This is a genomic window from Halopelagius inordinatus (genome assembly GCF_900113245.1).
In the GTDB taxonomy this organism is placed as follows: Archaea; Halobacteriota; Halobacteria; order Halobacteriales; family Haloferacaceae; genus Halopelagius; species Halopelagius inordinatus.
This window is the reverse complement of record NZ_FOOQ01000002.1, coordinates 551045-606490: the sequence shown is the minus strand read 5'-3', so window position 1 is coordinate 606490 and position 55446 is coordinate 551045. Positions and strand designations below refer to the sequence as shown.

Here is a 55446-nt window from a genome sequence, read left to right as displayed (position 1 = left end):
CCCCAGAGACCGTGACGCCGGTCGCACCGGCCGCCAAGGCGGCGTCTCGAACGTCGTCGTAGCCGGTTATCAGTTCCGCGCGGGCGGGCGTGACGATGCGTTCGTCCATCCCCGCGCCGACGAGTTCCGGGTCGCTCCGGCACATCCCCACCGCCAGCGTCGCCGCCGACCCGACGGTGTGAACCACGTCGTCCATGTCGGCCCGCGAGGGGACGACGCGCCGGGCGTCGCGCGTCGAGACGGCGATTTCGGGCAGGCAGGCGACGAGCGGAATGTCGGTCTCTACCGGCGTCACCGCGCCGTGGCGGGCGACGGTGAAGCCGCCGAGAAGCGCGGGCGCGACGTTGTCCGAGTGCGCCTCTCCGGAGACGACGGCTTCGCCCTCGGCGGCGATGGGGACGAGTTCCTGCCGGGAGTAGCCGCGGTCGTAGAGGCCGTTGAGCGCGAGTGCGGCCGCGGCGGAACTGGCCGCCGAGGAGCCGAGTCCCGACGAGGGGCGGACGCCCTTGTCGATGCGGATGTGCGCGGGGGCATCTAACGCCTCCGCGACGGCCCCGACGACGTTCTTCTCGGGGTCTTCGGGGATGTACTGGCTCCCGGCTCCGGTCACCTCTATCGTTGTCTTTTCGGCCTTCTCGACGCGGACGACGTCCGCCGGTCGGTCGAGGGCGACGCCGAACACGTCGAAGCCGCTCCCGAGGTTCGCGCTCGTCGCGGGTGCCCTGACCGTTCGCATATGGGAGACGGCTTACCAGAGTGCGGATAAAAATGTAGCGAACCGTAGGAGAATCCGGCTCTCGGCGTCGGCGGAGTCCACCGCGACGCAGCGAGTGGGGACGAGCGGAAGGGACTTTTCCCGCCGTCTCGTAGCCCGGGACATGATTGGCGTCGTCGGCGGCGGCATCGCGGGACTCGCCGCGGCCTACCGACTGCGACAGCAGGGCTACGAGACGCAGGTGTTCGAGGCCACGGACCAGGTCGGCGGTCTCGCGGCCGTCTACGAGACGCCCGGTGACGACATCGAGAAGTTCTACCACCACCTCTCGAAGTCAGAAGAGACCATCGTCGAACTCGCCGAGGAACTCGGACTCGGCGACCGGTTGGAGTGGCGCGTCGGCAAGAACGCCTACTACGTCGACGGCGTCGTCCACCCCCTCGACACGGCGTGGCAGATAGCCGCCTACCCGCACATGAGCCTCTACGACAAGTTCCGTCTGGGGATGCTCACGCAGGGTATCGACGTCCGCGGCGGCGTGCCCGACTTCGACGCCTACGACGACCTGAGCGAGTACGAACACGTCGGCATCGAGGAGTTCGTCGTCGAACACACGACTCGCGGCGTCTACGAGAACTTCGTGGACCCCTTGCTGGACGGCAAGTTCGGCGACAGGAAACACGACGTCTCCGCGGCGTGGTTCCTCGGCAGAGTCCGGTTCCGCGGGGAACGAGACCTGTTGCGCGGCGAGATTCTCGGCTACTTCGACGGCGGGTTCCGCCCGTTCCTCGACGCTCTCGTCGAGGCGGTCGGTCGCGAGAACATCACGACGGGTGCGCCGGTGACGGGGCTCTCGATGGGCGAGGACGGCGTCGAAGCGTTGACCGTCGAGACGGACGAGGGAGCGCAGACCCACGAGGTGGACGACGTCGTCGTCGCCGCGATGCCGAACGTCCTCGAAGGACTCACCGGCTACGAGTGCGACGTGGACTTCCAGGGCGCGGTCTGCGGCCTCGCGACGATGGAAGAGTCGCTGATGGATACCTACTGGCTGAACGTGGCCCACGACGCGCCGTTCGGCGCACTCATCGAACACACGAACTTCGTCCCCAAGGAGCGATACGGCGGGCAACACCTGCTCTACGTCGCCGCCTACGTGCAGGACGAAGACGAGGACATCTGGCAGATGGACGACGAGGAACTCAGGCGGGTGTGGTTGAGCGAGATAGCCGACATGTTCCCCGAGTTCGACCCCTCCTCGGTGTCCGAGTTCCGCGTCGCGCGGAACCCCCGCGCCGCGCCGGTGTACGAACGCGGCTACCTCGATTTGGTCGTGCCGTACGACCTCGGAGACGACGTCGGCGAGGGCGTCTACTACGCCGGAATGGCGAGCGAGGCGCAGTACCCAGAGCGAAGCCTCAACGGGGGCATCGTCGCGGGCTACGAATGCGCGGACCGCATCGTCCGGAAACGCGCCCGGGGCGGCGACGGCCGAGGGGTCACCGAGACGGACGGCGTCGCCGCAGACGGAGGGAGTCGAGAGTAATCGCGGGCGCGGGTCGCCGCATCGTTCGGGAACGTGACATTCTTCGGGAACCGCAATAGAGCATACCCTCCTGCGGTCGGTATCTCCTACGCATCTATGAGCGACACCGAGAGCCGAGACGACGACGCCGCGGAGATGCCGGTCGAGATGGGCAAAGCGACGATAGTCTACGAGCATCCGGAAGAGGGGACAAAAGAGGTGACCGTCTCGAACGAGCAGGTGGTCTACGCGCAGGACCACTGGGCGTTCATGTCGGGCACCGACGAGGAGGGCAACGACCTGGTGCGGCGAATCCCCCGCGACAAGGTTCACTACGTCGAACGGAACGTCCAGAAGTTCGAAGACGAGGTGAAGACGGTTCGCCACCGCGTCGAGTCTCTCGCGAACGAAGTCAGGCAGAAACTTCCGGTCAACGCCGGCGACGGCAAACGGAAGTCCCGCGGGGAGGCCTCCGAACCTCACCGAATCGACGTCGAAACGGACGACGACGACGACAACCGAGAGCGATAGACTGACTCTCTCGGGTCCCGACAGAACCGAAAGGGCTTTTCCCGCTCCTGACTGACTAGTCAGTTAGTGACCGACGACAGAGACACCCCCGCGCCGCGAGACGTCCACGAGGAGGTCATGGAGGCCACCTACCGGGCGCTCTGTGACAACGGGTTCGCCTCGCTGACGATGCAGGATATCGCGGACGAGGCCGGAAAGAGCACGTCGCTTCTCCACTACCACTACGACACGAAGCGGAACCTTCTGGTTTCTTTTCTGGCGTATCTGCTGGAGGGGTTCGAAGAGAAGTTCGAGGAGACGGAAGGCGAGAGTCCGGACGAACGACTGCGGACGCTCGTCGACCGGTTGCTCCCGGACGACGACGACGACGACGACGAGTACGCGCGGTTCGGCCGCGCTCTGATGGAACTTCGGATGCGCGCCCCCTACGAGGACGCCTACCGCGAGCAACTGCAGACGAACATGCGAACGCTCCGCGACCGGTTCGCGGCTGTCATCCGCGAGGGCGTCGAGACGGGGACGTTCCGCGAGGTTGACCCCGAACGAACCGCGCGCCTCCTCCTCGACGCCCTCGACGGGGCCCGAAGCGCGCACGTGACACTCGGCGACGACGACGCGCCCGAGGAGATAGCCGCGGCCTTAGACGAGTTCGTCCTCTCGTCTATTCTCAGAGCGGACGCGGAGGCCGACGACGAGTGAGTCACCGAGACGTGAATCTGACGGACGGCGACTTGGTGAAGCCGATGTTGGTGCTTTCTCTCCCCATCGTCCTCTCGCAGTTGATGCAGGTGGCGTACAACCTCGCGGACACGTTCTGGGTCGGCCGAATCGGGTCGGAGGCGGTGTCGGCGCTGTCGTTCTCGTGGCCCCTCGTCTTTCTCATGATCTCGTTCGGCGGCGGGTTCACCGTCGCCGGGACGGTACTCGTCGCCCAGAACAAGGGCGCGGGGAACCACGATGAGGTGAACCACGTGGCCGCCCAGACGCTCGGATTCGTCATCCTGCTGTCTGCGGGGTTCGCCGCCGTCGGCTACCTGCTGACGCCGTCGCTTCTGCCCCTCATCGGGACGACGCCCGGAACGACGGTTCACCGTCTCTCCGTCGAGTACACTCGAACTATCTTCCTCGGCGTCGCCTTCATGTTCGGGTTCTTCATGTTTCAGGCGCTGCTTCGCGGGTGGGGCGACACCAAGACGCCGATGTATCTGATGGCGTTCGGCGTCGTCGTCAACGTCGTCCTCGACCCGTTTCTCATCCTCGGATTCGACGCCAACCCGGTCCTCGGCGCTCTCGGACTGGAGAGTCTCGGCGCGTCGCTGTTCGCCGCGACGGGGTTCTCCGGGTTCGGCGTCCAAGGCGCGGCCATCGCGACGGTGTTCTCGCGCGCGTTGGGCGCGGGCATCGGCTTCGCCCTCCTGTTTTCGGGCCGCGTGGGCATCGACATCTCGCCTGCAGACCTCGTGCCGCAAAGAGAGACCGTCGAGAAGATAGTCCGCATCGGAGCGCCCTCCAGCATCGAGCAGTCCACCCGCGCCCTCGGCGTCACCGTGTTGACCGCTCTCGTGGCGTTCGCCGGTGCCTCCGCGGCGGGCGTCGGGACCGACACCGCCGTCGCCGCGTTCGGTATCGGGAACCGCCTCAACTCGCTCGTGTTCCTCCCGGCTATCGGCCTCGCGCAGGGCACCTCGACGGTGGTGGGACAGAACCTCGGGGCGGGACAGTCAGACCGCGCCGAACGCGCCGTCCACGTCTCCGCCGGACTCATCGCCGCCGTCTTGGTGTTCGTCTCCGCGGCGGCGTACCTGTTCGCGGCGCCCATCGTGGCGGTGTTCATCCCCGGCGAGGAGGCGGTCATCGCCGTCGGCGCGGACTACCTCCGCATCATCGGCCCGACGTTCCTCTTTCTCGGGGTGTTCAACGTCGTAAACGGCGGCTTCCGCGGAAGCGGGTCGACGCGGACCGCGATGGCGTTTTCGCTGGTCTCGCTTTGGGTGCTTCGCCTGCCCATCTCGTACGTCCTCGTCGAGTTCACCTCGTTGGGGCCGACGGGCATCTGGTACGGAATCGCCGCCTCGAACGTCGCGGCGGCGATGCTCGCGGCGGCGTGGTTCACGCGCGGCACGTGGAAAGAGAGCGTCGTCGAACGCGGGTCGCACGTCCCGGCCGACGACTGAGTCCGGCCGGACGCGCCGTCAGGCCGACTCTTCGTCCACGTCCGACTCTTGGACGCCCGGCGCGACGCTCACGTCCACGTCTTCCGGTTCGTCTCGGCCGCCGACGCGGATTTCGCCGGACTCGTCTTCGACGTACACGTCGTCTGCGAACCCGCCCTCCGCGTGGGGATGGACCGGGTCGTCGAGTCGTTCGGGCGTCGAGGGAGCGTCCGGAATCTCGCGGGTGCGGAAGTCGCCGAGGGGGTCCGCGATGTCGATGTCGTACCGCTCGAAAAAGTCGCGGTAGCGTTCGTAGTGGTCCTCGAGTTCGTCCGCCGGGAACTCCATCATCTCCGTCCAGCCGTGGTTGTAGAAGTCGAAGTTCGCCTGCACGTGCGTTATCTCGCGGGCCTTCGCCTCGGTGAACCCCTCTTCGAGGGCGCGGACGTACGTGTCGAACGTGCAGTCGAAGAACGCCTCCATCCGCGGTTCGCGTTCCTCTCGGCGCGCCGGGTCGGCTTTCTCGCCGAAGATTCGCACGTGCATGTCCACGAGTTTCTCCGTCGCGATGTCGCCGACGACGGGCATCGTCAAGGCCTTCTTCGCGGCGAAGTGGCGGATGTTCTGACGTATCTTCATCGTTACCGGAGGTTAGGACCGGACGCTCTTCAAGCCCACGCGTGCGTTCTCGCCGCGACCTGATTTACGCGCCGACCGCCGCGGCTCGCAGACGAGCGCCCCCGAGACGGCCTCTCGGCCGACGAGCGCCCGTCGCCGCAACGTACACGCGAATAGACGGATAGCAACCCACATTAACCCCGGCCTCAAATCATCCGATTATGACCCAGTCGTACGTGATCATCGGCGACGGGATTGCGGGGAGTTCCGCCGCAGAGACCCTCCGCGAGGAGGACCCCGACGCCGACATCATCGTAATCACGGACGAGGGCGAGGCCCTGTACAACCGGATTCTCATCAAAGAGTTCGCGAAGGGTAAGCTGCCCGAGGCACCGATTTCCATCCACGAAGAGGACTGGTACGACGAGCGAGACATCGACCTCCGACTCAACACGCTCGTCGTGGACGTCGACCCGGACGGACACACCGTCACGACCCACGACGGCGAGGAGATATCCTACGACAAACTCCTCTACTCGACGGGCGGGACGCCGACGCAACTGCCGGTCGACAACTCCGACGCCGACGGCATCCACCACTTCTGGACGTTCCAAGACGCCCGGAAGATTCGCGAGCACATCGAACGAGCCGACAGTTCCGTCGTCGTCGGCGCGGGTCTGCTCGGCATCGACCTCGCGGCCATCACCGCCGCGAACGACGTCGAAGGCAAGTACCTGATGCGCGGCAACGCCTGGTGGCGCTACGCCCTCTCCGAAGAGGGCGCGGAGATAATCCACGACGCCCTCCGCGAACGGAACGTCGAACCCGTCTTCGAGTCCGGCGTCGACCACTTCGAGACCGACGACGAGGGCACCGTCACCACCGCCGTCGATCCCAACGGCGACCGCTACGACGCCGACTTCGTCGGCATCGCCATCGGCCTGGACTTCAACACCGAGATTCTGCAGGACACCGACGTGGAGTGCGACAACGGCGTCGTCGTCGACGAGTACATGCAGACGAGCGACGAGGACATCTACGCCGCGGGCGACATTACCCAGTTCCACGACGTCATCCTCGGCGAACGCGCGCAGAACGGCGCGTGGGGGTCCGCGAAAGAACAGGGGACCATCGCCGCAAAGAACATGGTGAACCCTCAGTCCGAGGAGTTCCGGTGGGTCTCTTCGTACTCCATCACTCACTTCGACTTCCCGTTCCTCTCCTTTGGCCACCCGACGCTCGGCGACGACGAAGTCGAAGCGAAACACTCCGAAGACGAGTGGCGGCGTCTCGCGTTCAAGGACGGCAAAATCGTCGGCGGCGTCCTCATCGGCGACCTCTCGCCGCAGAGCAAGTACAAGAAGCTCATGCGCGAGGAACGCGTCGTCGCGGACCAAAAGGACGTCCTGATGCGAGAGCAGTTCGACATCGACGACCTGGAACTCGAAGAAGCCCCGGCGGAGTAATCGCTCCCCCTCGACTCCTCGATTTTTCTCTCTCGCGTAGCCGTCTCGCTCTCGTCGCCCAGCGTCTCGACTCTGCGTGTCCACCAAACGTTTATCAGCTGCGAGTGGCTAGTGGTAACATATGTCACGAACGGCGAGCGACCAGAGTCTCGACGGACTGGCGGACGGGTCGTCCGTGGTCGTCGTTTCACCGGAGCGGATAGACCCCGACGCGCGGGTGCGGGACTTCGACCAACTGTCGGCGTCCGCACAGCGACTGTTCGTCTCCGAGGAGGAGACGAACCCCGCGACGGCAGCCGACCTCGACCCCGGCGACGTGGTCCGATTCACCGACTACTACCGCGTCCGCTGAGAGCGACCGTTCTCTCGGAATCGGCGGCGGCGCGCCGTCTCAACCGAAGGCGTTTTGCGCCAGACGCGAGGAGAGGTACGTATGGATGGTGGCGGCAGTACGGACATGACGCTCGCGTTCGAGTTGGAGGCGTTGAAATCGCTCGCGGACCCAAACGCCGTGTTCAACGACGCCCGTCAGTGGACGGAGTACGTCGGCGTCGTGAGCGAAAAGCCCACGTACGTGGTGACCAACTTCACGCGAAAGCACCGCATCCGACAGGACTTCTTCTCCGGCCCCCGCGGCGTCGAAGAGAGTCTGGACAACGTCAAACAGCAGTTCGACACCGACCGGCACGTCTTCGTCGGCACCTCCGAGGAGGACCGGGCCGTCGCGGAGGACGCATCGTGGGAGTACCTCCCGCTCTCACAGGCCGCCGAGGCCGCAAACTGGGCGCTCGCGGGCGAATCGCCCGAAGAAGACCCCTTCGAGTCCGAGGGGCGCGACGACTGGCCCTGACTCGCTCCGACCGTCACCGATATCGGAGATATCACCCGCCTCGACGCCGTTTTCTCGGTTCTCTCGATTTCCGAAGCGAAAGCACTAATCGCCGCGCGTCCGTCCCTCTACTCAATGAGTCACCAGTTGCCTGACGTACAGGCAAGTCGCCCCGACGTCACCGTGGGGCTGAGTCAGGTCGGCGTCACGGGCGTGGACAAACTCGTCAAAATCGCCCGCGACGACAAGCGGCCGCTCGTTTTGATGGCCGAGTTCGAGGTGTTCGTCGACCTCCCGAGCGGTCGGAAGGGAATCGACATGAGCCGAAACATGCAGGTCATAGACGAGACGCTCGAATCCGCCGTCTCCGAACCCGCCTACCGCGTCGAGGACATGTGCGGCGACGCCGCCGAGCGACTCCTCGCGAAACACGAGTACACTTCGACCGCCGAAGTCCGCATGACGGCCGAACTCGTCCTCCGCGAGGACACGCCCGCGAGCGGACTCGCGACGCAGGGGACGGCGACCATCATCGCGAGCGCCGTCGCGACCGACGAGGGAACGCGCGAGGAGATAGGCGCGGAAGTGACCGGGATGACGGTCTGTCCCTGTTCGCAGGGCATGTCCGCCTCCCGGGCGCGTGACGTCCTGCAGGATTTAGCGGTGGACGACGACACGATAGAGGAGTTCCTCCAAAAGGTGCCGCAACCGGGCCACTCCCAGCGCGGACACGCGACGCTCACCGTCACGACGGAGGGCTCTCCCGACGTGGACCTGATGGACCTCATCGACATCGCCCGCGACTCGATGTCGGCGCGCATCTACAACCTCGCGAAGCGTCCGGACGAAGACCACATGACGTACGAGGCACACGCGAACGCGAAGTTCGTCGAGGACTGCGTTCGGTCGATGGCCGATCAGGTCCGCGATGAACTCGACCACCTCGACGACGACGCCGTCGTCTACATGAAGCAGTCGAACGACGAGTCCATCCACCAGCACAACGCCCACGCCGAGCGAGAAGTGACGTTCGAACGGCTCGAAAGCGAGATGGACCAGTAGAACGGACGCGTCGCCGGTCTCTTAGTTTTCGCCGCCAGAGAGCGCTCGCCGACTACTCGCCGGACGCGGACGACGAAAGCGAGAGCGGTTCCGCCGCCTCCCACCGCGGGTCGAACATCGATCGGATATCGGCGCTGAACTCGGGGTCCTTCAGGTCTATCATCGCGAACGCCTCGCCGGGGTCGAGCGGATTCGGCACCTCGATGCACACTTCCACGTCGTCGATGAGGTTGAACGTCCCCGAGAGTTTCGGCGACGTGCGTACGGTGAACTGCGGGTGGTCCGCCAGACTGTCGAGGTAGCGTTCGCCCACGCTCTCGGGGAGCGAGGTGACGAGGTCCGGCGACATCAGGACGGACACCTCCACGCCGCGGTCGAGCGCCGTCGCTAACTCCTCCGTCACCAGGTCGCCGACCTCTCCGAGGTCGAACTGCGCCGAGGGCGTCCCGACGACCATGACCAAAGAGTCGTCGGCGGCCGCGAGTCGTTCCAACAGCAGATCGACGGACTCGTCGGTGCCGACGGCGGCGGTCCAGAACTGTCCCTGCACGGGTTCGGCCGTCTCCAGTTCGTCCGAAAGGTCGTCGACGACCGCCTCGTACTGTTCTGCCTTCTCGTCGAGTTCGCGCCGCTTGCTCTCTAACAGACGGTCGAGCGCCATATCGGGCTCGACGGCGACGTACTTTTTCGGCCGACTCGCGGCCTGACTCCGCACGAGGCTGTGCTGTTCGAGGCTGTTCAACACGTCGTATATCCGACCCATCGGCACGTCGCTGGCGCGAGACAACTCTTTTGCGGTTGTCGCGCCCGTTCGGAGGAGAGACCGATACGCCCGAGCCTCGTACTCGGACAACCCCAGGTCCCGAAGACTAGCCATACCTTCGTCTCACTATCCAGCACTAAAAACGCATCGGGTGTTTACACCCGCTCACCGTTGACCGACGTTTCGTCGCATCCGCTCGTCTCGGCGCGCCGAATCGACGCTCAGACGCCCGCGTCGAGAGCGGAGACGGCGGCCATCAGTTCGTCCGGCGTCGTCGCCGTCGCCTCCTCGTCGCCGAGTCGGACGACGGCGTTCCCTGCCGGGACGTCCGCGTCGGGGACCACCACCTTCTCGTGGTCCGCGACGCGCATCGCCGCCCGGTGGAGGTCGGACCCCGCGGGGGACCCGACGTCGACGACGAGCGTCGGGTGCGTCAGTCGCGCCGCGACGCCGCCGTAGCCCGCGACTTGGACGCCGATGCGGTCCCACGCGCCGCCGAACGCCGCTACCGCGTCGTGGGCGGCCTCCTCGTAGCGGTCCTCGCCCGTCACCGCCGCGAGGTCGAGTAGCGCGTCCGCCATCTCGACGTTCCCGTCGAGGGGTCGAAGCGTCTTGTCGAGGAGTCCGACGTCCGTCTCGGGGCCGTCACGGAACGCACCTCCCGGCTCTTGGAGTTCGTCGATGGCCGCGTCGGCGACCGGACGGGCGGTTTCGACGGCGTCCTCGTCGCCGACGACCTGTCGGGCGCGGACGAACGCGGAGACGACGCGGGCGTGGTCTTCGAGGAGGAGCGACTCGCCCGACTCGTCTTTCGTCCGGTAGTGGGTGACGACGCCATCTTCGAGCAGCGACGAATCGACGTACTCCAACGCGCGGCGGGCGTACTCGGTCGCTCTCTCGTCGTCGGTGTACGCGGCGAACGTCAGCAACGCGTCCGCGGCGAGGGCGTTGGCTCCGGCGTACGCGGTCAAATCGCGCCGCGGTCCGGTCTCGCCCGCGCGTTCTTCGGCACCGCCGTCGTAGTAGTCTGACTCCTCGGCGGGGCCGAGACTGCCCCCGAAGGCCGCGCCGTTCCAGAGGCTCTCGACGAGGAAATCGAGCGTCTCGCGGACCGGTTCGGCGAACCCCTCGTCGCCGGTGTACAGGTAGCCGTTCGCGAAGGCGCGGCACAGCGCCGCGTTGGCGTCGAGCAGTTTCTCGTGGTGCGGGTCGGTCCAGTCCGGTCTGTCGGCGTACCGGAAGAACCCGCCCTCCACGTCGTCGAACAGCGATTCGCGAATCGCACCGAGCGTCTCCACCCCCTGTTCGCGGGCGCGTTTCAGCGCGAACTCGACGGTGCGCGGCATCGGGAACTTCGCGCCGTCGCCCCACCCGGCGAAGCGGTGGTCGTACTTCTCGTCGAGTTGTCCCGCGAGATGCTCCTCGATTCTGGTCGTCACCTCGCCCGCGGGCGTCGGCTTGCCCGCGAGGGCGCGCGGGACGCGCCCCGCCTCCTCGCCTTTCTCCGTCCAGACGTCGCGGACGCGTTCGAGTACCTGTCGCATCCCGTCGGGACCGAGATACGTCGCCCCGTTCAGGAGGTCACCGCTCGGGGTGAGAAACACCGTCGAGGGGAACCCGCCCATGTTGTACCGCTCTCGAACTCGCGGGTTGCGGTCTACGTCCACGCGGACGGGGACGAACCGGTCGTTGACGTTCGCGGCGATTCGCGGTTCCGCGTACGTCTCGACGTCCATCTCGTGACAGCCGTCGCACCACGTCGCGGTCAGAGAGAGCAACACCGGCTTGTCGGCCGCCCGCGCCTCCTCGAACGCGTCGGGTCCCCACCTGCGCCACTCGACCCGCGTCTGGTCGTCTGCCATGTTCGCTCTCGGTGGGCGCGTGGGGTAAGCCCTTCGAGGTAGGGTGCCGACCCGCGAACGTCACAAGGGCTTTGAACGGTGACCGAAAAGGTACCCCCATGCAGACGCGCTGGGTCATCGCGATTCTCCTCGCGATACCGCTCGCCGATACGTTGCTTCTCGTCCCCGTGGCGAACGCCATCGGGTTCGCCGCGACGGTACTTCTGGTCGTCCTCACGGGTCTCGTCGGCATGCTCCTCGTCCGCGCCGAGGGGCGGCACACGCTCTCGAAACTCCAACGGAAGGTGTCCACCGGCGGCATCCCGACGGACGAACTGTTAGACGGCGGCTTGCTCATCGCCGCGGGGGCGTTCCTCCTCACCCCGGGCATCGTCACGGACCTGCTCGGGTTCTCGCTGGCGCTTCCGGTGACGCGCTACCCCATCCGCGAGGTGGTGAAACGCTACGTGGTGAAGCCGTACCTCGAAAAACAGACCGACGGATTCGTCTCCGGCACCGTCTGGTCCGGCGGCTACCCCGACGGCGACGTCGTCGACCTGGACCCCGAGAACTACGGCCGCAGAGACGACGACAATTCGTAACAGTGCACGGGGCCGCCCCGAAAGGAAACCCTTAAAGTCGAAACCGAACAACGACTGAATGCGCTCACCTGGGCCAATAGCTCAGTCAGGTTGAGCGCTCGGCTGATAACCGGGAGGTCCGCGGTTCAAATCCGCGTTGGCCCATCCACAGCGCGAACGGTCTTTGACCGTTCCGCGTTAGGGGCTGAGAACTCCCCAGCCACCTAACTTCGTTCCAAACTATTCTGACTAGAACCATCTGTCTTCGGTGATTTGAGTCGCAGAGCGAGCGCAGGTCGCCGCAGTCACGCGTTGTTCGTGGGCCGGAATCGACGAACCGGTCGCGTCCGAACAGACGCGAGCGAACCACCTGACCGAACTCTGGCGCATATCGAGTGCGGTATCGGGAGCGAGCAGTTCTCGCGGAACCGAGATCAGGAACTGAGCGGGTAGTCGGCTACCACAACAGCGGTATCCGTTAGTCCATCCGCATAACTGCTAAACGAAACTGTTCGAACGACCCAATGACCTCGACAAACTCACCGAGGTCGATGGGCTTTTCGAGGACCGCATCTTCGTCCGCGTCGTCGTCGAAGTCACGCGATTTTATCAGGTCCTGGTTAATCCCGGTCAACACGATGACGGGAACGTCGTTCAGTTCGGGATGGTGTTTGATCTCGTGGAGAATCTCCTCCCCGTCCACTTTCGGCAGATGCAGGTCGAGTAATACGATATCTGGTCGGGGAGCGTCCTCGTACTCCTCGCGCTGATAGATGAAGTCGAGTGCCGCTTGGCCGTCGGTAACGGTGTGGAGTGTGTTTGCGACGTTGCCGTCGGAGAAGGCTTCTTCTATGAGGCGGATATCCCCACGGTTGTCTTCTATCAGCAGTATCACCGCTTCTGATGGCCCATTTCCCATTGGTGTGAGGATATGAGTTAACTGGTATGAGCGTTCTGTGGGGGACGTAAGAACCGGAATTTCAAGCGTCCAGTACTGACCACTGCGACCGTCCATCGTCCAGTAATCCCCCGGACGCAGCCTCGAACAAGAAATCGCGGCGGACAGAACGGGGTTCTATCACCCCGTCGCTGTCGAATAGCGTTCCGTCGCGTGCAACCGGCGTTTCAGGCCGACTTCGGCGCGACGCTGACCTTCGGGGCCACCCCGGCGTGCGGGGGGCCGACCACGAAGATATCGCTCACGGCGAGTCCGGCGCGTTCGCTGTGTTCGCGGAGCGTCGTTTCGGAGTCCGCGTCGTACCGGCACATCGTCGCGCCGATGGATCCATCCCCCTTGAGGAACGTCTGAGAGCCGAGGTACGACATCGGAACTCCCTCGCTTCGTAGTTCGTCGATGGCGTCGCCCGAACTTTCGACCGCCTGCTCCAACTGCTCGGTTGTAATTCCCGCTTCGAACTCGCGCAATACGTCGTAGTTAGTCATGGTGTTTCCTGAGAAGGAACGATACAGCGTTCGGGTCCTCGCTACTAGTACGCCCTACTATATAATAAACGTTCGTTATAATTATCCGGCGCTTTTTATACGAACATCCCCCGAAGAGTGAGTCATCGGGCGTCGTCGAATCGCTTGTCGGTGGCCGTTTACTCGCGTCTCTCCATCGGGCAGGGGGGACAAATGCGCCCGAGAGACGCGCGTCACCCTCGACGCCTCAGAACTGCCGTTCGAACTCCACGGGCTCCGAAATCGTGTAGTACGGCCCGCCGAGTCGCCCGACGGTGTCGACCTTCGTCATATCTATCTGCCCGTCGGTCAACACCCGGTCTGCGACGTGGACGTACTGCACCTCGCCGAGAACCATCAGTCGGTCATGAACCTCGTGTGAGTCGTACAGGGTGCACTCCATCGTGACGGCGGCGTCGGCGACGCGCGAGGCGTCGATTCGTCGGCAGTCCGCGCGGTCTATCTCCGCGAGATCGAACTCGCTTTCCCCCGGTGGGAGGCGTTCGGAGGTGGTGTCCATCTGCTGTAAGAGGGGTTCGGTGACGACGTTCACGGCGAACTCGCCGGTGTCCAACGCGTTTCGGGCGGTGTCTTTCAGGCCGCCGTGGTCCGCGTTCGGACTGTTGAACGACACTACGGGCTGCTTCGAGGAGACGTAGTTGTAGGAACTGAACGGCGCGAGGTTCTCTCTGCCCGCTTCGTCGGCGGTGCTTATCCACGCTATCGGTCGCGGACTGACGGCGCTCTTTATCAGACGCGCGCTCTCGCGGCCGTCGACTTCCGTCACGTCGAACTCTTTCATCGTCAGATACTCTCCGCCCCGCCGTATGAAGCGTTGGGTCTGGTGAAAAATACTCGCTCACATACACTTTCATCAGCGTTCGCACATTCTGCGTCCGAGATTCCAATCTTGACGACGGAGACGGGATTCATCGTCGGCACTCGTCTGTTATTCTCCATGACAGTTCCGCGTTCCGCGGTGATGCTCGTCGCCGTGCTCTCCGTGATTCTCGCGGGGTGCGCCGGTCAGGGGGGAGTCGCGGCCACACCCGACGACGTGATAGAGACGCCGTCGGCGGCGGCGGACGGTTCGCCTGCATCGGTGTCGGCGTCCTCCGGGGCGGACGGCAACGGCAGCCTCGAAGTCCACTTCATCAACGTCGGACAGGGTTCGAGCATCCTAGTCGTCTCTCCGTCGGGCGAAACGATGCTGATAGACACCGGCGACTGGCGCGACGACGGCGAGGACGTGCTACAGTACCTCGACCGACAGAACGTCTCTCGTATCGACCACCTCGTCACCTCTCACGCCGACGCCGACCACATCGGCGGTCACGCGGCCGTCATCGACCGCTACGAGACCGAGAAAGGCGGCGTCGGCGCGGTGTACGACCCCGGAATCGCGTCGTCGTCGAAGACGTACGAGCGGTATCTCGACGCCGTCGAACGGCACGACGTTCCGTTGTACGAAGTCGCCGCAAACGACACGATACCCTTCGCGGGCGCGAACGCGACGGTCCTCGCACCGCCCGAAACGCCGCTTGCGAACGGAGACCGAAACGAGAACAGCGTCGTCCTCTCGGTCAGGAACGACTCGCAGTCGCCCGGATTCCTCCTCCCCGGCGACGCAGAGAGCGAGGGGGAAGACTACCTCACGCGCGACGACGGGCCGAACCTGAACGCGACCGTACTGCAGGTCGGGCACCACGGGAGTCGTTCGAGCACGAGCGAGGCCCTCCTGGACGAGAGTTCGCCACGGGTCGCCGTCGTCTCTAGCGCGTACGACTCCCAGTACGGTCACCCGCACAACGAGACTCTCGAGAGACTCTCGTCGCGGTCGGTTCCGACCTACTGGACGGGCGTCCACGGGGACGTCGTCTTCGTGGAGTCGGGAGACGAACTCGTCGTCGAGACGCAACGGAACGCGACGACGAACCCCCTCGAACTGCGCTCGGAACCCCCGATAGAACCGGGAACGGGACCGGCGGTCACCGAACGGAGTCGTCTCCTCGTCGCGAACGCGAGCGGTTCCGAGGAGACGGTCGCCGATGCCCGCAGTCCGACCGCGACGCACGCGGAACGGCCGACTGCGACCGCTACGCCGACGCCTACCGCCACCCCGACGCCGACGTCTTCGGCACCGAAGGCGATTTCTCTCACCGACATCAACGCCGACGCGGACGGAAACGACCACGACAACCTCGACGACGAGTACCTCGTGTTCACGAACACGGGCGAGTCGGCGGTGGACCTCGCGGGGTGGACAGTCGAAGACGACGCAGACCACACCTACGCGTTCCCGGATGGGTTCACGCTCGGTCCGGGCGCGAGCGTCACACTCCACACCGGGACCGGCGACGACACGGACTCCGACCTCTACTGGGGGTCCGGACGCGCCGTCTGGAACAACGGCGGCGACACCGTCACCGTAACCGACGACTCGGGGGCCGTCGTCATCGAAGAGACGTACGCATGACCGACAGAATCTACACCGCCGTACTGGACCGCTTCGAGGAGGAACGAGCGGTACTCCTCCTCGAACGAGGGGACGAACTCGTCGACGAGGTGGTCGTCCCCGAGTCGATGATACCGGCGGCGGGAAGACACCAAGACGCCGTCTTCGGCGTCTATCTCACGGACGAGGAGTCGACCGAGTTCCGTTACGACCCGGAGCGAACCGCCTCTCGCGGCGACCGGGCGCAGTCCCGCTTCGACCGCCTCTCGCGGCGATTGCCCGCCGAGGATGCCGACTCGGACACCGAGTGAACGCCGCCCGAACGCGGGAGCGAACGGCCGTTCGACCGCCCTTCGTTCTGCGTCGTCTCACCTGTGACCTCTCTCCAATTTACTCGATTCCGTATTACAGTAGTGTTATCTGTTAGCACGATATATGACTCTCTGATGCCAGAAATCAACGTCTCGGAACCCCTGTACCGCCAACTCGTCGCCGCGTCCGAGGACGAGGACTTAGACGAGACGATGTGGAAGATGGTCGGTCGCTACAGTCGCGGCAACACGCCGGGCGACTGAGGTTGGCGCTACCCCTCCCGCGGTCACCCCCGTTTTCGGTCACCTGACAAACTCGTTAGTCGAGTCCCTTCTCGTGGTGCTATCTCGCAGATCTAACATCTGAACTACACTTTCAGAGATTATTTCGCGTTGTAAAACATCTGTCAGATGTTGCAGGTGAGACGCCGAGTTTGACGATCAGGGTGACGTTCATCGGCGAGAGGAATGGGGAGTATAGTATGGCAGGCACGCGTCCCGGAGTAGCACTCGCCGTCGCCCTCGCAGTTCTTCTCGCAGGGTGTACCGGCGGCGGTGGAGAGACCGAGACCGCGCCCGACGACGTGATCGAGACTCCGGAACCGACGGCAGACGGATTCGATTCGTCCGCATCGCCCACGACGGAGCGAACCGACTCGACCGAGACGACGGCCCCCGAGACTTCGACGCCGACGTCTACGCCGACGGCCACGGAAACTCCGACGGCAGACGATTCCAGTTCGTCCTCGTCGTCTTCGTCTTCGTCGTCCTCGTCGTCCGGAGCGAACGACGACGACGATGATGACCGCGATGAGGACGACCCGGACGAGGTGACGACCGTTCCCGAGACGCAGACACCGACGGACACGGCCACGCCGACGGAGGCTCCGACGACGAACGGTTCCGATTCGCCCGCGTCCTCCGCGAGCGAGGACGACGACGCGAACGACGGAAACGATGCGGACGGAGAGGAAGAGGGTGCAGACGAGAATGCGACCGAATCCGAGGCATCGACGAGAACGCCGACTGAGACGGCGACAGATCCAGAAACTGCGACGCCGACAGAAACGGAGAGCCTAGACCCGACGGCGACGGCGACTCCGGAACCGACGGCGACGGCGACTCCGGAACCGACGGCGACGGCGACTCCGGAACCGACGGCGACAGCGACTCCGGAACCGACGGCGACCCCGGAACCGACGGCGACGGCGACCCCGGAACCGACCGCTACTGAGGTTATAACCCCGACGGTCACCGAGACCGTGACGTCCACGGCCACCGAAACCCCGGAACCGACGGCGACGGAGACTCTCACGTCGGTGGCCACCGATACACCGACGTCGACAGTCACAGAAACCGTAACATCGACGGTCACCGAAACTCTGACCTCGACGGCGACGCGGACGCTGGCATCGACGGCCACTCAGACTCCAACCTCGACGGTCACAGAGTCTCTGACACCGACGGCCGCGGAGCCTTCGACATCGGCGGCGACAGAGAGCCCAGAGCAGGCGGCGACGGCAACTCCGGAACCAACGGCCACTGAGACAGTAGAGCCGACGGCGACAGAGAGCCCAGAACCAACGGCTACCGAAACAGCAGAACCGACGGCGACAGCGAGTCCGGAACCGACGGCGACAGCGAGTCCGGAACCGACGGTGACGGCAACTCTGGAACCGACGGCGACAGCGAGTCCGGAACCGACGGTGACGGCAACTCCGGAACCGACGGCGACAGCGAGTCCGGAACCGACGGCGACGGCAACTCCGGAACCGACGACCACTGACACTTCGTCTACGACGGGGGCGCTCTCGTCGGCATCGTGAGCGACTCTCTCACCGACCTCGGGTCGCGCGTGAGCGGACTGCGACGGATTCTCGCGACGTTCGCTCGAACGTGAAAATAACCCACGAGAGGCATCGAGACTGCCCTCTGCGGGGAGAACGGGTATACGTCTTCGTCCCCAAGAGAGGACGTGGCAGATAACGACGACCTCGGTTCGGTCTCCGGTCTCCCGGAGGAACTGGGCATCGATACCGACCTGCAGAAGTCCCAACAGGAGTTGACGGTTCGGCGCGACACCCGCCGGTACGGGAAGGCGATGACCGTCGTTTCGGGGTTCGATCTCTCCCGAGACGAGATGAAGGAGGTCGCGTCGGCGTTGAAGCGAAAACTCGCCTGCGGCGGGACCGTTGAGGACGACGAGATAGAACTGCAAGGCGACCACACAGACCGCGTGCACGACATCCTGCACGAGATGGGCTACCAGACGACGACCGACTGAACTCGAACCGGGTGGTGCGAACGTCCGGGCCGCTTTTTTGACGATCAGAACCGTTCGCGCAGGAACGTCCGTTCCCGCGGAAAGAGGCGTTCGAGCGTACGCGCCGCCTCGTCTTCGACCGACGCGTCACCCGCGCGAACCGCCTCCTCGACGGTGCGCGCGCCGACGAGCAGTTGCGACAACGCGCCGATTTCTATCTCGCAGTCGGGCGCGGTTCCGCCTCCGACGCGCCGACAGGCCGCGCCGTCGGACGCGACGTCGAGTCTGAATATGTCGTCGTTCCACTCGCACCGGTCGTCTCTCACGTCGAGTGTGACCGTCCCTTCGGCGTCGTACGATATCTCGGTCAACGCCGACGCCACGTCCACGATTCGGACCATCGGGCCGGGTCGAATCGTGAGCGTCGCCGCCCGGGGGTCGGGGTAGTCGTCGATGGGCCGGGACCACTCGGGGAGGCGGGCGAAGTACACCTCCGCTACCTGCGAGTCGTGGTCGCGACAGAACCGCTTGAGGTGTCCGTCCGCTTCCTCGTCGGCCGCCGCGAGTTCGTGGACGTGCAGTCGCTGTCTCCCGTCGTCGCGTTCTTCGAACGAGTAGACGACGTACCCGCGGAGGGTGTCGTCGTCGTCTTCCCAGCCGTAGACGAACGACTCCGGCGTCTCCCCGCCGAAGACGTCGTCGAACCACCACCCCTCGGTTCGCTTCACCGCGAGAGCCTCCGTCGCCCACGCCTCGTGGACGGCGCGCATCGCGTCGATATCTTCGTCTGCGCGGAGTCGTCTGAACGACCCCGCCGGGTCGGGCGCGACGGCGGACAGTTGCTCGGGCGGCACGGCGAGTCGCGCGTGGTTGCTCGCCGTCGCCCACCCGAACCGGCGGTAGAACGCGTACTCGAAGGGCCAAAGCGTCGAGAGGGCGACTCCCTCCTCGCGGTGGCGTTCGAGAAGCGCACAGAGCATACGCCCGACGATGCCCCGCCTGCGCGTCTCCGGCGGGGAGGCCACCGCCGCCAGCCCCGGCATCCGGTGCCAGTCGCCGCGGACGCGAACGGTGAAGTCGTAGACCCCGCACACGGCCGCGAGGGCGGATTTCTCGGGCTCTTCGTCCGGCGGCGTCTCGTAGAACCCGAACGGCGTGAACAGGTGGGGGTGGCCGTCGTCGTCGGAGTCCCAGTCGGGACCCTCCGTCGGGTTGAACGCGTAGTTGACGCGTTCGTCGAAGGCGTCGAGGTGCGCGTCGGGGAGCCTACGAAAGTGCATACCCCCGTCTCTCCCCCGGGAGAGCAAAAACTCCGCCTATTCGACTCGTCCGTGCGTTCCGCGGCACCGACGCCCGACGAGACGGCTCAGCGCCTTCTCGGGTCGTTTCCGTCGCCCTCGTCGAGGGGGTCTTCGAGTTCCCCCATCACCGCCTCGAAGGTGTCCGTCGCCGTCAGCAGTCCGACCACCTCTCCCTCCGAGACGACGAGCGCAAGCTCTTGGTGTTCGTCTTGGAACCTGTCTATCGCCTCGCTGACCGTCACGTCCGGCGAGAGCGTCATCGGCGGGGCGGCGAGGTCCTCGAACGTCGCCTCGCCGCGTTCGAGGTCGGATATCCTCTCGATGACGGATGGGACGTAGACGATACCGCGGAAATCCTCGGGTTCGCTCCCGACGAGCGGATACCTCGTGTGCGGCGACTCCGACAGTCGATGAAGGTTCTCCTCGACGGACGCTTCCGTCGAGAGGTAGACTACGTCCTCGGCGTCGACCATCTCCCTATCGACGCGTTGCGTGCCCGCGGCCAACGCGCCGAGAACCTCCTCGTGGCGTTCCTCCGAGAGTTCGCCGCGTTCGAGGACGTTGTCGAGGCGGTTGTGCAACTGCGCTCTCGTCTCGATGACCTCCTCTTCGGTTTCGAGCCACGCTCCCGTCATCTCGATACCGAACAGGCCGAGCGTCCACTTCGCGACGGTGTCGCCGACGGTCATGACGGGCCGGATGACCCACGCGAACCAGTACAGCGGCGTCGCGCCGTACCGACACACCATCTTGGTTCGCTCGACGCCCAGATACGTCGGCGTCTGCTCGCCGTGGGTGAGGTGGACGAGGTTAATGAGACCGAACGCGAGCAGTCCGCCGGCCCCGATGCTGGCGAAGGCGGTGTTCTCGAAGAACGGCTCGAACATCGCCGCGAGCGCGGGTTCGGCCACGATACCGACGGCGATGCTCGACGCGGTTATCCCCACCTGACAGCTGGTGAGATATATCTCCAGTTCGTCGGTCATCTCCCACGCGCGGCGGAGTCCCGACGTGTCGAACTCCGAGGCCGGGTACTGGCGGACGCGCGTGAGGGCGAACTCGATTGCGACGAAAAAGCCGTTCGCGAGGATGAGGAGGACGCCGGCGAAGAGACGGCCCCCCAGTTCTATCGGCGTCATCTAAATGGACAGTAACGTTGCTCGATGTTGGAAGCATCGGCTAGCTGGCGGGGCCCGCCACCGGGCGGACCGAACCGGGGCTTTCAGGGCGGTTCGGTTCCGACACGCGAGTATGAGCGACGACGAAAGCGGGAGGCGTTCGTCCGACGCGGAGGAGGAATCGCGCATCTTCGCGTTGACGCGCGACAAACTCCTCTTGATCACGATTCTGTTCCTCGGTATCGCCGGGTCGGGCATCGCGCGGCGCGTCCTCGGTGAACTCGGCTACAACGAGGTCGGACGCGTCGTGTTCATCCTCGGCTACGTGGGGATGATAATCGCACTCTGGTACGGGTGGATACGGCCGCTCGACATCACCGGCCCCACCGAGCGGTGACCTCTCGCTCCGCCACGTAAATACTGCGCCGGAAAGAACGGAACTTTAATACTCGATTCGCGCCGAAACTCCGACCAAGGATGCTTCCCCTACAGCTCATAGACAGTTTCCTGCTCGAATACAACGTCGGGCAGGCGCTGTTGCTCGTCTTCGTACTCGCGACAGTGGGCACGCTCCCGCTGAAATCGCAGAAAATCGTCGCTCTCAACGCCACCCTCTTCGGCGTCATCTTCCTTCTGACGCCGCAGTCGTTGGTTCCGCCGCACTACATGTATCTCGGTATCGCGCTTCTCGTGGTCGGCCCGATGCTGCTCACGACCGCGAACCGGTAACTGCGAAGGCGACCGTCGCCGCATCCTGTTTTCCGTCCGTCGCTCCCCGGAGCGCGACGTTTAAACGGCGAGGGCGACAACGGCGGGTATGGCACAACCGCGCGTCCCCGGTGGCGGAGGGGAGGCACTCGAACTTCCGTGCGGGGAGACGAAGTCGCTCCACAGCCTCGACCTCGGGATGCGAGAGTTCGGCTGTTCGTGCGGGGAGGACCACGCCGTCGTGATGGACGTTCACCCGCCCGACCGATTCCTCCCGGAGTTTCTCGTCGACGTCCTGCGCGAGGCCGTCGAGACGACGAGCGAGGAGATGCCCGAGTTCGACACGCCGCATCTGCTCGGCATCGTCCTCGAGGAGTTTCCGGACCGAGTCGTCTCCGAGGACGTGAGCGACGACGGCGACATCGGCGCCGGAATCGTCTGGGTGACCGACTTCGACTCCCGGAGGCTCCACGAGATAATCGTCGAACTCGTCGTCGAACTGATGGAACACGCCGTCTCGCACGCCGACGACGACAGCGCGATTTCGGAGTTCGAAGCGCAGATGATGGACTTCGACGTCGCGGCGTTCGTCGCTGAGTACCGCGCCCAACGCGACATCTCCGAAGACGACCTGTACGTCTAATCGCCTCCGGTACGCCGATTCGACTCGTTTCTCGCCGACGTAGCCGTCGTCCCTCCGGCCGACGGCCCGACCGAGCGTTCGCGTCTCGCCTTCCCGCCGGACACCGAGCGTTCCCGAGGACCGATACCCCCTCGTTTTGTTTCGGGGAGACGCGCTCTCGACACGTCACAGCCGGAGAATGCCCTGCTGCCGCGACTCTCCGCGTCTCCACTGAGGGGCGTACACAGGCCACGAGACGCCGGAACGGCCGAACTGCGGCCCTCGCGCGGCAAGTCTTACGATATTCGTAACTCGATTTCGCATCTCGTAGTTTTTCGCCGGGCTTATTACGATGTGAGGATTGGTGTGGAGTGATGACCGACGAGGACATTCCGACCGACTCTCGGACAGCGTCCGAGGACAGGACGATACTGCTCATCGGCAGCGGGCCGATCCAGATCGGACAGGCGGCCGAGTTCGACTACTCCGGCGCGCAGGCGTGCCGAGCACTTCGGGAGGAGGGTGCGCGAGTCGTCCTCGTCAACTCGAACCCGGCGACTATCATGACGGACCCCGAGATGGCCGACCGGGTGTACATAGAGCCGATTACGACCGAGGCCATCTCCGAGATAATCCGCAAAGAGGACCCCGACGGGGTCATCGCGGGACTCGGCGGCCAGACCGGGCTGAACGTCACCGCGGAACTCGCAGAGGAGGGCGTCTTAGAGGAGTACGACGTGGACATCATGGGGACCCCGTTGGACACCATCTACGCCACGGAGGACCGCGACCTGTTCCGCCAGCGCATGGAGAACATCGGGCAACCCGTCCCCAGTTCGACGACCATCTCGCTCGAAGAGGACGAGTCTGTGTCGAACATCACGGACGACGACCTCTCGGACCGCGTGGAAGCGGCCGTCGACAAAGTCGGCGGCCTCCCGGTCATCGCCCGAACGACGTACACGCTCGGCGGGTCGGGGTCCGGCGTCGTCCACGAGATGGACGAACTCAAAGAGCGCGTCCGCAAGGGCCTGCGCCTCTCGCGCAACAGCGAGGTGCTCATCACCGAGTCCATCTCGGGGTGGGTCGAACTGGAGTACGAGGTGATGCGCGACGCCGACGACTCCTGTATCATCATCTGCAACATGGAGAACATCGACCCGATGGGCATCCACACCGGCGAGTCCATCGTCGTCACGCCGTCGCAGGTAATTCCCGACGAGGGCCACCAAGAGATGCGCGACGCGGCCCTCGAAGTCATCCGCGACCTCGGCATTCAGGGCGGCTGTAACATCCAGTTCGCGTGGCACGACGACGGGACGCCCGGCGGCGAGTACCGCGTCGTCGAGGTGAACCCCCGCGTCTCTCGGTCCTCGGCGCTCGCATCGAAGGCGACGGGCTACCCCATCGCCCGCGTGACGGCGAAAGTCGCCCTCGGAAAGCGCCTCCACGAGATAGAAAACGAGATCACCGGCGAGACGACGGCGGCCTTCGAACCGGCCATCGACTACGTCGTCACGAAGATTCCGCGCTGGCCCCAAGACAAGTTCAGCGACGTGGACTTCGAACTCTCGACTGCGATGAAGTCCACGGGCGAGGCGATGGCCATCGGGCGGACGTTCGAGGAGTCGATGATGAAAGCGCTCCGTTCGACGGAGTACGAACCCGCCGCGGACTGGGACGAGGTGACGGACGAGGAACTCGAAGCGCAGTACCTCGAACGTCCGACGCCGGACCGCACGTACGCCGTCTTCGAGGCGTTCGAGCGCGGTTACTCCGTCGACGAAGTCGTCGAGATGACCGGCATGAAAGAGTGGTACGTAGAGCGCTACAAGCGCGTCACCGACTCCGTCGTCGCCGCCCAAGACGGTGACTTCACCGCCGCGGCCACGGCGGGCCACACGAACGCTCAAATCGCCGCCGCGACCGGAACGGACGTCGGAACCGTCGAGACGGAAGTACCCGGCCGCACCTACAAGCAGGTCGACACCTGCGCGGGCGAGTTCGCGGCGCAGACGCCGTACTACTACTCCTCGCGCAAGCCCGAGTTCTACACCGGACCGTACGAGGGCGACGCCGCCGCGGGCGAACTCCGCGTCGACCGCGACGTAGAGAGCGTCGTCGTCGTCGGGGGCGGCCCCATCCGCATCGGACAGGGCGTCGAGTTCGACTACTGTTCGGTCCACGCCATCCGCGCGCTCCGCGAGATGGGTATCGACGCGCACGTCGTCAACAACAACCCCGAGACGGTCTCGACCGACTACGACACCTCGGACGGCCTGTTCTTCGAGCCGATTACGGCCGAAGAGGTGGCAGACGTGGTGGAGGCGACGGACGCCGACGGCGTGATGGTCCAGTTCGGCGGCCAGACGTCCGTCAACATCGGCCATCCGCTTCAGTCCGAAATCGAACGCCGCGGCCTCGACTGCGAGATTCTCGGCACCACGGTGGACGCGATGGACCTCGCGGAGGACCGCGACCGGTTCAACCGCCTGATGGACGACCTGGGCATCCTCCAACCGGAGGGTGGGTCTGCGACGAGCGAGTCCGAAGCGCTCGAACTCGCGAACGACATCGGCTACCCGGTTCTCGTCCGCCCGAGTTACGTCCTCGGCGGCCGCGCGATGGACGTCGTCCACTCCGACGAAGACCTCAAAGAGTACATCGAGGAGGCCGTTCGCGTCTCCCCCGACAAACCCATCCTCATCGACGAGTTCCTCGCCGACGCGGTGGAACTCGACGTCGACGCGGTCGCGGACGGCGACGACGTGCTCATCGGCGGCGTGATGGAACACGTAGAGAGCGCGGGCGTCCACTCCGGTGACTCCGCGTGCATGATTCCGCCCCGGTCGCTCGACGACGAGACGATGGCCCGCGTCCGCGAGGTCACGGAGAACATCGCCGCGGCGCTGGATACGGTCGGCCTGATGAACGTCCAACTCGCCGTGAAGAAACGCGACGACGGCGGAAGCGACGTCTACGTCCTCGAAGCGAACCCGCGCTCCTCGCGGACGGTACCGTTCGTCTCGAAGGCGACGGGCGTCCCCATCGCCAAACTCGCCGCGAAGGTGATGGCGGGCGAGACGCTCGCAGACCTCGCGACAGAAGAGCAGATACCCGAGGACTTCAGCGTCAAAGAGGTCGTCTTGCCGTTCGACCGCCTGCCGGGTTCGGACCCGCGTCTCGGCCCGGAGATGAAGTCCACCGGCGAGGTGATGGGCACCGCCCGCACCTTCGCGAAGGCGTACGAGAAGGCCCAAGACGCGACGAGCAAGTCCATCCCCACCGAGGGGACGGCCGTCGTGGACCTCGAAGCCGACGAGTTCCCCGACCCCGACAGCGAGGCCGGACAGTCGCTCCGCGTGGCGTTCGGCGACCACTTCGACCTCTTGGACGTGACGGGCGACGACCTCAAACAGGCCGTCCGCGAGGGGAAGATAGACCTCGTCGTCTCGCGCAACCGCGACGCGCTCGAACTCTGCGTCGAGGAAGACATCACGTACTTCTCGACGCACGCCTCCGCGAAGGCCGCGCTCGAAGCGCTCGACGCCAAGGAGGCACCCCTCGACGTAGAGGCCATCTCGGACCGCCCGAAGCGCACCGCGCGCTGGGGCGAGCGGTAACCCGACGCCGCGAGACGCCGCGTCGTCTCTCTGTGTTTCCGCTTTTTCAGTCGAGTTTTCCGAGCGCCTCGAAGAAGTCGGAGGTCGGTCCGGCGAGACGGACCGGTTCGTCGGCGGCGGCGACGGTCACTTCGGTCGGCGGGTCGACGAACCGGCGCGTTCGACCGTCGCTGACGACTACCGCCTCCGCTTCGCCCGTGAGACTCACCGTGACTTCCACGTCGGGCGCGACGACGAGCGGAGGCATCCCGCTTTCGGGGACCATCTCGTTGACCACGAGTCCGCCGACGCTGGGGTGGACGAGCGGTCCGCCCTCGCTGAGGTTGTACGCGGTGCTTCCGGTGGGCGTCGCGACGAGGACGCCGTCGGCGTGCCCGCCGGTGTAGAGCGACCCGTCCACCCGGACTTCGACGCCGACGCCGCCGCCGTGGCCGCGGCGCGACCCCGTGACGGTGACTTCGTTCATCGCGGGGTCTTCCGTCCACCCGTCGCCCGAGGCGGCGATGCGCGGCACCTCGCGGGCGACGACGTCGCCGTCCTCTCTGAACGCCGCAACCTCGTCCATCACCGCTTCGACGGCGTCATCCGGGCCGACGGCGTTCAGAAAGCCGACTTCGCCGAGGTTCACGCCGAGGATGGGCGTCCGCCCGGCGCCGCGGGCGGCGTAGAGGAACGTCCCGTCGCCGCCGATGCTGACGACGAGGTCCGTCGCGTCGAACTCTTCGACCGGCGTCCCCGCGATGTCGAGCGTCGCCGCCGTCTCGGTGTCTACGTGCACCGCGACGTCCCCCTCGCGCAGTCGCCCCCGGAGTTCGTCCGCGAGATACGCTGCTCGGCTGTTCCCACGCTGTGCGAGGATACCGACGTTCATGTTCGGCGGCTTTGCGTCCCCCCGGCAAAAGCCCACCGTACGACGGTTCGGCCCGCCGCCCGCGGACGGGTAACATTCATGCACTCCGACTTCCTCCTTCCGACGACTGCGATGGACGTGACCCGTACGCCGCGCGGCCGCACTCGCCCGCCGAGGAGTGGTCAACGTGGGTGACGACGACGACGACTGGTTCGAGCGTGCCTTCCGAGACGACGACGGCGAACCGTCCGACGGACCCGCCTCGGACGCCGACACCGAGACTGACTCGCCGGACGCCGAGAGAGCCGACGCCGCCGGAGACGACGACGCTCCGTCCGCGGAGGCTGAGTCCGCGCCGTCCGCGGGCGAACGCTCCGAACGCGTCCCGGACAGCCCGGAGGACCCAGACGACGCGGGCGACGCGAACGACTCGGACCCGTTCGGGGGCGTCCGCGACGAACCGTCCGAACAGACGGCCGGAGACGCGGCGGAGCGACCCCCGTTCGAGGACCCGGGCTCCGATTCGGACCCCGGCGACGGCGGTACCGGCGACGACTGGAACGACTTCGGGTCGGCGCTGGACGACGCGCCCGGCCCGGGCGGTGAGGGCCGAAGCGGCGACTCGAACCCGTTCGGGGGAGACGCCGGCGGATTCGGGATGGACGAGGGGTTCGGAGGCGAAAGCGGGGAGTTCGGAGCGGGCGGCGGAGAGTTCGGCATGGGTACGGGCGACTTCGACGCCGCCGGACCCCCCCAGAGCGGGCCCGAGGAGTTCGACGAGGAGAACTTCGAGTCCGAGATAGACCGCCTCGATATCGGCATCGACGGGCTCGACGAGATGATTCTCGGCGGCGTCCCCACCCGGTCGCTAATGGTCGCAATCGGCTCTGCGGGCACCGGGAAGACCACCCTCGGGCTCCAGTTTCTGAACCGCGCGCTCGAAGACGGGGACAGCGCGGTGTTCATCACGCTCGAAGAGAGTCGGACGCGCATCCTCGATACGGCGGCGGAGAAAGGCTGGTCGTTCCGAGAACACGAGTCCGAGGGGCGACTCGCCGTCGTGGACTTAGACCCGGTGGAGATGGCAAACAGCCTCGAAAGCATCCAAAACGACCTCCCGAGACTCGTCGAGGAGTTCGGCGCGGACCGACTCGTCCTCGATTCGGTCTCGCTTTTGGAGATGATGTACGACCGCCCCTCGAAGCGACGCACCCGCGTGTTCAACTTCGCTCGCTCGCTCAAGGAGGCGGGCGTGACGACGATGCTCACCTCGGAGGCCAGCGACAACAACCCGTACGTCTCCCGACACGGTATCGTCGAGTATCTCGCGGACGCCGTCTTCGTCCTGCAGTACGTCCGCCCGAACGACTTCCGCGAGACGCGCCTCGCCATCGAGATTCAGAAGATACGCGACGCGAACCACTCTCGGGAGACGAAGCCGTACGAACTCACCGACGAGGGTATCAGCGTCTACGGGCGCGCCAACATCTTCTGAGAAGTCGCGTCGGCCGCCGACGGACCGCCCGGTGGAAAATCACTTCCGGATGCTGCGTTCGACCCCGAGCGCCGACTTACCCCGTCGGCGCTTCGGTCGTCGTGGTGACGTTCGTGCCGTCTTCTGTGGTCTCGGTTTCGAGAGACCCGCCCTCTTCTGTCATCGTCTCCTCTTCGTCCTCGTCGCCTCCCTCTTCGGTCGTCTCCTCGCCGTCGCCGCCGTCCGCGGTGGTCTCTTCGGCGGGTTCTTCGTCTTCGCCGCCGCCGCCGGAACATCCGGCGATAGCCAACGTGAGTGCGGTGCCTCCCGCGGCGACGAACTCCCGTCGGCCGAGTCTCTCACGCGAGTCTCCCTCCGCGGACGTCTGTGTGGTCTCTTCGCAGTCCTGCAGCGTCTTGTCGGACATGGTACCCGCTGTACACCCCGCCCGTGTATAGTTCATTTGGCATCAGAACCGTTCGTTTTGACTTTATTTCCCACTTATAGTATAGAAAACTACCGGACGAAGGCGACTCCCTAACGAACTCTACTTCGAAATGGAGACACTACTTATCCATTGTGAGTTAGATATAATTGACTATCCGTGTAACGGCTAACGTGGGTGAAAAGCACAATGCCGGTCGAAACCCGGCGAGAGGGAGATAACGACGGAGGGGTCAGTCGTCGGCGGGTTTGGGGATTTCCGAGTCGGGGAGTCGCGTCGATTCGACCGGGTCGAACTCGTCGAAGTGGACGATTTCGTCGACCGGTCGGCGGAACTTCCGGTCGTTCTCCGCGTCGGCGGCGTCCTCTGCGGGGTAGCCCATCGTGACGAGCATCACGGGTTCGTACCGGTCGGCGTCGATACCGAACGCATCGACGACGCCGTCGGCGTCGAATCCGCCCATCGGGCAGGTGGCGACGCCTTCGTCCCACGCCGCGTTCATCAACGCCGAGGCGGCCAGCGTCGTCGAGCGAACCGTCCACACCCGCCGTTCGGATTCGGGCAGTCCGGCCATCCCCTCGACGTTTTCCATGACGGCGTCTCGGGCCTCTTCGTTCGGGAGGTAGTCTTTGTTCACCCAGTCGTCGAGGACGGCGTCGGCGTGCGCCGAGGGGTCCTTGTTGCCGAGAACGACGACGGCGACGGGCGCTTCGGTGACGTGTTCTTGGCCGTACGCGGCGTCTCGGAGACGCTCTCGGTTCTCGTCTTCGGTGAGGACGAGAAACTCCCACGGTTGCAGGTTGTAACTGGACGGCGCGTGGCGGACGCGTTCGAAGATGTTCTCTATCGTCTCCGTCTCTAACTCCTCGTCTGCGTACTGGTGAACTGAACGTCTACTCGTCACGACTTCGTCGAATTCCATCACGTCGAGGTAGGGCTGACGCCTACAAGTATCGGTGGGCACCGGCGTCGATGGCCGATTCTATATCGTGGTCTCACGGCTCGTACCTACCGTGTAACCCGGTTACGTCGGTGATACCGAGCGGTCACCTCACGATGGTGACCGGAACGGGCGACCGGCGGACGACGTACTCGGCGGTGCTCCCGAGGATGACGCGAGAGATGCCCTCCCGGCCGTGACTCCCCATGACGACGTGGTCGATTCCGTCTTCGCCCGCGACGGTGACGATGCTCTCTGCGGGGCGGCCCACCTCGATTCGCGTCCGAACCTCGGTCTCCTCGTCGAACTCCGCCCGCGCGTTCTCCAGCAGTCGCTCTGCGCTCTCGCGCATCTTCTCGTACCACTCTTCTGACCCGCCCGGGATGGCACTCGGACGCGGAGTCGCGGTGACCGGGTCTATGACGTGGAGGAGTGTCACCTCGGCATCGTCCCACTCCGTGGACGCGAACTGACGTGCGTCGACGGACTGCGGCGACCCGTCGACGGGTACGAGTAGATGCTTCCCCATGCGAGAACGTACGCCCCGAGAGAGTAAAACACCCTGTGGCTGTCTGGCGGCGGAGGCGCCGCCGCGCGGTCAGTCGCCGTGTCGCGTCACGCACGTCGAGAGGCCGACGAGTTCGACCGGTTCGGAGTTGTCCGGCGAGTAGACGACCATCTGGCCTTTCTCCATGTACGGAACCTTCCCTTCGAGGTTCGGCGGGATGTTGACGCTCTGTATCGCGTCGTCGTCACCGAGGTTCAACACGAGTTTCGTGTTCACCTGCTTGAACACCGGTTCGGCGACGTCTTGGGGGTCTTGGGTGATGAGAAAGAGGCCGAGTCTCTCCTTTCGACCCTGTTTGGCCGCCTCGGTGAACTTCGAGACGACTTTGCGCGCCTGAACGGTGTCGGCGTCGGAGAGGAAGTTGTGCGCCTCGTCCATCCCGAGGACGAGGGGCGTCTCCTTGATTCGCTGTGAGTCGGGCGCGTTCGACAGTTTGTCGTCGATGAGAAGCGCCGAGACGGCGAGGACGAACATCTCCTTTGCGCGACTCGTAGAGAGGTGGTACGTCGGAATCACGGTCAGTCCCCCCGGCCGGACGAGTTCGTGGTCCAGTTCCGTGATGGGACGGGCGGACTGGTCGAACACGCCGTTCGGGACGCCCCGGACGCGGCGCTTGACGGCGTCGTACGTCGCCTCGTGGACGCGCCCCGCCTCGTGCAGTTCCTCTTTCAACGTCGGGTCGTCCAAGAACGTCAGGAACTCCTCGTACGTCCCGGCGTCGCCGTAGTCGCGGAAAAAGCGCCGGAGGAGTTCGCGCAACGCGGGGTACTGGTTTTCGTTCAGACTACTGCCCGCGACCAGCCACGGTCTGTCTCTGGCCATCGAGAACGGTATCGTGAATTCGAGTTGCTCCGCGCCGTGGCCGTCTCCGCCGTAGGGTATGCCGTCCTCTTTGGGCACGAGTGCGAGGGTGTCGTCGTGGCCGCCGTGGGCGATGCCCTCGCGTTCGTACCGGCGAGAGACGCCCGCGTCCATCGCCGGGTTGTCGTCGTGCATCTGCGCGTACTCGTCTTGCGGGTCGAACTGGACGACGGCCATCCGCGCGTCGCGCCCGTCGTCCATCTCGTAGGTCCGGTCTGAATCGAGGAGTTGTCGAAGCAGGTTCTTCGAGGCGTGCGTCTTGCCCGACCCGGTACCGCCCGCGACGAGGGTGTGCCGGAAGACGAGTGGGTCGCCGTCGGCGTAGTCGTCTTTCAGTCGGTAGTCTATCGTCGGCGGTTCCGCGGCGGTGCGCACCTTCTCGCCGCCGACGGAGAGATGTCCGAGGAAGACGCCCTCGGGCGGGATGTTCAGCCCCGTCTTTATCTGTTCTGCGTCGCTGGCTTCCGCGACGACGGCTTGCGGTTTCGGAACCCGGTCGACCATCCGCCGTTTCAGGTCCGGGCCGTCCTCGAAGAGGACGGCGACCGGGTCGAGTGCCGCGACGAACTTGTAGTCGCGTTCGTCGAAGTCGTCGCGCCGCATCGCGCGGCGGGCGTGTATCTCGGTGGCGTCGTCGGCTTGGAACTCCTGGGCGTACTCGAGAGCGGAGATGCGACAGAAAAGCAGTTCGTCGTCCGGGTACGGGACGAGGAGGTATTTGCCGAGGCGGACGTTCTCTCGGTTCCCCGTCGTGACGAACGCGCGAAGCGAGGTGTCGTCGCCGTCTTCGGCCACGCGGAGTCCCTTCGAGACGGCGATAGCACCGATACCGCGGTCCGACCCCGCGGGTTCGACGTCCATCTCGTCGAACGTCAGTCCGTCCTCGCTCGACCCGTCTCTCGTCTCGGAGGCGTCCGCGGCGGAGGACTCGCCGTTCGAACCGGTCGGGGCCGGCGCGGCCGGTTCCTCGGACGCCGACCCGTTCGCGTCGTCCCCGGTAGACGACCTCTCCCCCACGTTCGTTTCCTCCTCGAAGTCGCCGAGGTCCACCATGACGTTCCACGACAGGAGGTCCCCCGACTAAAACACCACCCATCGCCGCTCTCGACGTGTCCGCCGGTTTTCCCCGCGTCCGACGCCCCCGGGGACCCTCTGCGTCGGCCTCCACGCGTCTTTTCACGCTCGGGTACGTACCGTCGGCTATGTTGTTGGTGCGCGGATACGGCGGTGACACGACGCTGACGGGGACGGTGTACGAACGGGGTGAGCGGGCACCCTCGTTCAAAGGCGCGCCCGACGAGGACGCGCCGTACGTCTGGGTCTGCGACGAGTTCTACGAAGTCGAGAGCGGGGGAACCGAGACCGAAATCGCCGGTCGGACGCTGAACGTCGCGTTCGACACGCCGATGCCGCGCGGATTCGATACGCGAGAACAGGCGCTGGACGCGGCGAAAGATCACGTGCGGACGCAGTTCGCCCGCGTCGGCGTCGCGGAGAGCGACGTGAAAATCGAAGTCGTCAAGACGGAACCGGACGCCGCCTGAGGCCTCACTCGTCGCCGCCCCACCGGACGTCGTCGTACCGCCGAACCGCGTCGGAGTCGAACTCCTCTTCTAGCTTCCGTCGGAGGGCCGTCTTCTCGTGTGCGCTGATGCGCGCCAGTTCGTCGGCTTTCTCGACCGCCTCGGGCGGGCCGCGTTGGGCGGCCACGTCGCGGAGAATCTGCGTCGTGAGCCTCCGTCGCGTCTCCGCTCTCCGAGTGAACGCGTACGGGGCCTCCGCGCGGTAGAGCACGTCCGTCCGCGGGTCGTAGACGACGAAGAACGTCACCTCGTAGAGGTCGGCGTCGAGTTCCCGGTCGATTCCGTAGGCGTCGCCGTCCGACGAAAGCGCCCGGTCGGACCCGCCGCGAGAGAGAAACCAGTTCGTGAACGTCAGGTCCCGCGTCCGGCGGCCCTCGTTGCCGTGGCCGGGACTGTCCCGTCGTTCCAACAGGCGCGCGAAAAACGCCGTGTCGTCGGTCCACGGAGCCTCCATCCCCCGAGACCTGACGGTCTGGACGACGTGTTTCGCGCTCGGGTTCTTCACGAACCCCACGAGGGGGACGTCGCGCCGGACGAACGACTCGACCAGTCGGACGTAGTTCTCGACGACGCTCCGCGGTTTCGCCTCCCGCGCCAAGTCGCCGAGTTCCTCGCTTCTGTCGCGCCAGTTCAACAGTTCCTTCGGGTACAACGGCCCGTCGAGGACGAGGAGGTCCTCCACCTCGTCCGCGTGTTCGAGCGCGTGCGTGCTCTCTGCGAGGTACAGAGAGAGCGCGTGGACGACGCCCTCGGCGAATCGGCTCACTCGCGGCGACTGGAGGACGCGCCACCGACAGTAGCCGTCGTCGAGTTTCCGCCACGGTTCGTCGAGGGCGGCCGTCGTATCGTTGGAGTGGGCCGTGGCGACGATGCTGCGGCACCGGTGGAGTTCGAGGTCGGACGGGACGGCTGCCATCGCCGCCTGCGCCAAGTCGAGGACGAGTCCGTTCTTGAACGTCGTCGGGTTGATGGTCCCGGAGTCCAAGCCGTGGACCGTCTCGAACGGCGCGTCCGCCAGCGCGACGTCGTCTATCTCGACCGCCTGCAGGCGCTTTTCGCCGAGTACGTCGAGGACCACGTCCCCGTCGGGGCCGTACAGCGGTTCGAGATACTCCTCCCAGACGTCTCGGGCGAGGTCCGTGTGTTCGCGGTCGTCCACGCGCGTCGCGAGGAGGTTCGCGATGCTCGCGATACCGTCGACGTGGACGGGGTCGAGCGTCATCGTCCGTCGTGTTGCGACGGGAGTGGAAAAACCCCGCTGTCCCGGCTCGATCGACAAGGAATGACAAGTGTCATGCTCGTCCCGCCCGAACGGTCCCTCGTGACTATACGGGCGGTCGCGTTCGACCTCGACTACACGCTCGCGGTTCCGACGAGCGACCGGACGACGATTCTCCGAAACGCCTCGGTGGCGACGGGCGCGCCGACGCTCTCGCGCAGCGCCTACCTCGAGGCCCACAGCCGCAACCTGACGAGCGAGACGAGAACGCCGATTTTCGAGCACCTCCTCGCGCAACGCGGCTCCGACGTCGACCCGGCGGCACTCGCGACGGAGTACCGCGAACGCATCGCGGCGGCGCTCGTCCCCATCGACGGCGCGCGCGACTTCCTCTCGTCGCTCCGCGAGACGTACACCGTCGGGCTCTTGACGAACGGCCCGCGCGTCGCCCAGCGGGACAAACTGGAGACGCTCGGGTGGACCGACGCGTTCGACGTCGCGCTCGTCACCGGCGAACTCGACGCCGGGAAACCCGACCCGATAGCGTTCGAGGCGCTCCTCGACGCGCTCGGAACCGCGCCGGAAGAGACCGTCTACGTCGGTGACGACGTGGACGCCGACATCGGCGGGGCGGACACGGCCGGACTCGTCCCGGTGCAGGTCGTCTTCGAGGGCGGACCGGACCCGGACCCGAGGGCCGCCGCGCACGTCGAACGCGAGGAACTCACGACGCGACTCCCGGACCTGTTAGAAGAGCTGTAGTTACGCCGACTCCTCGGACACGGCGCGAAGCGCCGCGAGCAACCACTTCACCTGCGCGCCGTCCTCGACGAACACGAGCGTCCGCGGCGGTCGGACGGCCTTCGGGCGAACGCGGAGACCCTCGGCGTCGGCCGCCTCGGCGGCCGCTTCGACCGCATCGACGAACTCGACGCGCGCGCGGTCCGACTGGACGTACACCTCGGCCACCGTCTCTTCGTCCTCGGAGGCGATTCGGTAGGCGAACGCGCCGTCCGCCGTCGGTTCGACGTCGGGGTCCGCGTCCGCGACGCAGAGCCGCAGGTCTGCGTGTCCCTCGACTTCCGACGCGACGAACTGCGCGATTCGCTTCCCGTCCGTCAGTCTGTCCTCGACCATGGCCGACGTTCGCGGCGGCGAGGTTTAGGCCGCGCGGTTCATCGAGGCGACGCTCTCAGTCGCCCAGTTCGCGCGTCGCCTTCGACGCGGCGTCGCTCACGTCCACGCCGCGACGCTTTGCGTACACCGCGGCGGCGGCTTCGACGCTGACGGCGAGTTCTCGCTGGAGTTCGTTCACCGCGGCGACGACCTCCTGTTTGTCGTGTCCGGCGGCGACCAGGGAGTCGAGGATGCGTTCGAACGCCGACTGTTCGCGCAGAATCGACTCGTCGGGTTCGTACTCCTCGGGGACGGTCACCGTCGCGGGGTCGAAGGAGGCGACGACGTCTCCGTCCTCGCGCGCGAGGAGTCCCCGGCCGGCGGCGACGTCGATGAGTCGCTTCGCTTGGTCGGGCGAGAACCAGTCTCTGTCCAGAGAGAGCGCGACCACGAACTCGCCTTCGCCCAACCGGTCTGTCCCTCGCTGCTTGAACGGCACCGCGACGGCCACCTCGAGGCTCATGGTTCCCTGTGCGAAAGCGACCGACAAGGAGTTCTCGGTTCGGGCGACTCAGTCGACTGTCGTCTCGTCGCTTTGGTCCGTCTCCGCGTTCGCGACGCCCGCAGTCGGCGGGATGGGGACGACGGTGACGCGACCGGAGGAGGTGACCGTGACCTCACAGTCGGCGATTTCGAAGACGAGGCGGCCGGGCCCCCGTGGCGTCTCGCCGCGCTCTTCGAAGACTCGTTCGAGAGCGTCCGGGTCGACGACCTGATTCAGTTCGACCGGCAGGTCGTTCGGGTTGCGGTCGAGCGCTTCCGAGAGCGCGTACACTACCGTCGTCGCGAGGTGTTCGTCCGAACTGCGCGTCACCTCGACCCGACGGAACCGGCTGTCCGGGTCCGAGCCGGCGTTTGAAGCCATGATCGTACGTAGACGTTCACGTAATTTAAAAATTCTCGTGCGATATCTCATCTGATACGCGGACGGGCGAGAACGGAAGCGACCGGACTCGATTCGAGCGATTCAAGTAGGTACCGGGACTTTTCACCGCGTATGAAGGACCAAGGACGCTCGAAGCGAAAGCGCACCGGGGGCCGACTTCGGCGCTCGAGCAACAAGAAGCGCCACCAACTCGGTCGCGAACCGACGGAGACGACCGTCGGCGAACCCCGGTTCCGCGTCGTCGACTCCCGCGGCAACCAAAAGAAGATTCGCGCGCTCTCGACCAACGTCGCACAGGTCGCAGACGGCGACGAGGTCACGGAAGCCGAAATCGAGAACGTCGTCGACAACCCGGCGAACATCAACTACATCCGGCGGAACATCATCACGAAAGGCGCCATCCTCGAAACCAGCGCCGGTCGCGCCCGAGTGACCTCCCGTCCCGGTCAGGACGGTCAGGTCAACGCCGTCCTCGTCGACGAGTAACCGCGTTCGAGCGACTCACCGTTTTCCGACGTTCGCGTCCGAAAGCGCCGCGGCCGTCGATTCCGTCGGCGTCGATTTCGCCGAGGCGCGCCGCGCGGTCAGGGCGTCGGTGCGGCCTTCTGAAGCGCCGTCTCCGCGATGTTGCCGCCGTAGTCGGCGCTCCGAGAGACGGAGTCGACGATGAGTCCGAGCAGTTGCGCGCGCGCGGGGTCCAGTTCTCGGAGGAGTTCGTCGATGGCGCGGGCGCGTTCGTCGATGGCTTGGACCGACTCGCGCGCCTCGTTGGCGAGTCGGGTCGCTTCGGAACTCTCCTCGGTGAAGAGCGCGTCCATCCCGTCGTCGACGACTTTGGTGGCCTCGGTGTACAGTTCCCGTAACGCCTCTGCGACGTCATCTGGGACGGGCTCTTCGATTTTCAGCGTGAGGTGGGCTATCTTCGTCGCGTGGTCCGCGACGCGTTCGAGTTGCCGGGCCGCCGACTGGTAGTCGAAACACACCTCCCGCGGAAGGCCGAGTTCCTCCGCCGCCTTCGGCGTCCGGAGCGTCGTGCGGAAGATTCGCGAGACGACCATCCAGAGGCGGTCCACGTCGTCGTCCCGTTGGATGACGTCGAGCGCCATGTCCTCGTCGAGTTCGGTGAGGGCTTCGATGGCGTCTTCGAGCATCGACAGTGCGATGAGGCGCATCCGGGTCACCGCGTTGTGGATGGACAGTTCCGACGAGTCCAACAGGTCGCGGATGACCACTCTGTCGCGCGTCTCTTCGAGAACCTCCAGTCCGACGAGACTCTGCGTCGCCTCGCGGATGGTCCGCCGTTGGTCGGTGGTGATGCGACCGCTCTCTAACCCGATGATGTCGAACCCGCTGACGTACATCGTCATCACCGCGCGCATGAGTTCGTCGCTCTCTAAGTTCGTGATGTCGAGCGTCCCCTCCGTCCGTTCTTCCTCGGTTCGCGGGGTGAGAAACAGCGAATCCTGCTCGGGGTAGAACTCCACTTCGCTCCCCGCGGAGATGCCGTTCGCCGTCGCCCAGTCTTTCGGGATGGATACCGTAAACGTCGACCCGCCAGTCACCTGCACCTTCCGGGTTTCGACCATACGAGAGTGTGTGACGGAATGGAACATAAACCTGGTCGTTCATCTATATACTTGCATACGTTCCTCTTGTGACGTTCCGTGTGGACGTGACACGGTCCCAAGTACGGCTTCTATGGACGCTACGCCGCCGATGCGCCGACGAGGTGGATCCTCCATAGCCACAGATTCGAGCGAGTACACCGGCTCTGGCGCCTCCTCACCGTAGTCCTATATACAATCACCCCGACAAATCGAACGGCTCGGTAACTCTTCGCACAACCCGACCCCGGATATGTATTATAATATGAACTATTTCATCCTTACTAAATCTGAGTTTGACTGAAGGACCTCAAAACCGCCGATATTGGGTATATGAAGGAACCAGCAGTTTAGAACTAACGTACTTCTGTCAGTCCCGAGATGTCGGAGAGACGGCTATGAAGAGATATGTGGTCTATATAGTTATATTAGCAGGGGTTTTAGTCTGTCTCGCGATATTCAGAGGTGATGACGCGCCAAAGCGAGCGAACGGGAGCGAGCCTCTCACGTCGAAAGTTTATCGTCGGTGCCGGTGCGGCGGGCGTCGCCGGGTTGGCTGGCTGTACCGAAAACACCGACTCCGGCGGGTCTACCGACTCCGGCGGCGGGTCCACCGGCTCCGGCGGCGATTCGACCGAGAGCCAGACGCTCTCGGGCGACGTGGACATCGCGGGTTCGTCCACCGTGTTCCCGCTTGCGACGGCGATGGCGGAACGGTTCCAGAGTCAACACTCCGAGGTCAGCGTCAACATCCAGTCCACCGGGTCCGGTGGCGGGTTCGCGAACTACTTCTGTACCGGACAGACGCAGTTCAACAACGCGTCGCGCCCCATCAAGGGCGAGGAGGAACAGCAGTGTTCCTCGAACGACGTCGAACCCGTCGAAGTGAAAGTCGCGACGGACGCGCTGACTGTCATCGTCAACAACGACAACGACTGGATTGGGGACGGTCTCACCGTCGAACAGCTAAATCAGATCTGGTCCGCCGAGAGTCCGCCCGAGACGTGGGCCGACATCAACTCCGAGTGGCCCGACGAACCCCTCGAACTGTACGGCCCCTCTGACGCGTCGGGGACGTACGACTACTTCATAGAGGCAATCCTCGGCGAGGAGGGGCCGGGTCACCGCCAGGATTACTCCGCGACAGAACAGGACCGCACCATCGTGCAGGGCGTCCAGGGGTCGGAGTACGCCATCGGATATCTCGGCTTCGCCTACTACAGCGAGAACCAAGACTCCGTGCAGGCCGTCCCAATCTCCGACGGCGACGGCGAGTACGTCGAACCGTCGCTCGATAACGCACTCGAAGGGAAGTACACGCCCCTGTCGCGTCCGCTCTTTACCTACGCCGCAAAGTCCGCTCTCGCGGAGAACCACATCGCCGAGTTCGCGAAGTTCTGGATCGAGAACGCCACGAGCAGAGAGATCGTCGCGAACGAAGTCGGCTACGTTCCCCTCTCGGAGGACGAGCAAACCGAGATGATGGACAAGCTCGAATCCGCCATCGAAGAGGCGAACTAAGGGCTCACGAGGGAAAATCAGGTAACGAAGCGTTTTTTCATAACCCACGAGACATACCACACAATGAGCACGGATGACTTAGAATCGGACCTCACGCGGCAGACCGAAAACTCGCCGCGCGAGTTGCTGACACGGTCGTTCTTCTTCCTCTGTGCGGCGCTTTCCGTCGTGACGACCGTCAGTATCGTCGCTCTCCTCGTCACCGAGGCGGCGAAGTTCTTCACCATCACGGCGCCGCTTATGGGAATCGAGGGCCAAACCGCGTCGATAGTCGAGTTCCTGACGGGCACGACGTGGCAGATAAACAGCCAGGAGTTCGGCGTGTTGGCGCTCGTCTCGGCGACGCTCCTGATAACCATCGGCTCGGCGATTATCGCCCTTCCGCTGGGTGTGGCGACCGCGATCTACCTCAGCGAGTACGCGAGCAAGCAGGCGCGGTCGGTACTCAAGCCCGCGCTCGAAATCCTCGCTGGCGTCCCGACGGTCGTCTACGGCTTCTTTGCGCTCATCTACATCACGCCCGCACTGGAGGTCGTACTGCCCAGTATCGGGACGTTCAACCTCCTGTCTGCGAGTATCGTCGTCGGAATCATGATCATCCCGATGGTCGCGTCCATCAGCGAGGACGCGATGTCCGCGGTCCCGGACGAACTCCGGCAGGCGGGCTACGGGATGGGTGCGACGAAGTTCGACGTCTCGACGGGAGTCGTCGTCCCCGCCGCCCTCTCTGGCATCTTTTCTTCTTTCATCCTCGCGCTCTCGCGGGCCATCGGCGAGACGATGGCCGTCACCGTCGCCGCGGGGTCGCAAGCGAAGTTCCTCAACCCGCTCAACCCCGCGTCGTTCCTCGAAGGCGCGCTTCCGATGACGGCCGCGATGGTCCAGTTGCTCACGGGCGACATCACGGGCGGCGGACTCGCCTACCGCAGTCTGTTCGCCATCGGCCTCGTCCTCTTCGTTATCACGCTTGTCATGAACCTCATAAGCGACATCGTCGCACAACGCTACCGGGAGGAGTACTGAGATGGCAACCGAAAGCGAATCCGGGCAGGTAGAGAGCTTCGGGCAAGTGAGCCGGACGGTCGGCACCGTCTTCCGGTACCTCCTGATGGCCGCGACGATGTTCGGCATCGTCACGCTCGGCGTCCTCCTCGTCTACGTCGCAAACGACGCGATACAACCGCTCACCGCCGACCCCGGCTGGTATCTCGTCTTCTTCGCGACGCTCGTGCTTCCGGCGACGGTCGTCGGGGGCTATCTCGCCTCCCGCCGACTATCGGCGTTCAAACTCGGCGCGATGGTCGTCGGTATGCTCGTCGTCACGCTGATGTTCAGCGGCGGCGTCGCCATCATCTTCGTGGACATCATCCCGCCGTTGGTCGGCTTCTCCTTTGCCGTCGCGCTGTTTCTCCCCGCCGTGCTCGTCGTCGCTCTCACGAGTCAGGACCGACACGTCTCCTTTACGTCCCGGCTCGTCCTGACTGCCGCGCTGTTTTACCTCTCGCTTTTCGGCCTTCCGGGCCCCGTCGGGTCCGCGCTCGGAGTTCCGTCCCTCCTCCCGAGCGTCGCCGAACTCGTCCAGTCGGCGCCGTTCGTCCCGCTCGGTTGGGTGATGGTCGCACTCGTCCTCGGGTCGGTGTTAGCCGTCGTCGTCGGCCGGTACGTCGCTGGCATCCGTGACGCGAGAACGGGTGCGCTCGCGGGTATCGCCGCCCTCGCCGCGACGGCGGCGGGAGGTGCGGTCGGTCCGTTGGTGGGTGTAGACCCAATCTCCACCGTCATCGTCGCCGGCGTCGCGTTGGTTCCGACCGCGACGTACGCCGGCGGGGCAGCGCTCACCCGAGACGAGGACAGGCTCGGACTGTTGTTCGCCGCCGTCGTCGTCGTCGGGACACTCGCGGGTGCCGCGGCCGTCAACGCACTCGGCTTTGCGGGGCCGCAGTCGTGGGTCGACTGGCAGTTCCTCACGAGTTCCCACAGCGGAAACGCCGAGAACGCTGGCCTCTACCCGGCCATCGGCGGCTCGATACTGCTTATGTGTACGGTCGCCGCGCTGTCGTTCCCGCTCGGCGTGGGCGCGGCGGTGTATCTCGAAGAGTACGCGCCGAACAACGCGTTCACTCGGTTCATCGACGTCAACATCTCGAACCTCGCGGGCGTCCCCTCGGTCGTCTACGGACTGCTCGGACTCGGGGTGTTCGTCACCTACTTCAATCGGCCGACCGGGACGGTCCTCATCGGCGGCGCGACGCTCGCGTTGCTCATCCTTCCCATCGTCATCATCTCCTCGCGGGAGGCCATCCGGTCGGTCCCCTCGGACATGCGGCAGGCGTCCTACGGGATGGGTGCGACGCGGTGGCAGACGGTCAAAAACGTCGTCTTGCCGGAGGCGTTCCCCGGTATCCTCACCGGAACCATCCTCGCACTCGGGCGCGCGATAGGCGAGACGGCACCGCTCATCATGATCGGCGCGCCGAACGTCCTGTTCAATCTGCCGACCGACCTCACCTCGAAGGTGAGTGCGATGCCGCTTCAGGTGTACGCGTGGTCGAGCCTGTTCGCCAGCGAAGACTTCTACACGAAGGCGGTTCCGGCGGGCGTCGTCGTGTTGCTCGCCGTGCTGCTCGCGATGAACTCCGTCGCGATCGTCCTCCGGAACAAGTATGAGAGCGAAACCTAATTTCAAACCATGAGCCAGGAAGACACAGAGACGGACTTCGGTTCGAGGGGTGAAGACGACCCGACGAACGACGACATGCTCGTCGAGACCGACATAAGCGACAGCGTCGGTTCGAGCCAATCGACGACGCGTCGAGACACCATCGTCCGCGCGGAGGATATCAACGTCTGGTACGACAACGATCAGGCGCTGAACGATATCACGATGGAGATTCCCGAAAACAGCGTCACCGCGATGGTCGGTCCGTCGGGCTGTGGGAAATCGACGTTCCTCCGGTGTATCAACCGGATGAACGACCTCATAGACAGCGCTCGCGTCGAAGGGACGCTCTCTCTCCGCGGGAAGAACGTCTACGACGCCGATGTCGATCCGGTGGCGCTTCGCCGCCGGGTCGGGATGGTGTTCCAGAAGCCGAACCCGTTCCCGAAATCCATCTACGACAACGTCGTCTACGGCCTCGAAATACAGGACAAAGGCGGCGACTACGACCAGATCGTCGAGGAATCGCTGAAGCGCGCGGCGCTTTGGGACGAGGTGAACGGCCGCTTAGACGAGTCGGGTCTCGAACTCTCGGGCGGGCAACAACAGCGTCTCTGCATCGCGCGCGCCATCGCCCCGGACCCGGAAGTCCTCCTGATGGACGAACCCGCCTCCGCGCTCGACCCCGTCGCGACCTCCCAGATAGAGGACCTCATCGAGGAACTCGCAGAGGACTACACCGTCATCATCGTCACCCACAACATGCAACAGGCCGCGCGAATCTCCGACCAGACGGCCGTCTTCCTGACCGGCGGCGAACTCGTGGAGTTCGACGACACGCAGAAGATATTCGAGAACCCCGAGAGCCAACGCGTCGAAGACTACATCACCGGCAAGTTCGGGTAATCCGACGCCGTTTCGCACCGGACCGACGCACGAGAATCCGTCTTCTTCTGGCTTCTTTCTGCCCGCCGAAGGACCCTATCGCGCCCGTCGAATACGTACCCGGGGGCTCGGACAGACACGGATATATAGTTCTAAATACGTCTATATGCGACACCCTTATTCCTTTCCCTCGTCTTCTCACCGATATGCCGCGACAAGGATATCAGGCGTCCCTCCAGTCTCTCCGCGACGACGTTCTCTACTTGAGCGAAATCGTCGCGGACCGCCTCCGGATGGGACTCCGCGCGTTAGAACAGAAGGACAACGAGTTGGCACAAGAGGTCATAGACGGCGACGACGAGGTGAACCGTCTGTATCTCGACCTCGAACAGGACTGCATCGACCTCATCGCACTCCAGCAACCGGTCGCCTCCGACCTCCGGTTTATCGCCGCGTCGTTCAAGATCATCACCGACCTCGAACGCATCGGCGACCTCGCGGTCAACCTCGCGGACTACACGCTCTCTGCGGACCGCGACCTGTTCCCCGAGGTCAACGTCCAGCAGTTGGGTGAGGTGACGATGGAGATGTTGGACGCCGCGATGGAGGCGTACGCCGACGAGGAGACCGAACTCTGCTACGAGGTGGCCGAACGCGACGACGAGTTGGACTCGATGTGCGAGGTCGCGAGCGAAATCGTCGTCCGTGACCTCATCGAGTCGGACCCCTTCTCCGACGACAACCTCGACTCCGAGGACTACATGGAGGACGTCTCCAGACTCCTCCTCACTATCCGCGACCTCGAACGGGTCGGCGACCACGCGGTCAACATCGCCGCGCGGTCTCTGTACATGATCGAAGACGACGACGAACTCTTGTACTAGACCCCCACCTTTTTCGAGAGGGTCCTCGCGCGCCTCCGGCGCGCTCGAACCCCCTCCAAAAATCTGGACCAAAAAGTTCCGCGAGACTCGGCCGATGGCATCGTCTCGCGGTACAGTCCGGTGTCCGACCGCAACAACCTCTCGCCGGCGTAGAGGGTTCTATTTGGTCTCTCTTGACCGCTCTGTGACTGATGCGGTGAGCCGGTAAACAAAGTCCTTCGACTTACTGACAACCCGTTATTAAAAGCGTCAAATTGATCGGACTTACGACAGCGCTACTTACTCAACTAACTAAAACAGTAACCAGTATGAGACAACAAATAACTCTCTGCGTGGCATCTTCAAGGGCAGACGATATGAGAGTCACACGCAATGAAGTCGAGTCAATTTTAATGCTTTTCCTAGTCATGATTCCGGGCACATTTACGGTCCTCTTCATCGGGAACCAGATCGGCATGTTCCCACGCTTCGAGCTATCCGGTTCCTTTCTGAGAGCGTATCTTATCTCTGCGACTTTTTTCTGTTCTCTCGTGTCTATACTCTTCCTCCTAGTCAACAGATCTAGCTCAAAATATATTTGACAGTATCTACTACACACCCAATTATTCAACAGATTTGACTTCCCGTAGCTCATCCTACAGGCCGACTCTCGTGTCCTCTTTAGGGAGATTGGTTGAAACCGTCCGGTCCGAATCGGTTGGCACAGCGTGTGAATATGCATGTCGTCTCTGCGCCGACGGACAATGCGTAAAACGACGAAACTGTACCGCACCGAGCGAACGAAGTGAGTGAGGTGCGGCCTTTTTTCCTCCAGGTTTTTCGAGGGGGTGCTTCGTACCCCCTCGAAAAAAGTGGGTTATTGGAAGCCGATACGACCGTCCCGGCGTTCGCCGAGTTGGTCGCTGCCGCCGCCTTTGAACTGGTCTTGCATCTGCTCGTAGTAGTTCATCAGGTCCTCGGTGATGGTCGGGCGCACGGACTCCATCGCCTTCCGGAAGTGCCGCATCTCTATCTCCACCGCGTCGTCGTCCTCGCGGAGGGCCTCTATGGCCGCCTCCCGGGCGATGGATTCGAGGTCCGACCCGACGTAGCCGTCGGTTATCTCGGCTATCTCGCGCAGGCTCACGTCGGGCGCGAGCGGACTCTCTCGGGTGTGAATCTTGAGAATCTGCTCGCGGCCCTCCTCTTCGGGTTCGCCGATGAGCACCAACCGGTCGAAGCGACCCGAGCGGATGAGCGCGGGGTCTATCATGTCCGGTCGGTTCGTCGCGCCGATGACCATCACGTCGCCGTTCTCTTCGAGTCCGTCGAGTTCGGTCAGGAGTTGGTTGACGACGCGTTCGGAGACGTTGTTGCCCATGTCGTTGCCCCGACTGGGCGCGAGGCTGTCGAGTTCGTCGAAGAAGATTATCGTCGGCGACACCTGCCGGGCCTTCCGGAACGTCTGGCGGATGGCCTTCTCGGACTCGCCGACCCACTTCGACAGCAGTTGCGGGCCGCGCACCGAGATGAAGTTCGCGTTCGTCTCGTTGGCGACGGCTTTCGCGATGAGCGTCTTCCCCGTCCCGGGCGGCCCGTACAACAGGACGCCTTTCGGCGGGTCGATGCCCATACGCTCGAACTTACCGCGAGACGTGAGAGGCCACTCGACGCTCTCTTTGACCTTCTGTTTCGGGTCTTCGAGTCCGCCGACGTCGTCCCACGTTATCTTCGGGAGTTCGACGAGGACTTCGCGCATCGCCGAGGGTTCCACCTCGTTGAGTGCGCCCTCGAAGTCCTGTCGCTTCACTATCATCCGGTCGATGAGGCTCGGCGGGATGTCCTCTTCGTCTAAGTCTATCTCGGGGAGGTAGCGCCGGAGCGCCTTCATCGCGGCCTCTTTCGTCAGGGCTTCGATGTCCGCGCCGACGAAGCCGTGCGTCTCGTCGGCGAGGTGGTCCAGAGAGACGTCGTCGGAGAGGGGCATCCCGCGGGTGTGAATCTGCAGGACCTCTTTGCGCCCCGTCTCGTCGGGGACGCCGATTTCGATTTCGCGGTCGAACCGGCCGGGGCGGCGAAGCGCCGGGTCGACGGAGTCGACGCGGTTCGTCGCCGCGATGACGATGACCTGCCCGCGCGTCTCCAACCCGTCCATCATCGTCAGGAGTTGGGCGACGACGCGGCGTTCCACCTCGCCGGTCACGTCTTCGCGCTTGGGCGCGATGGAGTCCAGTTCGTCGATGAAGATGATAGAGGGAGACTCCTCTTTTGCGTCCTCGAATATCTCGCGGAGCTGCTGTTCGGACTCGCCGTAGTACTTCGAGATGATCTCGGGACCCGCGATAGAGAAGAAACTCGCAGAGGTTTCGTTCGCGACGGCCTTCGCCAGAAGCGTCTTCCCCGTCCCCGGCGGGCCGTGGAGAAGCACACCCTGCGGCGGTTCGATGCCGAGTTTCTTGAATATCTGGGGGTGCTTCATCGGGAGTTCGACCATCTCCCGGACGCGCTGAATCTCGTTTTGCAGGCCGCCGATGTCCTCGTAGGTGATTCCGCCGCCCGTCTTCTCGAATCCGGAGATGGGTTCCTCGCGGAGTTCCACCTCGGTGTCCTCGGTGACGAGACAGACGCCCTCGGGGTCGGTTTCGACGGCGATGAGCGGAATCGCCTGTCCGGGCGACCGCATGAACGGGTGGTTCGTCGAGGACATCACCGGGACGATGTCGCGTTCGACGACGGGTCGTTTCAGAATCTGTCGCTTGACCATCCCGGCGGCGTCGGAACCGAACTGGACGCTCGCCTCCTCGGGCGGGGCCAACACGAGTTTCTCCGCTTTCTTCGCTTCGGCCTTTCGGATGGTTACCCGTTCGCCGATGCCGACGTCGGCGTTCTGACGGGTGAATCCGTCGATGCGAACCGTATCGGTGTTCCAGTCTTGCCGGTCTGCGCGCCACACCTTCGCCGCGGTGGTCTCACCGCCTTCTATCTCGATGATGTCGCCCGGTGAGAGCTTCAGATGGAGCAGCGTGTCTGGGTCAAGACGGGCGATACCGCGGCCCGAGTCGTTCGGGTACGCCTTCGCCACTTCTAGTTGAACTTCGTTCATGATTGTCTCGCGGGGATGCCTCGGGTTCGGTCACGACGAGTGTTAAGTGCTTCCCTGACCGCTGGTAGCGCCGCAAAACTCTCTCGTGACACTTACTGGCACAGTACGCCGCGGGGCTACTAATCCCTACCGACTCCGACACCGAATACCGCACGGTTTTCACGACTCGACGCCTCCGTTCGGACATGCGTACACTCGCGTTCGACGGGCGGATGGGTGCGAGCGGTGACATGATTCTTGGCTCTCTGCTCGCCGCCGGTGCCGACCGGTCCGTCCTCTCTGTGGTCGAGGAGGCACTCGACGTTCGGTACAACGTCGGCGTCGCCGAGAAGAACGGCATCGCCGCCACGAACGTCCGCGTCCTCGTCGACGGTAGCGAGGAGGGAGACGACCACACCCACAACGACGGGGACGCTCACGGTCACACTCACGACGGTGATGACGCCCACGATCACCACCATCACGGCGACGACTCCCACGATCACACTCACGACGATAGCGACGCTCACGGTCACCACCGTCACGGCGACGACTCCCACGACCACGACCACGGCGAAGAGACGCCCGCGGAGGGGCACGGCCCGCACCGTTCCTACGCCGACGTCGTCGAACTCGTCGAGTCGATGGACCTGCCTTCGGGCGTCGAGTCGGACGCGAAGGCGGTGTTCCGAATCTTGGGCGAGGCGGAGGCGTCGGTCCACGGCACGGAGATAGACGAGACGCACTTTCACGAAGTCGGCGCGGACGACGCCATCGCCGACGTGGTCGGCGCGTGCCTTCTCGTCTCCGACCTCGGCGTCGAACGCGTGGTGACGACGCCCGTCGCGGCCGGAGGCGGCGAGACGACGATGAGTCACGGAACGTACCCCGTGCCCGCGCCCGCGGTGGTCGAAGTCGCCGAACGCGCCGACTGGGCGATGAAAGGCGGCCCCGTGGAGGCGGAACTGCTCACGCCGACGGGCGCGGCCATCCTCGCGCACTTCGCCGAGAGCGTCGATTCGTTGCCGCCCCTCACCGTCGATTCCTCGGGGTACGGCGCGGGCGGGTGGGAGTTCCCGGACCACCCGAACGTCCTCCGGGCCCTCGTCGGCGACGGTTCCGGACGCCTCGCGCGCGACGAGATAACCGTCTTAGAGACCAACGTCGACGACGCGACGCCGGAACTCCTCGGCGGTCTGCAGGAGTCGCTGACGGAGGCGGGCGCGCGGGACGTGACCGTCCTGCCCGCGACGATGAAAAAGTCCCGTCCCGGCCACCTCGTGAAAGTCGTCGTCCGACCGGAGGACGCAGAACGCGTCGCGCACCGACTCGCCGTCGAGACGGGGACGTTGGGAATCCGCGAACACGGGGCCGGACACCGGTGGGTCGCCGCCCGCGAGTTCCGGACGGCGACGCTCGATATCGACGGCGACGCGCACGACGTGGCGGTGAAAGTCGCCTCCGACGAGACGGGCGAAGCGTACGATTACAGCCCCGAGTACGACGACGCCCTCGCAGTCGCCCGCGAGACTGGCCTCCCGGTCCGAGAGGTCATGCGCCGCGCCGAGTCCGCCGTCCGCGACTAGCGGGCGTTCTGCCCCGGGTTTCAGTCGCTCCGCCGCGCGTCTCTTCTCACTTCTCGGACGAATCTCTGCGGACCCGATGCTCGTCGAGTGCCTCTTGGACGGTCAGTTCGCCCGCGGCCACCCGGCGGGCGAGTCCCTCGTCTATGGTGCGGTTGTCGTCGGACTCGTGTCGAGAGCGGTCTTTGATTCGCTGGAGTTCGCCCGCCGTCGGTTCGACGTCGCGGGAATCGACGACAGAGCCCGTCCGCCGGGCGATGTTGACCGCCGCGAGGACGTCGCCCATCCCCCGTGCGCCGGTGCCGAGATACGGCGTCGTCCCCGTCTCGTCGACGAGTTCGACAGTCACGTCTTCGAGTTCGTTGACGATGGTCGCCCCTTGGATGCGCGCGCCGTCGCCGACTCTGACGACGGCGTCCGGAGCGTCTTCGACTTCGCGGCGAACCGTCTCAACCGCGTCCGCGAGTGGGACGTGAAACGCAGAGACCACCGTCTCACCGACGAGAACCGCGACGCCCGGCCGGGTGCCGGGGTCGACGCCGACGACGGTCCGCCCGCCGTCGCCGCGAAGCACCGCGACGGCCTCTTCGACCGCCGTTCGGGCCTCGTCGGACGCGGCGACGACCGTCTCCGCGTCCGCCGGAACCGAAATATCGTCCGTCGGCGAGACGATGACCACCTCCGTGCCATCGGGCAACTCCCCGTCCGGTTCGACGGTGGTGAACGAGACTCCTCGGTCGCGGAGTTCCCCGACCACGTCGTGGTAGAGTTCGAAATCTGCGGTAGCGACGACTATCACGGCGTCTGATTCGCCGTCGGAGGTGTAAAACGTGTCGCGCCCCGCCGACGCGGGGCGGGAGAACGCCGGACCGGGGGCTTTTTCGGCAGACGACTCTCACGTCATCCCGTGTCCGAAGCACTCACCACCGGGTGTCGCGAACTGGACGACCTGCTCGGGGGCGGGTTCGAACGCGGCACCGTCACGCAGGTGTACGGGGCGCCTGCCGCGGGGAAGACGAACGTCGCGCTCTCGGCGGCCGTGCGCGCGGCGGCCGCGGGGGGGACCGTCGTCTACATCGACACCGAGGGCCTGTCGATAGACCGCTTCCGTCAACTCGCGGAACACGCCGCCGGAGACGACCAGTCCGTAGAGGAGGTCACCTCCCGACTCATCATCTCCGAGGCGCACGACTTCGAAGAACAAGAGGAGGCCGTCCGCGACACCGCCGAGTTCGCAGAGCAGGCGGACTTGGTCGTCCTCGACAGTGCGACCGGCTTCTACCGCCTCGAACGCACCGCCGAGGGCGACGGCGGCGAGTCGCTTCGTCGAGTCGCCCGACAGGTGACGCATCTGCTCTCTCTCGCGCGGAAACACGACCTCGCGGTGGTCGTCACGAATCAGGTGTTCACCGACCCCGACACCGACCGAGCGAAAGCGCTCGGCGGCCACACCCTCGAACACTGGACGGGGGCCGTCGTCCGCCTCGACCGCTTCCGCGGCGGGAACCGGCGCGCCACCTTGGAGAAACACCGCGCGAAACCCGCCGGAGAGACCGTCACGTTCAGAATCACCGACGCCGGACTGGAGATGGCGGAGGTCTGAGAGCGCTCCGGCCCCGGCGAGATACGGTTATCTCCTCGGAACGCGTCCGTCTAGTATGTCTTCGATGACCCGGAGAGAAGTAGGCGGAGAGCGACCGGTCTGTCCGACGTGCGGCGCGCCCGCGGGCGCGTCCGTCTCCGACGGACCGCGGATGGGCGGCGAGTTCGCCGTCTACCAGTGCGTTCCCTGTGACCGCATCGTCGAGATAGACGCCTCGTTCGACGTCTCGTGGACGACCGGCGACGACGCACCGACGGTCCGAACCGTTCGGTCGGCGGCGAAACCGACGCTCGCATCGTCGGACTGAAAAAAGACCTGTTCGGGCGCGACGGTCGCCTCTCTCAGAGGTCGCCGAGTTTGCGGACGAGTTGGCCGCGGTATTTCTCGTCGGCGTTGACGCCTTTCTTCTCGAGGACGTTCCGTTCGAGTTTGTCGAGTGCGACGTGGAAGGCGTGTTCGGAGCCGTATCCTTCGCCACTCCCCGCCAGTTGGCCGTGACTCGTGCGGAGGCGAATCTGGCACTGGATGAGGGGCGTACCGCGGAGTTTCTCTTTGTGTTCGTGGAAGCGGACGTGAGCGTGGTGGACCTGCATCTTCTGGTATTTGTCCACGACGCTCGTGATGTCCGCGACGATGTCCTCGCGCGTCAGAGCCTCCAAGAGGTCGATGTTCGTTATCTGAACGTCCATCTGTTGTTCCTCGGTGAAGGTGAGCGCTCTGAGCACGTCCGTCTTCGTGACGATGCCCGAGACTTCGTTCTCGGTGTCCGTCGGCGTCACGACGAGTCCCGAGATCTCGCTTTCGAACATCCGGGAGACCACGTCGCGGACCAGTTCGCCCGGTTGCGCGGTGATGACGGGTGCGCTCATCAGGTCGTACACCGGCAGGTCGAGCATCCGGTCTAAGTCGCCCCGTCGGTCACCGCGCCCCTGTCGCCTGTCGTCGCGTACGACGAAGTCGATGATGTCGTGCGTCGTCAGGATGCCTTCGAGGTCACCGCGTTCGTCGACGACCGGAAGCCGAGAGACGCCGTGTTCTCGGAGGCGGTTTATGGCCTGTCCGACGTGGGCTTTCTCGCCGACGCTCACCACGTCTTCGGTGTAGATGTCCTCGACGGTGATGGCGTCGAGACTCTCTAAGACGGCTTCGAGGATGTCGTCGCCGGTGACGATTCCGTACAGTTTCTCACCCTCGTACACCGGGGCAATCTTCGTGTCGCCCTCGACGAGCATCCGCGCCGCTTCGCGGACGTCCTCGTGGCGGTCGAGACGCGGTGCGGACGTCATCACCGCCGACGCCTTCGTGTCGTCTTCCATCCGCGAGCGAACGAGTTGCTTCTCGCCGATGACCCCCGCGTACGCTCCGTCTTCCGTCACGATGATACCCCGCGGTTTCTCGCGGTCGAAGATCGAACGAATCTTGCCGAGCCGTTTTCCGGCGTCGACTTCCACGAAATCGGGAGTGGCGATATTAGTAATATCCATAACGAGTCCTCCACCTTCGGATACTCCGCGCTCAGTCTTGAAACTTTGTCTCATTCTCAATACCCTAGATACTGAAAATGAGATATATTGTCACGGATGCGAGAGAGCGACCGTCGCCGGATATCGGGCGGTTCGCCCCCGAGAGCGGGCGAAATCGAACGAAATCGGGTGAATCAGCTATCGAGGCAGGTCAGAGAGCGTCACGAACGAGACTGCGGCGGGGCGTCGAGAACGTCGTACGCCGTCACTCCGTCTACGTCGGGTTATGACGCGTCCTCGTCGTCGAACCCGAGGGTTTCGATGCGAGAGACGAGGAACGGTCGCAACCACGCGACGAGTCCGTGGCCGACGCTCCGTCCCCACATGCCGGACTCCGCTCTGGCTTCGGGAACCAGTCCCTCTCTCAGTTCGCTCAACAGGACCGCCTCTCGGTCGACCAACAGCAACCGACCGGGCCCCGAACCGTCGGACTGATCCGCGGGGAACGGCGCCCGGGAGTCGACAACCCGCGCGTCAGAGACTCTCGTTTCGACTCGGTCGGCGGCGGATTCGGAGGGGACTTCCACGAACACGGAGACGCCGCGGCCACAGGCGTCCGCGAGTTCGTCGAGGAGTTCGTCGCCGAGGAGAGTTCCGTCCCCGACGGACAGATACACCTCCTCTGCGGCCTCTTCGATCAGCATCTGCGCGCGGAGGGCGACGTCCGCTTCGGTCGCTATCTTCCAGACGCCCTCGTCGTCCGTCTCTCTGGACTGGAGTTCCGCCAGCTTTTGGCCCGCCTTCTCGATGTGTTCGTCGTACTCCTGTCGGAGTCGCTTCAGTGCGACCGAAGGCGGCATCGCGATGAACGCTCTCGGTTCGGACTCTTGGATATCGATGAGTCCCTGTTTGTGCAACCGTTCGGTCACGTCGTACACCCGAGACTGGGGGACGTCCGATATCTGGCTTACTTCCTTTGCGGTCCCGCGGGAGAGTTGAGTCAGGGCCACGTAGCACCGAGCCTCGTACTCGGTGAGACCCAACTCGGTCAGGGACTCTGTAATCTCAGCCTTCGATACCATCGTGCTCCGTCCTCACTCCGAGTCACGCATCCCAGACATATTCGTATTCATTACTATCATGATATCTTACTCTTAACTCATGATATATTAACCTTCTGGCCGAATCCGGTTCGTCCGTGACCGTTGTTCGTCTCTCTACTAGGCGTCCGTCCACGAGAGGGGCGCGTCCGCCTCGGCCGACGATAGTCTCGAGGAACCGTAGTCCCCACCTCGTGAGAGGTAAGAGCGCACCTGGGTTTACAATTTGCCGAACTGTTGTCGGAAAACTTAAACTAGTGTTTCGATCGAAGTATCTCAGATATCGGATAACGTCCGCCAAAAGATATGTATACCGGGTGACCCTCCCTGAAACCGAGGATATACTTTGGATGAACTCCCCGACAGACAACTATTATCACCGTACTTCTGTTACCGTGGTCGAGCGAGTGGCGGACTGTCTGGACGCGGACCCCTTGAATATCGAACCTCTCTCGAACGTTATCGACCCCGACGTACTGGACGCGTTCGCGGACGCCGGTGCGGTGGGTGCGGACTCGGAACTTCGCTTCCGCTATCTCGGGTGTGACATCGTCGTCTACGGCGACGGACGAATACGCCTCGAGGAGGCGGACGCCCCGAGCGATTCGGAGAACTGAGGCGGACAGTCGCTCCGTCCGCCGTCTCCCTCTCGACGAGGCGGGGTTCGCGCTCCGGGAGACGCCGCGGGCGGCGTCCGGTGGAGTCACCCCGCGACGCTTCTTTCGACCCGATTCCGCACGACCGTCAGAGCGTCGACGGCGCGACGGTACCTTTCCCGTACTGGCCGCCCTCTTTTATCGTGTCTCGAATCGCCTCTTGGGTCTCCGTATCTCCCAAGCCGTCGGTCGTCGGGAGGGCCGCAATCACGTGGAGGCGGGCTTTCCACGCCGGCAGGTCTGCCATGACGACGATCGAATCCGGTTCGGGGTCGTACCCCGGGTTCATCGGCCCCCAGTGAACGCGCGTGCTCCGAGCGACCGGAATGCCCTTCTCGAGCGCCGCCTCCGTCGCGTCGTCCATCTCCGGTGCGATTCCACCCCACCAGCCCGTGGCCTGGATGACGATTCCGTCGACGTCGTACTTCCCCGCGACGGCCTGTTCGATCAGGTAGGCGTCCGCCCCGGCACCGGTGGTGGCGATGGGAACGGTTAGGTCCGACATCGCGTCCAGGTCGCTGTCTGAGAGGTCAGCCGAGTAGCTTCCGGGGTCCCGGTAGAGAACGAGTTGGTTGTCGGTGAAGACCGCAATCGGTCCCGCCGGTCCAGAGTCGAACGTCTCAAGCTTCGTCGTGTGGGTCTTCGTCACGTCGCGCGCCGCGTGGACTGTCTCGTTCAACACCACGTACACGCCGCTTGGCTCGTCCTTCAAGTGGAACTCTCGGCGCGTTATCAACCGCGCCGCGGTGACGAGGTTCGACGGACCATCGGCGCTCACGGCGTCGGCGGCGCGCTGTGCCCCGACGAACGCGACCGGGATGTCGAGATCCAAAACGAGGTCGTTGAAGTAGGCGTCCTCCTCTATCGCGTCGGTCCCGTGGGTGACGACCACGCCGTCGGCCCCGTCGCGTTCGGCCTGTCTGGCCGCTTTGGCGACGTTGACGTAGTCCTCGACGAGGAGGCTCGAACTCCCTTTCTGTGCGACCTGCTCGTAGGAGATGTCGACGAACTCGTCCAGAACCGGAACCGATCCGACGATCGCTTCGGCCCGTTCCGAGAGGTCGTAACCGCCGTCGTCGGCCGCACCTTCCGTGCTCGCGATGGTACCGCCGGTGCCGATCACTCTCACCTCCGGTTGCTCCTCTACGCTCGGCGTCTCCGTCCGGCTGAGAACCTCCTCGGTGGTTTTCGCGACGCTCGAATCCGCCAGCAGTCCACCCCCGCCGACCGCGCCGGTCAGCTTGAGAAACGTTCGCCTTTTCGGCATGAAACTACCGGTATCTCCGTCTTTCTTCGAACTTCCGTCTCCTTCGTTTCCTCTCATCGCGTTTTCGGGCTGTCATGTCACAGAAATAAATATTCCCCTAATCAGGTGACGTAGTTCCTAGTATTCCTTCGTTTCTCTCCTCGTCTCTAATCTGTCGGCAGAATATTACGACGTATGGTGTGTATTGTGTCAGATGCCGTGTCTTTTCGGACGACGTCGCCCGGCACGAGATGATACACGGGTTCGATCTGTCGTCTCGACGCGCGATCGAGACGTTCACCCGTCTTTGTCAGAATGTTGCGGTTCGACCGCCGCGTGCTCGGTCCTGTTGTGACTCGGTGTGGCGTCGCGGCGGGTATCTACTCTCCTCCGTAGAGCCGTGATAATCGCCCGGCCCGGACCGAAGGGGAGCGCCGAGGACGACTTTCCGGAGCTTCCCCTCCAGAATATCTCAGTTGAATTAGGAGACGTGGGCCCTGGCGAACCGATGAAAACAACACTCCTGAAGGCGAGGTGTGACCGTGCTCTCTGAACCAGCCATCGAACGTATCAGAATCCGGACGTTGAACCGCAGTGACGTACGCGGCGGCGTCGCCTCCGGAAAACGCCGGACTGCCGCGGCGGACGTTCGCGAACGTCCGGAGGACCTACGATGAGAACCGTCGGTGACGCGGTGGCGGGACCGCTCGACGCCGCGAGAGCGACCGATAACACACGCGTGCGACGTGGTGCGTACCGATGGTGAACGAAACGCTGTGGGGCGCGTACGCCGCGGGAATCGGTCTCGGGATACTGCTCGGGGGACTCCTCGGCGTCGCCGCGTCGGATATGTGGCACCTCGTCGGGCTTCTCCTCTTCAGTCTGGGGTTCATCGTCGCCAGTCTCGTCTTCGACCGGCGGTCCCAGCGCTCTGTGACGCAGGACGTCGCCGACGACGAGTGAGTCTCCGCGAGTGTTCGTCTCCTAGCGCAAGTCCCCGGCCGAGTCGGTGACGCGGCACCACAGACTCCCCGTTCCCTCGAGGACTGCGTGACCGAGGGCAGGTGTAGGCCGCCTTCGTGTACCGCGATAAGTGAAACTGGAGGATGGGTATTTCGCGATATCGGCGCTCCCATGGGGCTAAGATGTTTCGAGAAAGTGATGGCCCCAGCTTTCTTCGTTCTTCTCGTGATCGCGGGGATTGTGGTTGCTAGCATCGTTCTATGAGTAGAT

Annotated in this window: 57 protein-coding genes and 1 tRNA gene (1 of these 58 running past the window's edge); 32 read left to right on the top strand and 26 right to left on the bottom strand. The window is 64.5% G+C overall.

Going from position 1 to position 55446, the window contains the following annotated elements:
• Positions 1-736 carry the 5' portion of a homoserine kinase gene (locus BM167_RS10885; RefSeq protein ID WP_092892349.1) on the bottom strand. Its footprint begins 140 nt before the window's first position, so the window shows 736 of its 876 coding nt (coding positions 1-736); the start codon lies at positions 734-736; the stop codon falls past the left edge of the window.
• 142 nt (positions 737-878) lie between these two features.
• Between BM167_RS10885 and BM167_RS10880 the strand changes: the two genes are divergently transcribed.
• The 4 genes from BM167_RS10880 to BM167_RS10865 all read left to right on the top strand — a co-directional run bounded on the left by BM167_RS10880 (position 879) and on the right by BM167_RS10865 (position 4945).
• Entirely contained in the window at positions 879-2261 is a 1383-nt protein-coding gene (locus BM167_RS10880; protein ID WP_092892347.1) for an NAD(P)/FAD-dependent oxidoreductase, read from the top strand.
• A 96-nt stretch (positions 2262-2357) separates the two neighbouring features.
• Entirely contained in the window at positions 2358-2771 is a 414-nt protein-coding gene (locus BM167_RS10875; protein WP_092892345.1) for a hypothetical protein, read from the top strand.
• 117 nt (positions 2772-2888) lie between these two features.
• Complete coding sequence (locus tag BM167_RS10870; RefSeq protein ID WP_092893077.1) at positions 2889-3470, top strand: TetR/AcrR family transcriptional regulator; 582 nt, start codon at positions 2889-2891, stop codon at positions 3468-3470.
• Between the two features lie 44 nt (positions 3471-3514).
• The gene (locus tag BM167_RS10865) at positions 3515-4945 is read left to right on the top strand and encodes an MATE family efflux transporter (protein WP_092893076.1); all 1431 of its coding nucleotides are present in this window, start codon (positions 3515-3517) and stop codon (positions 4943-4945) included.
• Positions 4946-4963: 18 nt separating this feature from the next.
• On the opposite strand, the gene BM167_RS10860 is transcribed toward BM167_RS10865, so the two are convergent.
• Positions 4964-5563, bottom strand: a complete 600-nt coding sequence (locus BM167_RS10860) for a DUF6149 family protein (RefSeq protein WP_092892343.1) — start codon at positions 5561-5563, stop codon at positions 4964-4966.
• 200 nt (positions 5564-5763) lie between these two features.
• Between BM167_RS10860 and BM167_RS10855 the strand changes: the two genes are divergently transcribed.
• From BM167_RS10855 to mptA, 4 genes are all read left to right on the top strand, one after another.
• Entirely contained in the window at positions 5764-7008 is a 1245-nt protein-coding gene (locus tag BM167_RS10855; RefSeq protein WP_092892341.1) for an NAD(P)/FAD-dependent oxidoreductase, read from the top strand.
• Between the two features lie 121 nt (positions 7009-7129).
• The gene (locus BM167_RS10850; protein WP_092892339.1) at positions 7130-7360 is read left to right on the top strand and encodes a hypothetical protein; all 231 of its coding nucleotides are present in this window, start codon (positions 7130-7132) and stop codon (positions 7358-7360) included.
• Between the two features lie 81 nt (positions 7361-7441).
• A complete protein-coding gene (locus BM167_RS10845) occupies positions 7442-7858 on the top strand; it encodes a DUF7124 domain-containing protein (protein ID WP_092892337.1) in 417 nt (138 codons plus the stop codon).
• A 114-nt stretch (positions 7859-7972) separates the two neighbouring features.
• Complete coding sequence (mptA, locus tag BM167_RS10840; protein ID WP_092892335.1) at positions 7973-8899, top strand: GTP cyclohydrolase MptA; 927 nt, start codon at positions 7973-7975, stop codon at positions 8897-8899.
• 52 nt (positions 8900-8951) lie between these two features.
• Here the strand turns inward: mptA and BM167_RS10835 are convergent, their stop codons facing one another.
• On the bottom strand, positions 8952-9776 hold the full coding sequence (locus BM167_RS10835) for a TrmB family transcriptional regulator (protein WP_092892333.1): 825 nt from the start codon (positions 9774-9776) through the stop codon (positions 8952-8954).
• Positions 9777-9883: 107 nt separating this feature from the next.
• Positions 9884-11524 carry a DUF255 domain-containing protein gene (locus BM167_RS10830; protein WP_092892331.1) on the bottom strand — a complete coding sequence of 547 codons (1641 nt, stop codon included), beginning with the start codon at positions 11522-11524 and terminating at the stop codon, positions 9884-9886.
• A 98-nt stretch (positions 11525-11622) separates the two neighbouring features.
• Between BM167_RS10830 and BM167_RS10825 the strand changes: the two genes are divergently transcribed.
• Positions 11623-12105, top strand: a complete 483-nt coding sequence (locus BM167_RS10825) for an FxsA family protein (protein ID WP_092892329.1) — start codon at positions 11623-11625, stop codon at positions 12103-12105.
• Between the two features lie 70 nt (positions 12106-12175).
• Positions 12176-12249: transfer RNA gene (locus BM167_RS10820), tRNA-Ile, on the top strand.
• 313 nt (positions 12250-12562) lie between these two features.
• On the opposite strand, the gene BM167_RS10815 is transcribed toward BM167_RS10820, so the two are convergent.
• The 3 genes from BM167_RS10815 to BM167_RS10805 all read right to left on the bottom strand — a co-directional run bounded on the left by BM167_RS10815 (position 12563) and on the right by BM167_RS10805 (position 14347).
• Entirely contained in the window at positions 12563-13003 is a 441-nt protein-coding gene (locus tag BM167_RS10815) for a response regulator (protein ID WP_092892326.1), read from the bottom strand.
• Between the two features lie 206 nt (positions 13004-13209).
• On the bottom strand, positions 13210-13527 hold the full coding sequence (locus tag BM167_RS10810; RefSeq protein WP_092892324.1) for a nickel-binding protein: 318 nt from the start codon (positions 13525-13527) through the stop codon (positions 13210-13212).
• A 226-nt stretch (positions 13528-13753) separates the two neighbouring features.
• A complete protein-coding gene (locus BM167_RS10805; protein WP_092892322.1) occupies positions 13754-14347 on the bottom strand; it encodes a flavin reductase family protein in 594 nt (197 codons plus the stop codon).
• A 156-nt stretch (positions 14348-14503) separates the two neighbouring features.
• Here BM167_RS10805 and BM167_RS10800 point away from each other — a divergent pair, with 156 nt between their 5' ends.
• The 3 genes from BM167_RS10800 to BM167_RS18885 all read left to right on the top strand — a co-directional run bounded on the left by BM167_RS10800 (position 14504) and on the right by BM167_RS18885 (position 16575).
• Entirely contained in the window at positions 14504-16021 is a 1518-nt protein-coding gene (locus BM167_RS10800; protein WP_092892320.1) for a lamin tail domain-containing protein, read from the top strand.
• Positions 16018-16311, top strand: coding sequence for a DUF3006 domain-containing protein (locus BM167_RS10795; protein WP_092892318.1), 294 nt, complete (start codon positions 16018-16020; stop codon positions 16309-16311). The genes BM167_RS10800 and BM167_RS10795 overlap by 4 nt, the downstream gene beginning before the upstream one ends.
• 135 nt (positions 16312-16446) lie before the next feature.
• A complete protein-coding gene (locus BM167_RS18885; RefSeq protein ID WP_281244627.1) occupies positions 16447-16575 on the top strand; it encodes a hypothetical protein in 129 nt (42 codons plus the stop codon).
• Between the two features lie 112 nt (positions 16576-16687).
• Here BM167_RS18885 and BM167_RS18140 read toward each other — a convergent pair whose 3' ends face one another.
• Complete coding sequence (locus tag BM167_RS18140) at positions 16688-17179, bottom strand: hypothetical protein (protein WP_143095496.1); 492 nt, start codon at positions 17177-17179, stop codon at positions 16688-16690.
• Positions 17180-17734: 555 nt separating this feature from the next.
• Positions 17735-18094 carry a hypothetical protein gene (locus BM167_RS18790; RefSeq protein WP_245781342.1) on the bottom strand — a complete coding sequence of 120 codons (360 nt, stop codon included), beginning with the start codon at positions 18092-18094 and terminating at the stop codon, positions 17735-17737.
• Positions 18095-18286: 192 nt separating this feature from the next.
• On the opposite strand from BM167_RS18790, the gene yciH reads away from it, so the two are divergent.
• Entirely contained in the window at positions 18287-18595 is a 309-nt protein-coding gene (gene yciH, locus BM167_RS10780; RefSeq protein ID WP_092892311.1) for a stress response translation initiation inhibitor YciH, read from the top strand.
• Positions 18596-18639: 44 nt separating this feature from the next.
• On the opposite strand, the gene BM167_RS10775 is transcribed toward yciH, so the two are convergent.
• Both BM167_RS10775 and BM167_RS10770 read right to left on the bottom strand, forming a co-directional pair.
• On the bottom strand, positions 18640-19854 hold the full coding sequence (locus tag BM167_RS10775) for a GNAT family N-acetyltransferase (protein WP_092892308.1): 1215 nt from the start codon (positions 19852-19854) through the stop codon (positions 18640-18642).
• A gap of 86 nt (positions 19855-19940) precedes the next feature.
• A complete protein-coding gene (locus BM167_RS10770) occupies positions 19941-21014 on the bottom strand; it encodes a CNNM domain-containing protein (RefSeq protein ID WP_092892306.1) in 1074 nt (357 codons plus the stop codon).
• A 112-nt stretch (positions 21015-21126) separates the two neighbouring features.
• Between BM167_RS10770 and BM167_RS10765 the strand changes: the two genes are divergently transcribed.
• The 4 genes from BM167_RS10765 (at position 21127) to carB (ending at position 25946) form a co-directional block, all read left to right on the top strand.
• Positions 21127-21390, top strand: a complete 264-nt coding sequence (locus tag BM167_RS10765) for a DUF7996 family protein (RefSeq protein ID WP_092892304.1) — start codon at positions 21127-21129, stop codon at positions 21388-21390.
• Positions 21391-21470: 80 nt separating this feature from the next.
• A complete protein-coding gene (locus BM167_RS10760) occupies positions 21471-21722 on the top strand; it encodes a DUF8006 family protein (RefSeq protein ID WP_092892302.1) in 252 nt (83 codons plus the stop codon).
• 88 nt (positions 21723-21810) lie between these two features.
• Positions 21811-22344: a DUF5815 family protein gene (locus tag BM167_RS10755; RefSeq protein WP_092892300.1), complete on the top strand. Its 534-nt coding sequence runs from the start codon at positions 21811-21813 to the stop codon at positions 22342-22344.
• 353 nt (positions 22345-22697) lie between these two features.
• Complete coding sequence (carB, locus tag BM167_RS10750; RefSeq protein WP_092892298.1) at positions 22698-25946, top strand: carbamoyl-phosphate synthase large subunit; 3249 nt, start codon at positions 22698-22700, stop codon at positions 25944-25946.
• Positions 25947-25992: 46 nt separating this feature from the next.
• On the opposite strand, the gene BM167_RS10745 is transcribed toward carB, so the two are convergent.
• Positions 25993-26817 (bottom strand): NAD(+)/NADH kinase, encoded by an 825-nt coding sequence (locus BM167_RS10745; RefSeq protein WP_092892296.1) that lies wholly within the window; start codon positions 26815-26817, stop codon positions 25993-25995.
• 166 nt (positions 26818-26983) lie between these two features.
• Between BM167_RS10745 and BM167_RS10740 the strand changes: the two genes are divergently transcribed.
• A complete protein-coding gene (locus tag BM167_RS10740) occupies positions 26984-28291 on the top strand; it encodes a KaiC domain-containing protein (protein ID WP_394327238.1) in 1308 nt (435 codons plus the stop codon).
• Positions 28292-28367: 76 nt separating this feature from the next.
• On the opposite strand, the gene BM167_RS18500 is transcribed toward BM167_RS10740, so the two are convergent.
• From BM167_RS18500 to BM167_RS10720, 4 genes are all read right to left on the bottom strand, one after another.
• On the bottom strand, positions 28368-28697 hold the full coding sequence (locus BM167_RS18500; protein WP_092892292.1) for a hypothetical protein: 330 nt from the start codon (positions 28695-28697) through the stop codon (positions 28368-28370).
• Positions 28698-28947: 250 nt separating this feature from the next.
• Positions 28948-29637: a nitroreductase family protein gene (locus BM167_RS10730; RefSeq protein ID WP_092892290.1), complete on the bottom strand. Its 690-nt coding sequence runs from the start codon at positions 29635-29637 to the stop codon at positions 28948-28950.
• Positions 29638-29761: 124 nt separating this feature from the next.
• Positions 29762-30184 carry a universal stress protein gene (locus tag BM167_RS10725; protein WP_092892288.1) on the bottom strand — a complete coding sequence of 141 codons (423 nt, stop codon included), beginning with the start codon at positions 30182-30184 and terminating at the stop codon, positions 29762-29764.
• Positions 30185-30253: 69 nt separating this feature from the next.
• On the bottom strand, positions 30254-32137 hold the full coding sequence (locus BM167_RS10720; protein ID WP_092892286.1) for an ATP-binding protein: 1884 nt from the start codon (positions 32135-32137) through the stop codon (positions 30254-30256).
• Between the two features lie 149 nt (positions 32138-32286).
• Here BM167_RS10720 and BM167_RS10715 point away from each other — a divergent pair, with 149 nt between their 5' ends.
• Positions 32287-32628 (top strand): DUF7113 family protein, encoded by a 342-nt coding sequence (locus BM167_RS10715; RefSeq protein ID WP_092892284.1) that lies wholly within the window; start codon positions 32287-32289, stop codon positions 32626-32628.
• A gap of 4 nt (positions 32629-32632) precedes the next feature.
• Here the strand turns inward: BM167_RS10715 and BM167_RS10710 are convergent, their stop codons facing one another.
• Complete coding sequence (locus tag BM167_RS10710; RefSeq protein ID WP_092892282.1) at positions 32633-33889, bottom strand: DNA double-strand break repair nuclease NurA; 1257 nt, start codon at positions 33887-33889, stop codon at positions 32633-32635.
• Positions 33890-33961: 72 nt separating this feature from the next.
• Here BM167_RS10710 and BM167_RS10705 point away from each other — a divergent pair, with 72 nt between their 5' ends.
• Positions 33962-34648 carry an HAD family hydrolase gene (locus tag BM167_RS10705; protein WP_177213365.1) on the top strand — a complete coding sequence of 229 codons (687 nt, stop codon included), beginning with the start codon at positions 33962-33964 and terminating at the stop codon, positions 34646-34648.
• Here BM167_RS10705 and BM167_RS10700 read toward each other — a convergent pair whose 3' ends face one another.
• Genes BM167_RS10700 through BM167_RS10690 form a run of 3 tightly spaced genes read right to left on the bottom strand, consistent with a single transcriptional unit; the run spans position 34649 to position 35927 of the window.
• Positions 34649-35023 carry a DUF7993 family protein gene (locus BM167_RS10700; RefSeq protein ID WP_092892280.1) on the bottom strand — a complete coding sequence of 125 codons (375 nt, stop codon included), beginning with the start codon at positions 35021-35023 and terminating at the stop codon, positions 34649-34651.
• A 55-nt stretch (positions 35024-35078) separates the two neighbouring features.
• The gene (locus tag BM167_RS10695; RefSeq protein ID WP_092892278.1) at positions 35079-35525 is read right to left on the bottom strand and encodes a DUF2240 family protein; all 447 of its coding nucleotides are present in this window, start codon (positions 35523-35525) and stop codon (positions 35079-35081) included.
• Between the two features lie 48 nt (positions 35526-35573).
• Positions 35574-35927 (bottom strand): HalOD1 output domain-containing protein, encoded by a 354-nt coding sequence (locus tag BM167_RS10690; protein ID WP_092892276.1) that lies wholly within the window; start codon positions 35925-35927, stop codon positions 35574-35576.
• Between the two features lie 132 nt (positions 35928-36059).
• Between BM167_RS10690 and BM167_RS10685 the strand changes: the two genes are divergently transcribed.
• Positions 36060-36434: a 30S ribosomal protein S8e gene (locus BM167_RS10685; RefSeq protein ID WP_092892274.1), complete on the top strand. Its 375-nt coding sequence runs from the start codon at positions 36060-36062 to the stop codon at positions 36432-36434.
• A 98-nt stretch (positions 36435-36532) separates the two neighbouring features.
• Here the strand turns inward: BM167_RS10685 and BM167_RS10680 are convergent, their stop codons facing one another.
• Complete coding sequence (locus BM167_RS10680; protein ID WP_092892272.1) at positions 36533-37534, bottom strand: phosphate signaling complex PhoU family protein; 1002 nt, start codon at positions 37532-37534, stop codon at positions 36533-36535.
• A gap of 486 nt (positions 37535-38020) precedes the next feature.
• Here BM167_RS10680 and BM167_RS10675 point away from each other — a divergent pair, with 486 nt between their 5' ends.
• The 5 genes from BM167_RS10675 (at position 38021) to phoU (ending at position 43501) form a co-directional block, all read left to right on the top strand.
• Positions 38021-39073: a PstS family phosphate ABC transporter substrate-binding protein gene (locus BM167_RS10675; protein ID WP_092892270.1), complete on the top strand. Its 1053-nt coding sequence runs from the start codon at positions 38021-38023 to the stop codon at positions 39071-39073.
• Positions 39074-39136: 63 nt separating this feature from the next.
• Entirely contained in the window at positions 39137-40096 is a 960-nt protein-coding gene (gene pstC / locus BM167_RS10670; protein ID WP_092892268.1) for a phosphate ABC transporter permease subunit PstC, read from the top strand.
• 1 nt (position 40097) lies between these two features.
• Positions 40098-41753, top strand: a complete 1656-nt coding sequence (gene pstA, locus BM167_RS10665; protein ID WP_092892266.1) for a phosphate ABC transporter permease PstA — start codon at positions 40098-40100, stop codon at positions 41751-41753.
• A 9-nt stretch (positions 41754-41762) separates the two neighbouring features.
• Positions 41763-42638, top strand: a complete 876-nt coding sequence (gene pstB, locus BM167_RS10660; RefSeq protein ID WP_092892264.1) for a phosphate ABC transporter ATP-binding protein PstB — start codon at positions 41763-41765, stop codon at positions 42636-42638.
• 185 nt (positions 42639-42823) lie between these two features.
• On the top strand, positions 42824-43501 hold the full coding sequence (gene phoU / locus BM167_RS10655) for a phosphate signaling complex protein PhoU (RefSeq protein WP_092892262.1): 678 nt from the start codon (positions 42824-42826) through the stop codon (positions 43499-43501).
• Between the two features lie 856 nt (positions 43502-44357).
• On the opposite strand, the gene BM167_RS10645 is transcribed toward phoU, so the two are convergent.
• Complete coding sequence (locus BM167_RS10645; RefSeq protein WP_092892258.1) at positions 44358-46583, bottom strand: CDC48 family AAA ATPase; 2226 nt, start codon at positions 46581-46583, stop codon at positions 44358-44360.
• Between the two features lie 185 nt (positions 46584-46768).
• Between BM167_RS10645 and larC the strand changes: the two genes are divergently transcribed.
• Positions 46769-48148 carry a nickel pincer cofactor biosynthesis protein LarC gene (gene larC / locus BM167_RS10640; protein WP_092892256.1) on the top strand — a complete coding sequence of 460 codons (1380 nt, stop codon included), beginning with the start codon at positions 46769-46771 and terminating at the stop codon, positions 48146-48148.
• A gap of 46 nt (positions 48149-48194) precedes the next feature.
• On the opposite strand, the gene BM167_RS10635 is transcribed toward larC, so the two are convergent.
• Positions 48195-48944, bottom strand: coding sequence for a hypothetical protein (locus BM167_RS10635; RefSeq protein WP_092892254.1), 750 nt, complete (start codon positions 48942-48944; stop codon positions 48195-48197).
• A gap of 108 nt (positions 48945-49052) precedes the next feature.
• Between BM167_RS10635 and radB the strand changes: the two genes are divergently transcribed.
• Both radB and BM167_RS10625 read left to right on the top strand, forming a co-directional pair.
• Complete coding sequence (gene radB, locus BM167_RS10630; RefSeq protein ID WP_092892252.1) at positions 49053-49748, top strand: DNA repair and recombination protein RadB; 696 nt, start codon at positions 49053-49055, stop codon at positions 49746-49748.
• A 55-nt stretch (positions 49749-49803) separates the two neighbouring features.
• On the top strand, positions 49804-50055 hold the full coding sequence (locus BM167_RS10625) for a hypothetical protein (protein WP_092892250.1): 252 nt from the start codon (positions 49804-49806) through the stop codon (positions 50053-50055).
• 34 nt (positions 50056-50089) lie between these two features.
• On the opposite strand, the gene BM167_RS10620 is transcribed toward BM167_RS10625, so the two are convergent.
• Both BM167_RS10620 and BM167_RS10615 read right to left on the bottom strand, forming a co-directional pair.
• Complete coding sequence (locus BM167_RS10620) at positions 50090-51232, bottom strand: CBS domain-containing protein (protein ID WP_092892248.1); 1143 nt, start codon at positions 51230-51232, stop codon at positions 50090-50092.
• Between the two features lie 263 nt (positions 51233-51495).
• Entirely contained in the window at positions 51496-52293 is a 798-nt protein-coding gene (locus BM167_RS10615; RefSeq protein ID WP_092892246.1) for a TrmB family transcriptional regulator, read from the bottom strand.
• Positions 52294-52661: 368 nt separating this feature from the next.
• Between BM167_RS10615 and BM167_RS10610 the strand changes: the two genes are divergently transcribed.
• Complete coding sequence (locus tag BM167_RS10610) at positions 52662-52928, top strand: HalOD1 output domain-containing protein (RefSeq protein WP_281244626.1); 267 nt, start codon at positions 52662-52664, stop codon at positions 52926-52928.
• Between the two features lie 127 nt (positions 52929-53055).
• Here the strand turns inward: BM167_RS10610 and BM167_RS10605 are convergent, their stop codons facing one another.
• Complete coding sequence (locus tag BM167_RS10605) at positions 53056-54234, bottom strand: asparaginase (protein WP_092893074.1); 1179 nt, start codon at positions 54232-54234, stop codon at positions 53056-53058.
• 738 nt (positions 54235-54972) lie between these two features.
• Here BM167_RS10605 and BM167_RS10600 point away from each other — a divergent pair.
• Positions 54973-55176, top strand: a complete 204-nt coding sequence (locus tag BM167_RS10600) for a hypothetical protein (RefSeq protein ID WP_092892242.1) — start codon at positions 54973-54975, stop codon at positions 55174-55176.
• Positions 55177-55446: the final 270 nt, after the last annotated feature.

What these genes read in the sequence shown, in the direction of transcription:
- BM167_RS10620 (WP_092892248.1), bottom strand. Translation starts at nt 51,232, where the DNA reads ATGGATATTACTAATATCGCCACTCCCGATTTCGTGGAAGTCGACGCC.
- BM167_RS10830 (WP_092892331.1), bottom strand. Translation starts at nt 11,524, where the DNA reads ATGGCAGACGACCAGACGCGGGTCGAGTGGCGCAGGTGGGGACCCGAC.
- larC (WP_092892256.1), top strand. Translation starts at nt 46,769, where the DNA reads ATGCGTACACTCGCGTTCGACGGGCGGATGGGTGCGAGCGGTGACATG.
- BM167_RS10705 (WP_177213365.1), top strand. Translation starts at nt 33,962, where the DNA reads ATGCTCGTCCCGCCCGAACGGTCCCTCGTGACTATACGGGCGGTCGCG.
- BM167_RS10805 (WP_092892322.1), bottom strand. Translation starts at nt 14,347, where the DNA reads ATGAAAGAGTTCGACGTGACGGAAGTCGACGGCCGCGAGAGCGCGCGT.
- BM167_RS10615 (WP_092892246.1), bottom strand. Translation starts at nt 52,293, where the DNA reads ATGGTATCGAAGGCTGAGATTACAGAGTCCCTGACCGAGTTGGGTCTC.
- BM167_RS10715 (WP_092892284.1), top strand. Translation starts at nt 32,287, where the DNA reads ATGTTGTTGGTGCGCGGATACGGCGGTGACACGACGCTGACGGGGACG.
- BM167_RS10800 (WP_092892320.1), top strand. Translation starts at nt 14,504, where the DNA reads ATGACAGTTCCGCGTTCCGCGGTGATGCTCGTCGCCGTGCTCTCCGTG.
- carB (WP_092892298.1), top strand. Translation starts at nt 22,698, where the DNA reads ATGACCGACGAGGACATTCCGACCGACTCTCGGACAGCGTCCGAGGAC.
- mptA (WP_092892335.1), top strand. Translation starts at nt 7,973, where the DNA reads ATGAGTCACCAGTTGCCTGACGTACAGGCAAGTCGCCCCGACGTCACC.
- BM167_RS18885 (WP_281244627.1), top strand. Translation starts at nt 16,447, where the DNA reads ATGCCAGAAATCAACGTCTCGGAACCCCTGTACCGCCAACTCGTCGCC.
- BM167_RS10875 (WP_092892345.1), top strand. Translation starts at nt 2,358, where the DNA reads ATGAGCGACACCGAGAGCCGAGACGACGACGCCGCGGAGATGCCGGTC.
- BM167_RS10725 (WP_092892288.1), bottom strand. Translation starts at nt 30,184, where the DNA reads ATGGGGAAGCATCTACTCGTACCCGTCGACGGGTCGCCGCAGTCCGTC.
- BM167_RS10690 (WP_092892276.1), bottom strand. Translation starts at nt 35,927, where the DNA reads ATGGCTTCAAACGCCGGCTCGGACCCGGACAGCCGGTTCCGTCGGGTC.
- BM167_RS10810 (WP_092892324.1), bottom strand. Translation starts at nt 13,527, where the DNA reads ATGACTAACTACGACGTATTGCGCGAGTTCGAAGCGGGAATTACAACC.
- phoU (WP_092892262.1), top strand. Translation starts at nt 42,824, where the DNA reads ATGCCGCGACAAGGATATCAGGCGTCCCTCCAGTCTCTCCGCGACGAC.
- BM167_RS10600 (WP_092892242.1), top strand. Translation starts at nt 54,973, where the DNA reads ATGGTGAACGAAACGCTGTGGGGCGCGTACGCCGCGGGAATCGGTCTC.
- BM167_RS10880 (WP_092892347.1), top strand. Translation starts at nt 879, where the DNA reads ATGATTGGCGTCGTCGGCGGCGGCATCGCGGGACTCGCCGCGGCCTAC.
- BM167_RS10755 (WP_092892300.1), top strand. Translation starts at nt 21,811, where the DNA reads ATGGCACAACCGCGCGTCCCCGGTGGCGGAGGGGAGGCACTCGAACTT.
- BM167_RS10610 (WP_281244626.1), top strand. Translation starts at nt 52,662, where the DNA reads ATGAACTCCCCGACAGACAACTATTATCACCGTACTTCTGTTACCGTG.
- pstC (WP_092892268.1), top strand. Translation starts at nt 39,137, where the DNA reads ATGAGCACGGATGACTTAGAATCGGACCTCACGCGGCAGACCGAAAAC.
- BM167_RS10870 (WP_092893077.1), top strand. Translation starts at nt 2,889, where the DNA reads ATGGAGGCCACCTACCGGGCGCTCTGTGACAACGGGTTCGCCTCGCTG.
- BM167_RS10695 (WP_092892278.1), bottom strand. Translation starts at nt 35,525, where the DNA reads ATGAGCCTCGAGGTGGCCGTCGCGGTGCCGTTCAAGCAGCGAGGGACA.
- BM167_RS10770 (WP_092892306.1), bottom strand. Translation starts at nt 21,014, where the DNA reads ATGACGCCGATAGAACTGGGGGGCCGTCTCTTCGCCGGCGTCCTCCTC.
- pstA (WP_092892266.1), top strand. Translation starts at nt 40,098, where the DNA reads ATGGCAACCGAAAGCGAATCCGGGCAGGTAGAGAGCTTCGGGCAAGTG.
- BM167_RS10645 (WP_092892258.1), bottom strand. Translation starts at nt 46,583, where the DNA reads ATGAACGAAGTTCAACTAGAAGTGGCGAAGGCGTACCCGAACGACTCG.
- BM167_RS10845 (WP_092892337.1), top strand. Translation starts at nt 7,442, where the DNA reads ATGGATGGTGGCGGCAGTACGGACATGACGCTCGCGTTCGAGTTGGAG.
- BM167_RS10765 (WP_092892304.1), top strand. Translation starts at nt 21,127, where the DNA reads ATGAGCGACGACGAAAGCGGGAGGCGTTCGTCCGACGCGGAGGAGGAA.
- BM167_RS10700 (WP_092892280.1), bottom strand. Translation starts at nt 35,023, where the DNA reads ATGGTCGAGGACAGACTGACGGACGGGAAGCGAATCGCGCAGTTCGTC.
- BM167_RS10675 (WP_092892270.1), top strand. Translation starts at nt 38,021, where the DNA reads ATGACGCGCCAAAGCGAGCGAACGGGAGCGAGCCTCTCACGTCGAAAG.
- BM167_RS10680 (WP_092892272.1), bottom strand. Translation starts at nt 37,534, where the DNA reads ATGGTCGAAACCCGGAAGGTGCAGGTGACTGGCGGGTCGACGTTTACG.
- pstB (WP_092892264.1), top strand. Translation starts at nt 41,763, where the DNA reads ATGAGCCAGGAAGACACAGAGACGGACTTCGGTTCGAGGGGTGAAGAC.
- BM167_RS10855 (WP_092892341.1), top strand. Translation starts at nt 5,764, where the DNA reads ATGACCCAGTCGTACGTGATCATCGGCGACGGGATTGCGGGGAGTTCC.
- BM167_RS10835 (WP_092892333.1), bottom strand. Translation starts at nt 9,776, where the DNA reads ATGGCTAGTCTTCGGGACCTGGGGTTGTCCGAGTACGAGGCTCGGGCG.
- BM167_RS10775 (WP_092892308.1), bottom strand. Translation starts at nt 19,854, where the DNA reads ATGCACTTTCGTAGGCTCCCCGACGCGCACCTCGACGCCTTCGACGAA.
- BM167_RS10605 (WP_092893074.1), bottom strand. Translation starts at nt 54,234, where the DNA reads ATGCCGAAAAGGCGAACGTTTCTCAAGCTGACCGGCGCGGTCGGCGGG.
- BM167_RS10850 (WP_092892339.1), top strand. Translation starts at nt 7,130, where the DNA reads ATGTCACGAACGGCGAGCGACCAGAGTCTCGACGGACTGGCGGACGGG.
- BM167_RS10730 (WP_092892290.1), bottom strand. Translation starts at nt 29,637, where the DNA reads ATGGAATTCGACGAAGTCGTGACGAGTAGACGTTCAGTTCACCAGTAC.
- BM167_RS10865 (WP_092893076.1), top strand. Translation starts at nt 3,515, where the DNA reads ATGTTGGTGCTTTCTCTCCCCATCGTCCTCTCGCAGTTGATGCAGGTG.
- BM167_RS18500 (WP_092892292.1), bottom strand. Translation starts at nt 28,697, where the DNA reads ATGTCCGACAAGACGCTGCAGGACTGCGAAGAGACCACACAGACGTCC.
- BM167_RS10710 (WP_092892282.1), bottom strand. Translation starts at nt 33,889, where the DNA reads ATGACGCTCGACCCCGTCCACGTCGACGGTATCGCGAGCATCGCGAAC.
- BM167_RS10625 (WP_092892250.1), top strand. Translation starts at nt 49,804, where the DNA reads ATGTCTTCGATGACCCGGAGAGAAGTAGGCGGAGAGCGACCGGTCTGT.
- BM167_RS10795 (WP_092892318.1), top strand. Translation starts at nt 16,018, where the DNA reads ATGACCGACAGAATCTACACCGCCGTACTGGACCGCTTCGAGGAGGAA.
- BM167_RS10825 (WP_092892329.1), top strand. Translation starts at nt 11,623, where the DNA reads ATGCAGACGCGCTGGGTCATCGCGATTCTCCTCGCGATACCGCTCGCC.
- BM167_RS10760 (WP_092892302.1), top strand. Translation starts at nt 21,471, where the DNA reads ATGCTTCCCCTACAGCTCATAGACAGTTTCCTGCTCGAATACAACGTC.
- BM167_RS10720 (WP_092892286.1), bottom strand. Translation starts at nt 32,137, where the DNA reads ATGGTGGACCTCGGCGACTTCGAGGAGGAAACGAACGTGGGGGAGAGG.
- BM167_RS10745 (WP_092892296.1), bottom strand. Translation starts at nt 26,817, where the DNA reads ATGAACGTCGGTATCCTCGCACAGCGTGGGAACAGCCGAGCAGCGTAT.
- BM167_RS10860 (WP_092892343.1), bottom strand. Translation starts at nt 5,563, where the DNA reads ATGAAGATACGTCAGAACATCCGCCACTTCGCCGCGAAGAAGGCCTTG.
- BM167_RS10685 (WP_092892274.1), top strand. Translation starts at nt 36,060, where the DNA reads ATGAAGGACCAAGGACGCTCGAAGCGAAAGCGCACCGGGGGCCGACTT.
- BM167_RS10815 (WP_092892326.1), bottom strand. Translation starts at nt 13,003, where the DNA reads ATGGGAAATGGGCCATCAGAAGCGGTGATACTGCTGATAGAAGACAAC.